51 protein-coding genes and 1 pseudogene (1 of these 52 only partly in view) are annotated in these 57671 nt (G+C 44.1%); 24 read left to right on the forward strand and 28 right to left on the reverse strand.

The annotated features are described in order from the left end of the window. Window positions 1-357: 357 nt before the first annotated feature. The 3 genes from AR337_RS18175 to AR337_RS18185 all read right to left on the reverse strand — a co-directional run bounded on the left by AR337_RS18175 (window position 358) and on the right by AR337_RS18185 (window position 3011). Entirely contained in the window at window positions 358-1767 is a 1410-nt protein-coding gene (locus AR337_RS18175) for a sorbosone dehydrogenase family protein (protein WP_059173453.1), read from the reverse strand. 229 nt (window positions 1768-1996) lie between these two features. Then, on the reverse strand, window positions 1997-2731 hold the full coding sequence (gene tatC, locus AR337_RS18180) for a twin-arginine translocase subunit TatC (protein WP_059173454.1): 735 nt from the start codon (window positions 2729-2731) through the stop codon (window positions 1997-1999). A gap of 79 nt (window positions 2732-2810) precedes the next feature. Further along, window positions 2811-3011, reverse strand: a complete 201-nt coding sequence (locus AR337_RS18185; protein WP_059173455.1) for a twin-arginine translocase TatA/TatE family subunit — start codon at window positions 3009-3011, stop codon at window positions 2811-2813. Window positions 3012-3428: 417 nt separating this feature from the next. On the opposite strand from AR337_RS18185, the gene AR337_RS18190 reads away from it, so the two are divergent. After that, window positions 3429-4874 carry an alkaline phosphatase PhoX gene (locus AR337_RS18190; protein ID WP_059173456.1) on the forward strand — a complete coding sequence of 482 codons (1446 nt, stop codon included), beginning with the start codon at window positions 3429-3431 and terminating at the stop codon, window positions 4872-4874. Between the two features lie 81 nt (window positions 4875-4955). On the opposite strand, the gene AR337_RS18195 is transcribed toward AR337_RS18190, so the two are convergent. Together AR337_RS18195 and AR337_RS18200 are read right to left on the reverse strand one after the other, a co-directional pair. Further along, window positions 4956-5135 (reverse strand): hypothetical protein, encoded by a 180-nt coding sequence (locus AR337_RS18195; RefSeq protein ID WP_059173457.1) that lies wholly within the window; start codon window positions 5133-5135, stop codon window positions 4956-4958. 513 nt (window positions 5136-5648) lie between these two features. Beyond that, window positions 5649-6263, reverse strand: coding sequence for a PH domain-containing protein (locus tag AR337_RS18200; protein ID WP_059173458.1), 615 nt, complete (start codon window positions 6261-6263; stop codon window positions 5649-5651). A gap of 238 nt (window positions 6264-6501) precedes the next feature. On the opposite strand from AR337_RS18200, the gene AR337_RS18205 reads away from it, so the two are divergent. Beyond that, complete coding sequence (locus AR337_RS18205; protein WP_059173695.1) at window positions 6502-7308, forward strand: histidinol-phosphatase HisJ; 807 nt, start codon at window positions 6502-6504, stop codon at window positions 7306-7308. 114 nt (window positions 7309-7422) lie between these two features. Here the strand turns inward: AR337_RS18205 and AR337_RS18210 are convergent, their stop codons facing one another. Then, the gene (locus AR337_RS18210) at window positions 7423-8451 is read right to left on the reverse strand and encodes a PTS transporter subunit IIC (protein ID WP_059173459.1); all 1029 of its coding nucleotides are present in this window, start codon (window positions 8449-8451) and stop codon (window positions 7423-7425) included. Window positions 8452-8811: 360 nt separating this feature from the next. After that, window positions 8812-11451 carry a cation-translocating P-type ATPase gene (locus AR337_RS18215; RefSeq protein ID WP_059173460.1) on the reverse strand — a complete coding sequence of 880 codons (2640 nt, stop codon included), beginning with the start codon at window positions 11449-11451 and terminating at the stop codon, window positions 8812-8814. A gap of 749 nt (window positions 11452-12200) precedes the next feature. On the opposite strand from AR337_RS18215, the gene AR337_RS18220 reads away from it, so the two are divergent. The 3 genes from AR337_RS18220 to AR337_RS18230 all read left to right on the forward strand — a co-directional run bounded on the left by AR337_RS18220 (window position 12201) and on the right by AR337_RS18230 (window position 17286). After that, entirely contained in the window at window positions 12201-13406 is a 1206-nt protein-coding gene (locus AR337_RS18220) for a glycine betaine/L-proline ABC transporter ATP-binding protein (RefSeq protein WP_059173461.1), read from the forward strand. A 4-nt stretch (window positions 13407-13410) separates the two neighbouring features. Continuing rightward, window positions 13411-15138, forward strand: a complete 1728-nt coding sequence (locus tag AR337_RS18225) for a glycine betaine ABC transporter substrate-binding protein (RefSeq protein ID WP_059173462.1) — start codon at window positions 13411-13413, stop codon at window positions 15136-15138. An 879-nt stretch (window positions 15139-16017) separates the two neighbouring features. After that, window positions 16018-17286, forward strand: a complete 1269-nt coding sequence (locus AR337_RS18230; RefSeq protein WP_059173463.1) for a glycosyl hydrolase family 18 protein — start codon at window positions 16018-16020, stop codon at window positions 17284-17286. A 75-nt stretch (window positions 17287-17361) separates the two neighbouring features. Here the strand turns inward: AR337_RS18230 and AR337_RS18235 are convergent, their stop codons facing one another. Continuing rightward, window positions 17362-17757, reverse strand: a complete 396-nt coding sequence (locus AR337_RS18235) for a secondary thiamine-phosphate synthase enzyme YjbQ (protein WP_059173464.1) — start codon at window positions 17755-17757, stop codon at window positions 17362-17364. A 256-nt stretch (window positions 17758-18013) separates the two neighbouring features. Here AR337_RS18235 and AR337_RS18240 point away from each other — a divergent pair, with 256 nt between their 5' ends. Both AR337_RS18240 and AR337_RS18245 read left to right on the forward strand, forming a co-directional pair. Next, window positions 18014-19582, forward strand: coding sequence for a hypothetical protein (locus AR337_RS18240; protein WP_059173465.1), 1569 nt, complete (start codon window positions 18014-18016; stop codon window positions 19580-19582). A gap of 29 nt (window positions 19583-19611) precedes the next feature. After that, window positions 19612-19794, forward strand: coding sequence for a hypothetical protein (locus tag AR337_RS18245; RefSeq protein ID WP_059173466.1), 183 nt, complete (start codon window positions 19612-19614; stop codon window positions 19792-19794). Window positions 19795-19874: 80 nt separating this feature from the next. Here the strand turns inward: AR337_RS18245 and AR337_RS18250 are convergent, their stop codons facing one another. The 4 genes from AR337_RS18250 to AR337_RS18270 form a co-directional block, all read right to left on the reverse strand. Next, entirely contained in the window at window positions 19875-20807 is a 933-nt protein-coding gene (locus AR337_RS18250; protein WP_059173467.1) for a DMT family transporter, read from the reverse strand. Window positions 20808-21260: 453 nt separating this feature from the next. Then, a complete protein-coding gene (locus AR337_RS23320; protein ID WP_156424447.1) occupies window positions 21261-21695 on the reverse strand; it encodes a hypothetical protein in 435 nt (144 codons plus the stop codon). Between the two features lie 18 nt (window positions 21696-21713). Next, window positions 21714-22100, reverse strand: a complete 387-nt coding sequence (locus AR337_RS18260; protein ID WP_059173469.1) for a hypothetical protein — start codon at window positions 22098-22100, stop codon at window positions 21714-21716. A 705-nt stretch (window positions 22101-22805) separates the two neighbouring features. Then, entirely contained in the window at window positions 22806-23273 is a 468-nt protein-coding gene (locus AR337_RS18270) for a hypothetical protein (protein ID WP_059173471.1), read from the reverse strand. A 469-nt stretch (window positions 23274-23742) separates the two neighbouring features. Between AR337_RS18270 and AR337_RS18275 the strand changes: the two genes are divergently transcribed. The 3 genes from AR337_RS18275 (at window position 23743) to AR337_RS18285 (ending at window position 26268) form a co-directional block, all read left to right on the forward strand. Further along, entirely contained in the window at window positions 23743-24288 is a 546-nt protein-coding gene (locus AR337_RS18275) for a competence protein ComK (protein WP_059173472.1), read from the forward strand. A gap of 489 nt (window positions 24289-24777) precedes the next feature. Further along, the gene (locus AR337_RS18280) at window positions 24778-25674 is read left to right on the forward strand and encodes an HNH endonuclease (protein ID WP_059173473.1); all 897 of its coding nucleotides are present in this window, start codon (window positions 24778-24780) and stop codon (window positions 25672-25674) included. A gap of 54 nt (window positions 25675-25728) precedes the next feature. Beyond that, entirely contained in the window at window positions 25729-26268 is a 540-nt protein-coding gene (locus AR337_RS18285; protein ID WP_059173474.1) for a hypothetical protein, read from the forward strand. Between the two features lie 169 nt (window positions 26269-26437). Here AR337_RS18285 and AR337_RS23975 read toward each other — a convergent pair. Further along, a pseudogene (locus AR337_RS23975) lies at window positions 26438-26566 on the reverse strand (RsiV family protein); the annotation flags it as partial. Between the two features lie 345 nt (window positions 26567-26911). Here AR337_RS23975 and AR337_RS18290 point away from each other — a divergent pair. Continuing rightward, window positions 26912-28003, forward strand: coding sequence for a transglutaminase domain-containing protein (locus AR337_RS18290; RefSeq protein WP_059173475.1), 1092 nt, complete (start codon window positions 26912-26914; stop codon window positions 28001-28003). Between the two features lie 135 nt (window positions 28004-28138). Here AR337_RS18290 and AR337_RS18295 read toward each other — a convergent pair whose 3' ends face one another. From AR337_RS18295 to AR337_RS18310, 4 genes are all read right to left on the reverse strand, one after another. Continuing rightward, window positions 28139-28579, reverse strand: coding sequence for a GNAT family N-acetyltransferase (locus tag AR337_RS18295; RefSeq protein ID WP_253701924.1), 441 nt, complete (start codon window positions 28577-28579; stop codon window positions 28139-28141). Window positions 28580-28660: 81 nt separating this feature from the next. Further along, window positions 28661-29164 (reverse strand): DinB family protein, encoded by a 504-nt coding sequence (locus AR337_RS18300; protein WP_059173476.1) that lies wholly within the window; start codon window positions 29162-29164, stop codon window positions 28661-28663. A gap of 114 nt (window positions 29165-29278) precedes the next feature. Next, window positions 29279-29659 carry a hypothetical protein gene (locus AR337_RS18305; RefSeq protein WP_059173477.1) on the reverse strand — a complete coding sequence of 127 codons (381 nt, stop codon included), beginning with the start codon at window positions 29657-29659 and terminating at the stop codon, window positions 29279-29281. 80 nt (window positions 29660-29739) lie between these two features. Then, window positions 29740-31500 carry a hypothetical protein gene (locus AR337_RS18310; RefSeq protein ID WP_059173478.1) on the reverse strand — a complete coding sequence of 587 codons (1761 nt, stop codon included), beginning with the start codon at window positions 31498-31500 and terminating at the stop codon, window positions 29740-29742. Window positions 31501-31890: 390 nt separating this feature from the next. Here AR337_RS18310 and AR337_RS18315 point away from each other — a divergent pair, with 390 nt between their 5' ends. The 6 genes from AR337_RS18315 to AR337_RS18340 all read left to right on the forward strand — a co-directional run bounded on the left by AR337_RS18315 (window position 31891) and on the right by AR337_RS18340 (window position 37002). Then, window positions 31891-32328, forward strand: coding sequence for a VOC family protein (locus AR337_RS18315; protein WP_059173479.1), 438 nt, complete (start codon window positions 31891-31893; stop codon window positions 32326-32328). 216 nt (window positions 32329-32544) lie between these two features. Next, window positions 32545-32982 (forward strand): GNAT family N-acetyltransferase, encoded by a 438-nt coding sequence (locus tag AR337_RS18320; protein ID WP_059173480.1) that lies wholly within the window; start codon window positions 32545-32547, stop codon window positions 32980-32982. Window positions 32983-33221: 239 nt separating this feature from the next. Then, a complete protein-coding gene (locus AR337_RS18325; protein ID WP_059173481.1) occupies window positions 33222-33707 on the forward strand; it encodes a GyrI-like domain-containing protein in 486 nt (161 codons plus the stop codon). Window positions 33708-34412: 705 nt separating this feature from the next. Further along, on the forward strand, window positions 34413-35342 hold the full coding sequence (locus AR337_RS18330; protein ID WP_156424448.1) for a collagenase: 930 nt from the start codon (window positions 34413-34415) through the stop codon (window positions 35340-35342). A gap of 175 nt (window positions 35343-35517) precedes the next feature. Then, window positions 35518-36261 carry a hypothetical protein gene (locus AR337_RS18335; RefSeq protein WP_059173483.1) on the forward strand — a complete coding sequence of 248 codons (744 nt, stop codon included), beginning with the start codon at window positions 35518-35520 and terminating at the stop codon, window positions 36259-36261. A gap of 201 nt (window positions 36262-36462) precedes the next feature. Next, a complete protein-coding gene (locus tag AR337_RS18340; RefSeq protein ID WP_059173484.1) occupies window positions 36463-37002 on the forward strand; it encodes a GNAT family N-acetyltransferase in 540 nt (179 codons plus the stop codon). 215 nt (window positions 37003-37217) lie between these two features. Here the strand turns inward: AR337_RS18340 and AR337_RS18345 are convergent, their stop codons facing one another. The 3 genes from AR337_RS18345 to garR form a co-directional block, all read right to left on the reverse strand. Further along, entirely contained in the window at window positions 37218-38561 is a 1344-nt protein-coding gene (locus AR337_RS18345) for a GntP family permease (RefSeq protein WP_059173485.1), read from the reverse strand. Window positions 38562-38637: 76 nt separating this feature from the next. Then, window positions 38638-40071, reverse strand: a complete 1434-nt coding sequence (locus AR337_RS18350) for a four-carbon acid sugar kinase family protein (RefSeq protein ID WP_059173486.1) — start codon at window positions 40069-40071, stop codon at window positions 38638-38640. After that, entirely contained in the window at window positions 40058-40960 is a 903-nt protein-coding gene (gene garR, locus AR337_RS18355; RefSeq protein WP_059173487.1) for a 2-hydroxy-3-oxopropionate reductase, read from the reverse strand. Before garR ends, AR337_RS18350 begins: the two co-directional genes overlap by 14 nt. Before the next feature lie 386 nt (window positions 40961-41346). Between garR and AR337_RS18360 the strand changes: the two genes are divergently transcribed. Further along, a complete protein-coding gene (locus AR337_RS18360) occupies window positions 41347-41964 on the forward strand; it encodes a GntR family transcriptional regulator (RefSeq protein WP_059173488.1) in 618 nt (205 codons plus the stop codon). Between the two features lie 288 nt (window positions 41965-42252). Further along, entirely contained in the window at window positions 42253-43044 is a 792-nt protein-coding gene (locus AR337_RS18365; protein WP_059173489.1) for a hypothetical protein, read from the forward strand. Window positions 43045-43141: 97 nt separating this feature from the next. Here the strand turns inward: AR337_RS18365 and AR337_RS18370 are convergent, their stop codons facing one another. Next, on the reverse strand, window positions 43142-44206 hold the full coding sequence (locus tag AR337_RS18370) for a hypothetical protein (protein ID WP_059173490.1): 1065 nt from the start codon (window positions 44204-44206) through the stop codon (window positions 43142-43144). 456 nt (window positions 44207-44662) lie between these two features. Between AR337_RS18370 and AR337_RS18375 the strand changes: the two genes are divergently transcribed. Beyond that, entirely contained in the window at window positions 44663-46051 is a 1389-nt protein-coding gene (locus AR337_RS18375) for a M28 family peptidase (protein ID WP_059173491.1), read from the forward strand. 151 nt (window positions 46052-46202) lie between these two features. Here AR337_RS18375 and lepB read toward each other — a convergent pair whose 3' ends face one another. The 5 genes from lepB to AR337_RS18400 form a co-directional block, all read right to left on the reverse strand. Further along, on the reverse strand, window positions 46203-46745 hold the full coding sequence (gene lepB, locus AR337_RS18380) for a signal peptidase I (RefSeq protein WP_059173492.1): 543 nt from the start codon (window positions 46743-46745) through the stop codon (window positions 46203-46205). 18 nt (window positions 46746-46763) lie between these two features. Next, a complete protein-coding gene (locus tag AR337_RS18385) occupies window positions 46764-47216 on the reverse strand; it encodes a hypothetical protein (RefSeq protein WP_059173493.1) in 453 nt (150 codons plus the stop codon). Window positions 47217-47285: 69 nt separating this feature from the next. After that, window positions 47286-48050, reverse strand: coding sequence for a hypothetical protein (locus tag AR337_RS18390; RefSeq protein WP_156424449.1), 765 nt, complete (start codon window positions 48048-48050; stop codon window positions 47286-47288). 60 nt (window positions 48051-48110) lie between these two features. Next, complete coding sequence (locus AR337_RS18395; protein ID WP_059173495.1) at window positions 48111-48527, reverse strand: hypothetical protein; 417 nt, start codon at window positions 48525-48527, stop codon at window positions 48111-48113. Window positions 48528-48966: 439 nt separating this feature from the next. Next, window positions 48967-50088, reverse strand: coding sequence for a DUF2515 domain-containing protein (locus AR337_RS18400; RefSeq protein ID WP_059173496.1), 1122 nt, complete (start codon window positions 50086-50088; stop codon window positions 48967-48969). Window positions 50089-50171: 83 nt separating this feature from the next. Between AR337_RS18400 and AR337_RS18405 the strand changes: the two genes are divergently transcribed. Both AR337_RS18405 and AR337_RS18410 read left to right on the forward strand, forming a co-directional pair. Beyond that, on the forward strand, window positions 50172-52163 hold the full coding sequence (locus AR337_RS18405) for a prenyltransferase/squalene oxidase repeat-containing protein (RefSeq protein WP_059173497.1): 1992 nt from the start codon (window positions 50172-50174) through the stop codon (window positions 52161-52163). Window positions 52164-52681: 518 nt separating this feature from the next. Further along, complete coding sequence (locus tag AR337_RS18410) at window positions 52682-53410, forward strand: transposase (RefSeq protein ID WP_253701976.1); 729 nt, start codon at window positions 52682-52684, stop codon at window positions 53408-53410. 42 nt (window positions 53411-53452) lie between these two features. Here the strand turns inward: AR337_RS18410 and AR337_RS18415 are convergent, their stop codons facing one another. Next, window positions 53453-53839 (reverse strand): glyoxalase superfamily protein, encoded by a 387-nt coding sequence (locus tag AR337_RS18415; RefSeq protein WP_253701928.1) that lies wholly within the window; start codon window positions 53837-53839, stop codon window positions 53453-53455. Between the two features lie 135 nt (window positions 53840-53974). Here AR337_RS18415 and AR337_RS18420 point away from each other — a divergent pair, with 135 nt between their 5' ends. Beyond that, window positions 53975-54253, forward strand: coding sequence for a hypothetical protein (locus AR337_RS18420; RefSeq protein ID WP_059173498.1), 279 nt, complete (start codon window positions 53975-53977; stop codon window positions 54251-54253). A gap of 111 nt (window positions 54254-54364) precedes the next feature. Here AR337_RS18420 and proC read toward each other — a convergent pair whose 3' ends face one another. After that, a complete protein-coding gene (gene proC / locus AR337_RS18425; protein ID WP_059173499.1) occupies window positions 54365-55198 on the reverse strand; it encodes a pyrroline-5-carboxylate reductase in 834 nt (277 codons plus the stop codon). A gap of 692 nt (window positions 55199-55890) precedes the next feature. Between proC and AR337_RS18435 the strand changes: the two genes are divergently transcribed. Next, window positions 55891-57671 carry the 5' portion of a hypothetical protein gene (locus tag AR337_RS18435; RefSeq protein WP_156424450.1) on the forward strand. The gene runs 151 nt beyond the window's last position, so the window shows 1781 of its 1932 coding nt (coding positions 1-1781); the start codon lies at window positions 55891-55893; its stop codon lies off the right edge, out of view.

Here is a 57671-nt window from a genome sequence, read left to right on the forward strand (position 1 = left end):
AGTTGGGTTGTCAGAATAAGCCTGGATATATGACAAGCAAAGGGTAAAATCGGGTTGGGTTGTCAGAATAAGCCAGGATATGTGACAAGCAAAGGGTAAAATCGGGTTGGGTTGTCAGAATAAGCCAGGATAAGTGACAAGCAAAGGATAAAATCGGGTTGGGTTGTCAGAATAAGCCAGGATATGTGACAAGCAAAGGGTAAAATCGGGTTGGGTTGTCAGAATAAGCCAGGATATGTGACAAGCAAAGGGTAAAATCGGGTTGGGTTGTCAGAATAAGCCTGGATATATGACAAGCAAAAGCGAAAATCGGGTTGGGTTGTCAGAATAATCCCGATTAATATGACAAGCAAAGATTTATGGTGAAATCTCAAAAACAGTCCCTCGGTTAAAATCGGTCACCCTCATGGAGCCATATACCCCTAAATAGAGTCTCGTTTGGTTCAGATTTGTTCCGAGACTAACATAATAAGCCGATTGAGAACCAAAAGGATTATCGGTTTCTATGACACTATAATCGTTTAGTTTTCCATCTGTTCTTGCGGTGGAATAAGCTAAAACGCCTCTAACCGGGGAGGATTCCTTTCGGGCAAGGTCGGTAAACAGAACGCTTCCCGTTAAGGCAGGGATTCCACTCCCCATATAGGCTTGCACTCCGGTAAGTGCTGTCCCGCCGAACTTATCGGGCCGGGAATCTTTATGAAGATAGGTGGTTAAAGGCGGGAGGCGCCTCACTGACGTATTTACTGCATCACTGTAATAGGCAAATGTATGCGCATTTGAACCAGGATTCCCGGGGCAGCCCCTTATAACCGGTGTGGGAAACGTGCCTTCCCATCCTCGCCAGCCAAAGTTAATCAATCCTGTTTGCTCGAGTTCAGCGTTCATTTGAGCGGCTTTAACAAGTTGAGTAACTGGTATTGGTTTATATTGAACAAATGAAAAAATAGACTCTGCAAAGTCTTGGCCGACAATTCCCGCATATTTCATATACAGCTGCTGAATCCTTTGATATGAAATGCCTGGTATATTTCGAACTCCTTTGGCAATTACCGTGAGGGTTTCCTGAATTGGCAGGGGAAGTTCATTAAATCGCGTGACGACAGGCGGGTTGGTGATAGACGTATTTTTACCTACATCAATTTCGATGATTTTCCCCGCAATTTCCATGTCGTCCTGGGCTAAATTAAATGGATCATAGCCTGACCCGCCATCGCCCGTTGTTAAAACAAGCTTTCCTGTTTCAGGTGAAAAGTTCAGGCTGTTGACGCCATTATGGTTAAAAAATGGCCTCCTTACGTTAAGCAACGTTCGCCGTTTCTGGGGCTGGCCATTCGCCCGTAATATCCATTCTTCAACTGTATCAATATGGTCATAGCGCGTTTCTCTGTTTGTCCACCTTAGGTTTAACGTTCTGGGATCGCACGGATTAGGCGCAAAATGCTCAGAAAGTGCACCCGGGCCTTGTGTTCCAGCTGCTGAATAATGAAGATAAAAGAGGCCATTGCTGTGAAATTCGGGATGAAACGCGAGCCCGAGCAACCCCCGTTCATCATACCCGCCACCGGAAGTACCGAGCTTAATGATCCGCAGGCGAATGTCTAAAAAAGTCCTTAGCCCTCCGTCTCCTATGTAAAAAATCTCCCCCACCTGAGTTGCAATGAATAATCTTTCAACCGGGTCCCCCGGAAGGAACGCTGTTTTCATTACAGTCGGTAAATTTATATTCCGTACAATCGGCTGTAAACGAACCTTAACTTTTCTCAACGGACATTCCCCCCGTTCTTATCGGTTCTTTTTTATAAGAATATGGTTTGATTTGCTCTATTAGTACCGGGCGGGGCAGAGGAATCCTACTAGATACTGTATTGTTTTTAGAATCAGCGGATTTTAGGGAAGGGAGGCCGAGGGGATTTGAAAACCGTGATTCAATAAAAAAGGAGAGTAAATCATTTGCGATTTACTCTTCTATCCTTTTGTTTATCGCTGTAGTGCTCTAAGTATTGAGGGAAATACCTGTTTCAGCCTTGATTCTTTTTTTATAAATAAGATTGGAAAGAGATACACTGATTTCGTAAAGCGTTAGTAAGGGAACGATGACTAAGATATCTGAAACGATATCCGGCGGTGTTATTAGAATGGACAAGACCACCAAAGCAAAGTAGGAAATTTTTCGAGCCTTCTTGAGCCTTGCAGGATTCAAGATCCCTAATCTCGTTAAAAACATAACAACGAGCGGCATTTCAAATATAAATCCGAACGGAAGTGTTAGGTTAATCATAAACGCAAAATATTTTTCAGCTGTAAACATTGTTTCGAATTCCCCGGCAGAGAGGCTTGTAAGGAAACCCAACACGATTGGAAAAAGAACGAAATATCCAAAACAAATCCCCACAACAAATAATATAAATAAACCTGGAATAAACTTAAGCGTCACTTGTTTCTCTTCTTCCTTTAATGCAGGGGAAACAAATTTCCACGTTTGATATGCAGCCAGGGGAATGGTACATGCAATGGCAAAAACACATGATAAAGTCATATAAACCCATAAAATATCACTTGGGCCCAGCACTGCCAGCTTCCCGTAATAATCCCTGATTAGCCAGCGATACAAATCTGGCACAAAAATAATTGTTGCCATTAAAAAAAAGATAAAGCCGCACATTGTTATGATTATACGACGGCGAAGTTCCTCTAAATGTCCAATTAAATGGGTATCTTTTGCTAGCATTTATACTGCCTCCTCCTGTTAATCCTTCAGTAAAAAGAAGATGTAAGCACAAATTGTCGCTTACATCTTCTTGTTTTGGCTAAATTCCTTTTTCCTCAGGAAGAATTTTCTTCTCTTTTGTATGTTCTTCGTCGGCAACCAGCTCACGGGTAGACTTTTTGAATTCCTTTAATGTAGATCCAACAGCTCGTCCTAATTCAGGTAATTTGGATGGACCGAAAATAATTAAAGCAATCACTAGAACGAGAATTAATCCTGGTATTCCGATATTTTGAAGCAAGGACTGCACCTCCAATTGTATATGAGCGCTAAAACATTCTCTTTTTTCATACGGCCGTGTTCTATTGTCTTGTGCCCCCTTCGAAGTTGGTTATGTAATCACCTTGATTATAGTGAAAGAGTAGGCAAATGTTTATAAAACGAGTGTAAAGAATAGTAAAAATAGTATTAACATTGTTACAGCAATATAGAGTAATCCTAGGTTTTTCTGTGGTTTCCGCTTGATAAAATAAAGCTTCCAAGAGTAACCAATGCAGGTAGTTTAACGTTTATCGTTGTTGATAACCCTTACAACCACAGTTTACATATCTTAATAATTTTTTACTTAACCCATACAAGGTTTCAACCATTTATTAAAATTCGCAGACTATTCTAAACCTGTGCTTCGAAAAATACCTGTAAAGGGGCTGCGTATTCTATGGATACTAAACAAACTACGAAAAATGGCTTGAACAGACGGGATTTCTTAAAGGCTGGAGGAATGGGGACACTTGCTCTGACTCTTGGATCAACTGGTGTTCTCGCACTTGGTTCTAAAGTGTTAGCAGATAAAAATGATAATCCTGCAAGCGGCTTTGCCGGATATGGTCCTTTGGTTCCGGATCCGAACGGAATTCTTGATCTTCCACAAGGCTTCCACTACAAAATTATTTCGCTAGAAGGCGAAGCAATGTCAGACGGCAGCAAAATCCCTGGAGCGTTTGATGGGATGGCAGCATTTGAAGGACCAAATAATACAACGATTCTTGTCCGTAACCATGAATTAGGGACAAATGCAAAGCATCCAGTAGTTGGAAAAAGCCCTTATGACCCAGCGGCTGTAGGTGGAACAACGGCTCTAGTTGTTGGCCAAAATGGAGAAGTCATTAAAGAATATGTAACATCCTCCGGGACAATCCGAAATTGTGCTGGCGGTGCCACGCCATGGGGAACATGGCTGACATGTGAAGAAACACGTTCCGAAACACACGGTTATGTTTTTGAAGTCGATCCAACACAGCCGGAAAACGAATTGTCCAGAACCCCGATAAAGGAAATGGGGCGTTTCTCACACGAGGCATGTGCAATCGATCCATCGACAGGTTATGTATACTTAACAGAAGATGCCAGCCCGAGCTACTTCTACCGTTTCATTCCGAATGACACAAGCCAAACAGTAGGCTCCTTACATAAAGGCGGTAAGCTTTATGCCGCGGCGATTGAAGCAGTAACAGATCCATCGGCAAGTACGTTTAAAACAGGACAAACATTCCAAGTTGTATGGAAAGAAGTTGATGCTCATTTCTGCCGCGAGGATGCGAAGAAGCATAACTGCATTGAATTCTCTAGACTAGAGGGAGCGTTCTTCCAGAGCGGAGTTTTCTGGTTCGATGACACATCTGCCGGCGAGAAAAAACTTGGACGCGTCTACCGTTATATTCCTCACACGAATACATTGGAGTTGTTTTATGAGGGAAATGATGCCCGAGATATGGAATATCCAGATAATATCTGCATGACTCCTTGGGGCGACCTTTGGATTGCGGAAGATGGTTCCGGCCAAGACCGTCTACTTGGAATTACACCAGAAGGAAACGTCTATGTTTTTGCCGCCAACCGCTTAAGTGATTCTGAATTGGCAGGCCCAACTTTCTCGCCAGACGGAAACACACTGTTTGTCAATATTCAAGATCCAGGTAAAACCTTTGCGATTTGGGGACCGTTCCAACGCCGAAACTCGGCGCGCGCTAGGGAAATGTCCTATGCTGCTCCTTCGAATCTTGCACCGCAAGTTTCAGAAAAAGTGGCTAAGGCTGCCGAGGAACAAGGTATGTCTATTCTAGAAGCGGCAGCATTCGTACGCGCTGGAGTGGATATCGGCTAAGAGGAACGGTTCTGCTTAGTTGGAAAGTGAACGGGGACGGTTATCTATTTGCCAAGGCAAACAGGAACCGTCCCTCTTTAGTTAATAAGATGAGCTAAGCCTGGTGTATTCATATGTAAATGGCTGGGAAAGTTCGAGGGTGGCGATATCGGCATCAATAAGGGCGTACCCATTCCTTTGTTGTGCGAGTAGGGCTTTCTTTAGCTGAAGTATGCTCATCCCTGGGCGTTTTTTTAGCATTTCTTGTAACGTCGTTTCCATGCGGAGACATCCTTTCACTCTTTGTTAACACTATTATCACATTGTTTTCGTGATAAATGATGCTATAATTGTTGCGGCATTTTGGACAATTAGTGTCAAATTTTTGATTTTTTTGGGATGTTTTCGAGAGATGGAGACTGTTCGTGTAGGGGAAACTAGGGATGAGCTGCTTGATGGCATGGGCCAATTTTCAAAAAAAAACACCGCACGAGGGTGCGGTGTTTCAACGTCATTGGTTATTTAAAATTTCGTCTTCTTCGTGAAAGGCTTCAGGGGAAGTAGAATCGTTGCAATTCCAACAATAGCTTCTATTGCTTTCCCATTTGTTTAGCTGGTCCCCACAATAGACGCATTCATTCGGATCAGATTGTATCATCAACCGTTCCTCCTTCCGCATTATTAAACCATAGGCGAAGTGGAAAAAGTCAGAACGAACCTAAATCCAGGGATTGTCCTTTAGATTATTTGCTTTACCCTATTTTATTAGTGTTTAAACTATTTAATGACTGTTCCTTAGTTATTAATGTACTTCTCAAAAACCGCTCCGAAATCTTTTTGATGGTATTGTTCGCGTGTCGATTTCAGCCACTCGAAGCTAAACTCGGTTATCTGCTTGTACTGTTCAGCGAGCACAACGTCAGCCGGCCTTGAGTTTTGCAGGATAGTTGTGGCCTTATCAAGGCTTGCGCTGGCCATTTGCAGCATAATATTGTTTTCGATTGTAACTTCGGATATGTAGAGCAGGGCTTTGTAGAGGTCGTTCAGTTTATTGATTTGCTTTTTGTCGACATCAATGCTGAACTGCTGGTTTCCCAAAGTGAATTTTATCTCGATATCGAGGTCAACCCTTCCCGCTGTTTCAAGCAGGACATCGGTGATTTTATACTGAGAATAAGGATAGCGTTTCAGTATCCGCTTGGAGGAAATCGCATTTTCCCCGTCAACATGAAGGAAGGCCAAATTTGTGAAGCAATATTCATCCGCTTTCGTCTTAATCAGGAAGTAAATTTTCTCATTATCTTCATGGCGGACATAGTCATCTGCATCCGTTTTGTCAAAGTCCTGAGGCTCAATGATTTTTCCAATATCCGACAAGCCAAGAGCATCGGAAGCCAGTTTTTTAAACATTTTCCTCTCACCCTTTTCCATTTTAATTAACAATTTCATTTTACCATAACGGCCTTTTTTAAAATTTATCTTTTTGGATAAAAACGATTTTTTGATATAGGATGGGATAGAAGGTCGTTTGCCAAAAGGGAGAAGAGAACTTCTGAAGGGGATTTTTGGTTTTTGCCGAATTAAAGGAATAGGGCTTTTTTGGAACTTTAAAAGATAGTAGGAGGATTTTGACTTGAATAAACCAACCGTGCTATTCGATCTGCATACCCACCATGACCGCTGCGGCCATGCGCGCGGGAACATTGAAAGCTATATTGAAGCGGCAATCGAAAAAGGAATGACAGCTGTTGGAATTTCCGACCACTCTCCTTATTTTGCCGAAGAAGAGGACCGGCCATTTCCTGGAGTGACGATGGCGAAGAGTGAATTTGAAGGTTACGTGCAGGAAGTTCTGCAGTTAAAGGAAAAATATAATGGGAAAATTGATGTATTGTTGGGAGTGGAAGCAGACTTTTTTCCAAAACATGTGGAAGTATACCGACGCTTTCTAAACAAATATCCGTTTGATTATATTATTGGTTCTGTGCATTTTGTGGAGGATGTCAGCATTTTTAAAAAGATGCGGTGGGACGGTCTTTCAAATAGTGAAAAAGTACGTGTGAAGGATGCCTATTACTCATTAATCGAACAATCGGCACGAAGCGGCCTGTTCCAAATCCTTGGCCACATTGATGCAATGAAGGGATTCTATCCATCTTTTTCGTCAATCGAGACCAATGCAATTGAAAAAACGCTCAAAATCATTGGTGAACAGGATGTTGCCATTGAAATTAACACTTCTGGCAAAACGAAGGACTGCGGAGGTTGGTACCCTTCTGACAAAATATTGGAAGTTGCCAAGCATTACGGAGTAACAGTCACGTTTGGCTCTGATGCCCATGACCCCGAAAGAGTAGGAGACGACTTCGACTTTGTCCGGCAACGCCTCAAAGAAATCGGCTTTACCGAGTGGGTTTATTTTAAGGAGAAGAAGAGGGTGGCTGTGCCGCTATAACGGGTTAGTGTGTTCCGGTACTCTTCATTATGTATTTTTCCTAAAAAAAGGGGACGGTTCCCTTTGCTTATCGGCAAACAAGAACCGTCCCTTTTTGCATGGTTAAACGATCGTCTATTGCAATTCCATCTTCATGTCGGCAGCTTTTGCCCAACCTTTTAGGCTTATGAGTTTAAAGATTCCTAGTGAAATAATGATTGGTAAAATAACGCCAACAGCAATATAGATTGCCAGGACGACCGGGCCTTGTTCCGCCAAAATGTTAATCGGCGCGATCAAAGAATTCAAACCGAGTCCAGCAAGCTGATAAGGCACTTGAAAATCAAAAATGACTGTTGCAATTGGTGCGCAAATGATTGCCGCGATAAATGGCGGAATCGCCAACCGAGGATTTTTCACAAGGTTAGGGAATTGAACTTTAGGCGTAATGAGCGATTGAGCAATATTAGCACCAACATCATTTTGTTTATAGGACATTGCTGTAAATGCAGCAAATTGTACCGTACAGCCGATCAATGCCGCCGCGCTGGAAACGGGATCAAGCTGCAAAGCGACTGCGATTGCCGCGGAGGATGCGGGTGACATAAGGAAAATGCTCCAAACAAGTGAAATGACCATTGGTCCAATAATAGGAGAACCTTCAACGGATGCAGTAATCTGTGCACTTAGCCAGTTGATCAATGGAGTCGTAATGATTGCCAGGAATACTCCGGAGACCCCGCCAACAAAAACAGCCGAAAATGGGATTGCCATCATGTCTAGTTTTGTTTTTCCCATAACTCTTTTTCCTACCCAAGTAGCGATAATCGCAGCCAACACAGCACTGAGCGGCTGCCCGGTCACAAGGGTTACCCCGCCGTCTTCAGTAAGTTGGACGGCTTGGGCACCTATCGTACTTGAAGCCATCGCACTAAAAATAACAAGTGTATTGCCTCCAAGCTGGTAGGCGATCCCCGCGCCAAGTGCCGGAGCGAGCATTAGCTGTGTTGCTTTTCCAATTTGATTAAAGCCTTCCCAGCCAGTAAAGGTTCCTAACGATTCAATGAGCAGGCCGATTCCGAGCGTAACCAGAACCGCATTGGCGAGTCCTTGTGAAGCTTTATACATTCGGTCGATCAAATACTTCTTTGTTGATGGTTTCATTGGTGATTTTTCCTCCTGCAAGTGTTTATTGGAATTTTCTAATTTTTTTATCCAAAAAAAATCACTCATAAATTAGCTATGAATGATTTAATGGCAATTGTTATTATAATATAGTTGTTTTTTGCTAGTGTCAATGTAATTTTTCTATTCAGAGAATTTTAAACGCTTTCAATCCTTTGTATTTTCCCTTCAACCGGTTAAAGTGGGATTCTGAATAAAGTTATACCGAGATATTTTAAAGTAGTGAAGCAGTGAGGCAGTGATGAGGCAGGGGACGTTTCCATCGCTTCATTCGGGACTCGAATGAAGCAGCAGATACGTCCCCATGTATCAAAGCAGCGGATACGTCCCCTTGCATCACTATTGCATCTTATTGCGAATGACTTTCACGATTTCCATTAGTATGACTGCTGCGGCTGCAAGGCCTGCTGCAATGAGGAAGTCATTCCAGCCAAATTCTGCGGGGATTTCAAAGATTTCGCGTGTAAATGGAAGCACTGTGACTCCGTAAAGGACAAATCCCAATAGGACTGCGCCAATGACTGGTTTATTGCTGAAGAATCCAGCTCCGATTGCTGTTTGGGTATTGGAACGGGCGGCAAATGTTTGCAGAGTCCTTGATAAAATCAATGTTGTGAAGGCCATGGCAACCCCCATTTCATTGGAGTGCTGCAAGCCGAGATAGAAGGAAAAGATGACCGCTGCCCCGATTAAAATACCCCGGATTGCCACTGCTTGTAATGTGCCGCCTGCAAACAGCCCTTCATTCGGATCGCGTGGTTTCTTTTTCATAACATTTGGTTCAGGTTTTTCCATACCTAGTGCAATCGCCGGAAGGGAATCATTCACAAGGTTTATGAAAAGCAATTGGATTGCTGTGAATGGATTCGGCAGGTTGAATATGACTGCGTAAAGAATCGCAATGATGGCTCCAAGGTTACCGGCAAATAAGTAGCTGATTGCTTTTTTAATATTTGCGTAGACCGTCCTGCCGACTCCCACCGCTTTGACAATGGATGCAAAGTTATCGTCAGTGAGGATCATCGAGGAAGCGTCTTTTGCGACATCTGTCCCGCTGCCCATCGCCACCCCAATATCCGCTTGTTTCAATGCCGGAGCGTCGTTTACCCCATCGCCGGTCATTGCCGTGACGTTATCTTTTCTTTGCCACGCACGGACGATCCTGATTTTATTTTCAGGTGAAACGCGGGCATAGACCGAAACGCGTTCCAGTTTCTTATCAAGTTCATCGTCGGACATGGCGTCAAGCTCTTGTCCTGATAGGGCTATGTCACCTTCATCCATCAAGCCGATGTCCCGGCCAATCGCCTGGGCCGTTGTTTTATGGTCGCCTGTAATCATGACCGTTTTTATTCCGGCGCTTTTTGCATTTCTAATCGCTTCATAAACTTCATCGCGAGGAGGGTCAATCATCGCCGTCAGCCCGACGAGCACGAGATTGTTTTCATCGCTTACGTCAATGTCGTCCTGGCCTTCAGGCAATACTCTGTAGCCATATGCCAAAACACGTAAAGCCTGGTTGGAGAAATGTTCGTTAGCCTGTATAAATTGCTTCAGGCTTTCATCTGTTAATGGTACTTCCTTGCCTTCAATAAGCATATGGCTTGCGCGGCCAAACATCACATCTGGTCCGCCTTTTGTTAAAATCATCCGCCGCCCGTTGATTGTATGGGCGGTTGACATCAATTTCCGGTCTGAATCAAACGGCAATTCAGCCACGCGCGGATAGGTTTGGCGAAGCTCATCATAGTCCTTGTTGGTATTATTGGCGAACTGAATGAGCGCTACCTCTGTTGGGTCGCCGATTTCCTGTCCGTCATTGTTGATGTATGAGTCATTGCATAATGCAGCGATATTGACGAGCATTCGTTCAGAATCATTCCACTTATTTGGATTTTCCTTCAGTGGTTTTTCGGAGGCACCCGGAATGAAATGATCCGTAACGGTCATTTTGTTTTTTGTTAGCGTTCCTGTTTTATCCGTTGCGATGACGCTCGCAGACCCCAATGTTTCAACAGCAGGCAGTTTGCGGATAATCGCATGCTGTTTTGCCATTTTATTCGTCCCGACTGAAAGGACAATTGTGACAATGGCTGATAATGCTTCTGGTATGGCGGCAACGGCAACAGCGACTGAAAACATTAACGCATTCAGAAGGGCTGTGCTAGTATCAACAACATCATTGCCTAACCAAATCCGGACCGCCTGCAAGGCAAAAATAAATATAGATAAGAGGAGGATCCCCATGCCAAGTTTTTTGCTGAATGCATCCAACTTTCGTTGAAGCGGCGTCTGTTTTGCTTCGGCAGTCGCAAGCATGTCTGCAATCTTTCCGATTTCAGTCTTTTCAGCTGTCCCTGTGACAACCAGTCTACCATGGCCATAAACAACAAGAGAGCTGCTGAATACCATGTTTTTCCTATCACCTAGTGGTGCCTCATCCAAAATGGGATCCGTATGCTTTTCGACTGCTTCTGATTCCCCTGTCAGCATCCCCTCATTCACTTTCAAAGATGCACTTGCCAGGATTCGTCCGTCAGCTGGAACGTAATCGCCGGCTTCGAGGAAGACGATATCCCCCTGGACAAGTTCTCTTGCAGGGATTGTCTGCTTTATTCCATCCCGGATTACTTTTGCCTCTGGTGCCGACATATTGCGTAAAGCCTCCAGTGACCCTTCCGCTTTTTTCGTTTGAACGACGCTAATAATAGAATTCAAGATCAAGACAAGCAAGATGATGAGTGATTCGACGATTTCGCCAAGAACCACTTGTACACCCGCGGCAATTAGCAACACAATGACCATTGGGTCCTTAAAAGTTTCCAGGAAAAGCTTCCATGTCGGAACTTTTTCCTTATCCTTAATTTCGTTATAGCCGTCTCTTTCAAGACGAGTTCGGACTTCCTCATTCTTTAACCCATTCAGTGAGGATTGAACGGACTTCAGTACTTCTTCCTTACTCTGTTGATAAAAATTCATTCCAGTGCTCCTTTCGCAAAATTCATTATTAAAAGGCTTTGATACAACTGGCCTTTGATCTCACATCGGAAGGAGAAGCTTCCGGGATAAAAAAAAGCGAGACCTCAGCCATAAAGGCAAAGGTCTCGCTTAGCAATCAGTAGAATGCCAATAAAGCCGATGATCGGATGATCACGGAGTGACGACTTTATTAAGGAATGGGGTATCCATTCCAAAGCTACTCCCCTTTGACACAGTGTCAAAGAATGTTTTTAATATAATTTATTTTAACATAGTTCACATTCTTTGAGTACTATTCCCACTCGTTCATAGTTCTAAACTTCTTAGGTACATAAAGAAAAAAGGAAGTTAAGATGTCTGACCAGTTGATTATTCCTTGAATAATACCAAACAACTTTAATATAGGAAGATAGAAGATAACCCGCCAGGTAGTTTTGGACCTGGCGGGTTTTTGCAATTATATGTTGCTGATGGCAAATTTTATCCGGACTAATTCTGATTTTGAGATTGATGATGGCAATGTAAGGGTTTTACTATATTGAAAATGCGTGAGACAAGAAATCTCATTCAAATTCGTGTATAGTAGTAAAGGTCTTTTCAAAAGTGCCAACTTATTGTTATAGTATAAGTTGCCACTTGGTAGCCATTTTCCTTAACAGATGTTTTTTCTAACCTCCAGGCTAATGAAAACGATAAAAAATGGCAAAAATAAATATGATATGGGCAATTTTACAGAATGAGGTGACTTGATGAATCCCATAGTAGAAGTAAGGAATGTTTCCAAGATTTTTGGAAAATCTCCTAGAGCAGCAACGGATTTGTTGAAGCAAGGCAAATCAAAAAGAGATATTTTGAAACAGACAGGACAGACAGTTGGCGTGAATAATGTCAATTTTGAAATTTATCCTGGCGAAATATTTGTGATTATGGGTTTATCCGGAAGCGGGAAATCCACCCTAATCCGGATGTTTAACAGGCTGATTGATCCGACAATCGGCGAGATTTTAATCGACAATGAAGATATTGTCAAAATGAATACTGCCCGGTTAAGGGAAGTCAGGCAGAAGAAACTTAGCATGGTCTTTCAAAATTTCGCCCTGTTCCCGCATAAAACGATCGTGGAGAATGCGGAGTATGGTCTTGAAATTAAGAAAGTACCTGTAGATGAACGCCGTTCAAAAGCAATGAAGGCTTTGGCGAGTGTCGGTTTAAAAGGGTACGAAAACCAGTTCCCATCACAGCTGAGTGGTGGAATGCAACAGAGGGTTGGCTTGGCCCGTGCTCTCGCAAGCGATACGGATATCATTTTAATGGATGAGGCCTTCAGTGCTCTTGACCCCTTAATCCGAAAAGACATGCAGGATGAATTGATCGAGATCCAGGAACAATACAAGAAAACGATCATTTTTATTACCCATGACCTGGATGAGGCATTAAGGATTGGAGATCGAATTGCTTTGATGAAGGACGGCAGCGTTATTCAGCTAGGCACACCGGAACAAATCATGATGCAGCCTGCAAATGAATTTGTGGAGAAATTTGTTGAGGATGTCGATTTGTCGAAGGTGTTGACGGCATCGCATGTGATGAAACGGCCGGAAAGAATTAGTGTTGACAGAGGCCCGCGGGTTGCCCTTGAAATTATGCGGAAGCAAGGGTACTCAAGCATATTTGTCGTGGACCGCCACCGGAAACTGCTTGGGGCATTGACCGCTGAACAAGCGCGGCAGGCCATTGACCAGAACCAGACGATTTCCGACGTGATGACAACTGACATTCCGACGGTCGCCGAGGATACGTTATTGACTAATCTTATGGATACGATGGCAACTTCAAGTTTGCCGATTTCCGTTGTTGATGAAGAGAATAGAATTAAAGGAATTATTGTCCGGGGAGCTGTTATTGGCGCTTTAGCGGGAAATAAGGATTCCTTGAACGAAATGGAGGGGGAATGATTTCATGAATATGCCAAAAATCCCTCTTGGAAAATGGATCGATTCCCTAGTTGAATGGATCACCGTAGCGTTTGCTGGCTTGTTTTCATTTATTACAACAACAATCGATGGGTTATTGGATTTAATGGTGAATGTATTAAGTGCGGGCCCTCCGATTGTATTAATCGTCGTACTGACCCTTTTAGTCGCATACACGAGCAGATTGCCATTAGGAATCTTTACGCTGGTCAGTTTGCTGTTGATCGATAATCTTGGATACTGGGACTCAGCGATTCAAACACTTGCCATTGTATTAGTGTCGGGATTTTTAACAATCCTGATCGGCATCCCGCTTGGAATTTGGTGTGCACAAAACAAAACAGTACAAAGGATTGTCACGCCTGTTTTGGATTTCATGCAAACAATGCCTGCGTTCGTTTATTTGATTCCTTCGATTTTATTTTTTGGAATCGGAGTCGTTCCAGGGATTATTGCTTCGTTTATTTTCGCAATTGCACCAACCATCCGCATGACCAATCTTGGTATTCAGGAAGTACCTAGGGACCTGATTGAAGCATCGGATGCATTCGGTTCAACAAGAGGCCAGAAGTTGCTGAAAGTCCAGCTCCCACTGGCCACTCCAACGATGTTGGCAGGAGTTAACCAAAGCATCATGCTAGCCCTGTCCATGGTCGTTACGGCTTCGTTAGTTGGAGCACCCGGCCTTGGGGCGGATGTTTACCGTGCAGTCAGCCAAATTAATGTAGGGCAAGGGTTCGAGGCAGGTTTATCCATTGTCTTTATCGCGATTATCCTTGACCGCCTCACGCAAAACTTACGCAAGCCTGCATACGGGCATGTCGTTAAGGGAAGAATTGTTTTTGGCCTGTTAGCCGCGCTTGTTGTCGGGACTCTCCTTGTACAAGGATTTGCTAAAGAAGAGGCAATTACAGGCGATCCCAATGCGATTGGCGCCCAAACCAATTATAAAATCATCGGGATTGAACCTGGGGCCGGAATCATGGCACAGGCCAGCAATTCCATTAATGAGTATAGGCTCGATAATTGGAAAGTTGTTGAAGGATCTTCGGCAGCAATGATTGCAGAATTGCAGAAAGCTTATAAAAATAAACAGCCGATTATTGTCACCGGCTGGTCGCCACACTGGATGTTTTCCAAATTCGATTTGAAATATCTTGACGACCCGAATGGCGTATTCGGAGGGATTGAAGGTATTCATACAATCGTGAGAAAAGGCCTCGAGCAGGATGCTCCGGGAGCGTATAAAATCCTTGATCAATTCTCCTGGGAAACTGCCGATATGGAAGCCGTAATGGTCTCTATCGAAGAGGGAATGTCTGCTTCTGAAGCTGCTGAAAATTGGATAGCTGAAAATAAGGATACAGTAGCTAAATGGACAAACGGGGCCCAAAAAGGCAACGGCCAAAAAATCAACCTTGTCTATGTTGCCTGGGATACAGAAATCGCCAGTACGAATGTCATCGGCAAGGTCCTTGAACAGTATGGCTACAAGGTTACACTTAGCCAGGTTGAAGTTGGGCCGATGTTTGCCGGGGTTGCCAACGGAAGTTCCGATGCAATGGTTGCGGCCTGGCTGCCAAGTACCCATAACGAATATTATAATACCTACAAGGACGATTTCGTCGACCTTGGACTAAACCTTAAAGGAACAAAAAATGGATTAGTCGTACCTGAGTATGTCGATATTGATTCGATTGAGGATTTGAAATAAGGCGTATAATATTAATGAAGAAACCCGCTTAGTAGCTCTAAGCGGGTTTTTGCAGTTTATGCGCTTGTAGCCGTGCTGAAGCAAAAGCCCAAAACCTGGGTTCGGATTAGTGACAGCAACTGCCCAAAACCCGGTTGGGTTGTCAGAATAAGCTAGGATATTTGACAAGCAAAGAGTAAAATCCTGTTGGGTTGTCAGAATAAGGCCGGATATGTGACAAGCAAAGGGTAAAATCGGGTTGGGATGTCAGAATAATCCCGGATATGTGACAAGCAAAGGGTAAAATCCTGTTGGGTTGTCAGAATAATCCCGGATATGTGACAACCAAAGGTTAAAATCGGGTTGGGTTGTCAGAATAAATTCGGATATGTGACAAGCAAACGCTAAAGTCGGGTTGGGTTGTCAGAATAAACCCGGATATGTGACAAGCAAAGGTTAAAATCGGGTTGGGTTGTCAGAATAATCCCGGATATGTGACAAGCAAACGCTAAAATCAGGTTGGGTTGTCAGAATAAGCCCGGATTTGTGACAAGCAAAGGTTAAAATCGGGTTGGGTTGTCAGAATAAACCCGGTTTAGTGACAGCAACGGCCCAAAAACCGGGTTAGATGTCACTCAAATTGGAATGAGTGACATTAAATGGCCAGACCCGGTAAAAGTGAGGTTTGTATTTTTAAAGCTAGACTGAATGATTAGCGCCCGGTAATAACCGCTGTTGCGGATATTACGGGGGCGCTTTTTTTGTGCAGGGTGTAAGGTGAACGGGGGGTATTTGATGGCTGCCTGTTGGACAGGGGGCTTCTGATATGGGCCAATTTTTCCAAAAAGGGGTTAGATTTTGGCAGGTTCGTTCATAAGATGATAAGAGGGGGGTGATGGGATGAGTGTCCATGTTGTGAGGACTGGCGAGAATTTGTGGCTGATTTCGAGGAAGTATGGGGTTTCGATTGATTCGATTGTTCGTGTGAATGGGTTGGCATCTGCGTCAATGATTGTTCCGGGGCTTGCCCTTTATATTCCGGAGGCTGGCCTCGCATCCCGGGTTTATCGGGTTAAGGCGAGGGATGTTCTTTGGGAAATTGCGCAGCGTTTCCGCACGACGATTTCATCGATTGCTGCTTCGAATTCGGGTCTTGATATCCATCGGCTAAGAATTGGCCAGGTTCTTACCATCCCCTCCCCAATCAAGTTGGAGATGATGGCCTTGGGATTCCTTGTTCCCTCTGGAACCGCGGCGGACCTGTCAGTTATTGATTCACTGGCCAATCAATTAACGTATGCGGCGATTGTTAATTACTCCATTACGGCGCAGGGTTATGCTTATGCTGAGAGGGACGACTCCGCGATTGTCGCAAGGTGCAAACAAGTAAAGATTGTCCCGTTATTGATGATTCGGAATATGGATTCGAGCGGGTTCAGTGCGGAGCTGGTGGGAAGCGTTCTTGAAAATCCAACGTTCAGGCAAAACTTGGTAGCGAGTATCGCCAATTTGGCTGCCAGCCGAGGGTTCGGGGGAGTGAGCCTTGATCTGGAGTTTATCCCTCCAGCAAGGCGAAATGATTTTTCCTTGTTCCTGCGGGATTTGAAGCGGCGACTAGGAAATCTTCTTTTACATGTGAATGTCCATGCCAAGACCGAGGATTTGCCAACGAATCGGATTGTCGGGGCATATGACTATGCGGCTATTGGAAACATTGCCGACATGATGGCGGTAATGACAATTGATTATGGCTATCCCGGGGGCCCGCCCGACCCAGTTTCTCCAATATATTGGGTGGAGCAGGTAATGGCGTATGCGATTCGGTTGGTGAATCCGCAGAAACTGATGATGGCGATGCCGCTGTATGGCTACGACAAGGTGGTATCGACAAATGCAGCCAAGGGATTGTCGGTCCTGGCCGCACAAAATCAGGCAATATCAGTGGGAACATCGATCCAATTTGATTCCACTGCCCAATCTCCATGGTACCGATATTGGAAGGGGACGGAAGAGCATATTGTCTGGTTCGAAGACATCCGCAGTTACATCAAAAAATACCAACTTATCGACCAATACAACCTCGCCGGAACAACCTACTGGCAAATCAGCCTCCCCGCCCCACAAAATTGGGCTTACCTATCAAACGAAATTTTCGAAGTGAAGCAGTGAGGCAGTGAGGCAGGGGACGTATGCAGTGCCTCACTTTGGTAAAAGAGTGTGAAAAAAATGAATCCATCCCCCGCTTTATAGGACTTTTACAACAAATTGCCGGGTTCTGGGCCCATCGAACTCGCAAAAATAGATGCCCTGCCACGTCCCGAGCAATAGCCGACCCTCATTGACTATCACGAATTGGGAGGACCCTACCGTACTGGCTTTCATATGCGCGGCCGTATTTCCTTCCATATGCCTGTCTAATTCATGGTGCCACGGATAGACTTCATCAAAGCGGCGGATCATGTCGCGCTTTACGTCGGGATCCGCATTTTCATTAATGGTTATGCCAGCTGTCGTGTGCGGGCAATAGACGATGACCGCCCCTTCCTTTAAGCCCTGGTCGGATACGAAGTTCTGAATAAGCTGGGTTACCTCAACCATTTCATCACGGTGATTCGTTTGCAGCGTGAATTTCTTTATCATGGAACAATCTCCCCTTTCTCCTTAGTGGCTACTTTACAGACTTTCCGAACGGGAAAGCTCACTCCTTCAGGGGTGGGATGGGAGTGAGGCCGGATGCGGGGTGCCGTAAACCAACAGCTTTTCGGCACCTCAAGTATCCGGAAGCCGGATATTGCTTCATGTTTTATTCTATCATAACAGCGGCTATTTCTTGTATCCCCGCTTCAGCTAAAGTATAATCAATATACAGGAACATATGTTTGTGGAGGTTTTTCATATGGCCATTCCCCGCTCACCCAGCTTTGTCCTCACTCTGGAGCTTGACAGCCATCCCGGGCTTTTTTCCGCTGCCGACAAAGAATTGGAAATCCTCCGTGTCATCTACAACACTGTCCTCGGGAACTATCTGAAGCTGGAAAACCAGATGAAAAGGCTGAAGGAATACAAAAGATGGATCCGGCAGTTGCATGGGATCAAAGGAAAACTGGCATTTGATGAAGAGAACCCCTTCCTGCAAAACGAGCTGGAATGCGTCCGGGAAAGGCTCAAGGACTTAAGGGAACAATACCAGCTGACCGAGTATGCCTCGCACGCTTGGGTAAAAGGCATCCGTAAGCATTTTGGGGACAAGGTGAACGCAGCCTTCGCCCAGAAAACCGCTTCCCGCGCCTGGCTTACCTTCAGGAAAAAACTGTTCGGGAAGGCAAAGAAGGTCGTGTTCCTCCGAAAAGGGGAAATGGCGAGCTTCGAAGGAAAAACCAATAAGACAGGCTGGCGGTATCACAATAAGCATCTCGTCTATAAGGACATGTCCACCCCTCTGAAGTGGACGGGGCATGACAGCTATGTGTCCGAAATCCTCTCCCATCTCGAAAAGAAAACCCCATTCACCTATACCATTCAGAAAAACGGGGAAGCCCAAACCATCAACGATTTTTATCATGTCAAATATGTCCGGATTGTAAGGGAAATCATCCGCGGGAAGGTACGCTTTTTTGCCGACCTGATCATTGCTGGCTACCCATCGTCAAAAGGAAGGAAGCTCGGGAAAGGCAGAATAGGGCTTGATATCGGCACGGCGACCCTCGCTGTTTCCTCCCTTAAAAAAGTAGCTCTCTACAACCTGGCGGAAGATGTAAAAATACTGGCAAGGGAAATCAAATTGGCCCAGAGAAGGATGGACCGTTCCAGGCGCGCCATGAACCCCGGCAACTATCACGAAAACGGCACAATAAAAAAAGGCAGAAAAGAATGGCAGTTATCAAACCGCTACCAAAAACAGCAGGCAAGGGTAAGGGAACTAAACCGCAGGCAGGCCGCCATCCGAAAACTCGCGCACCAGGGGCTCGCGAACTCCCTGCTTCCGCTCGGTGATGCCTTCTTCATTGAAACTATGAATTTCAAAGCCCTGCAAAAACGGGCAAAGGAAACAAAGGTTTCCGAAAAAACCGGTAAATATGCCAGGAAGAAACGGTTCGGAAAGACGATCGGCCACAGGGCCCCCTCCATGTTTGTAAGCATACTGGAACAAAAGGTGAAAAGCCTTGGCGGGATTTTTAAAAGGGTCAACACCCAGACCTTCAAGGCAAGCCAGTACTGCCATGTCCGGAACGACTTCTTTAAAAAACCACTGTCAGAACGATGGCATGTGATTGAGGATGAGACAAAAATCCAAAGGGATTTATATTCCGCCTTTTTGTTGATGAACGCAGATTCTTCCGGAACAAAAGCGAAACGAAAGGCATGCATGGAGACCTTTCGACGATTCAAGAGCCTTCACGACCAGGAAATCAATACAATCATAAAAGAGGAAAGAAGGATCCTCAACTCCGGAATCCTCCTGTGATGAAAACCTAATCATATTTAGGCGGTGTGATGCCACCGGGCTTGCGAAAGCCAAAAGATGCGGCCGCAAATGGCAGCGGAGGCTGCTTTGGACGCGAAAGTCCTGAAGGAAATTGTCCCAGTGTCCTAGCCCTAGATGCCGAGCGTATCAAGATGCGAACTGTGGCTGCCGGCAAGGAAGAAGGCAATGGATTCAGAACCCCACGGGTTTAGCCGTGGGAGTATCAGTACAGCGGCGTGGAGGATGTCTTTTTTAAAAAATGAGAAGTTGGGTCCTAGGTGAAGCAGGGGTTTCACTTTGGTTGAAGATTATGTGAAGAAATTGAAGTATTAGATCCGTTCCCCGCTTCACGCTTCAGTTGTTCCTCTTTGCGTGTTATGAGGACGAGGCTCCCTAATATAATTATCAGGCCGGCAAACATTCCGGAGGTAATCTGTTCACCCAGTACGATGGCTCCCCATACCATGCCAAATGGTGGAATCAAAAATGTCACGGTAACAGTTTTTGTGGGGCCGACATGATCAATTAGATAATAATAAAGGAGATACCCTAAGGCTGTCGAGAAAAAGGCGACTCCAAGTACTGAATACAAAACGACTGGTGTCAGGATAATCATTTGTTCTGGATAACCGGCCAAGGTAATCGGAATTAATAATAGTGTAGCGCCCATCAACTGGCCAAAGGCAACCGTCAATGGAGAGCAATTCTTGAAGGTTTTTTTCGCATAAACACCACCGAAGGCATAGGAAACAGTCGAGAGAAGGGAGCACAAACTCGCCAGAAGAACCTCAAGGCTTGGCTCTACAGGACTCCAGCCAACGGTAACGACAACGCCGATCAACCCAAGCATAATTCCCAGGCTTTTAGAAAGGGTAAGCCTTTCCTTCATCCAGACCCAGACTGCGATTGCTGTGAAAAAGGGAATCATGGCATTGATGATTGCTAATAATGACGCATTCAAATGAAGGGCCGCCAGGGAAACGAGCGTAAAGGGGATTGCGGAATTCAGGGCGCCGATGATTAAAAAGTGTTTCCATCGCTGCTTGAGATGAATTGATTTTTTGTAAAAAAGAGCAATCGCCACCAAACCGAGAGTCGCAAAGGTGACCCGTCCTTGAGAGGTAAGAAAAGGACCGATTGCCGGGGATGCAATCCGAACGAATAAGAATGATGACCCAAACAAAGCTGCCAATGCAAACAAAACAGCAAATTCCTTACGTTTCACGAGCTTCGCCTCTAGTTCTTTTACTGACTTCTTTTTTTAATGTATTCCTCCCGGGGAAAACGGTGAGGTGAGCTTGCTGTGATGGCGGGAAAGAAAAGCTTTGGTGCGGTATTTGGAGAATGCCGTGCGATTCCGGGGTGTCCCCGTTAGAAGCAGTTGGGCGTCAAAGATTTACTCAAAAGCGGAAAAGGTGTCGCTCAAATACCGTTAAGCGACAAAGATTTACTCAAAAGCAGGAAAGGTGTTGCTCAAATTCGGATGAGCGACAATGTCGGGTTCAACCAGATTGGCGCCCCGTTATAATCGCTGTCGCGGTTTTAACGGGGGCGTTTTTTCTGTGTTTTGCGTTGTGGGCGCCTGGGCGTGCAGGGGGTACGGCAAACGTTGGGTATTTGCTGTCTGCCTGTTGCACAGGCGGGCCTTGGATATGGGCCAATTTTTCCCCAAAGAGGTTTATTGCCTTAAGATCTCGACGATTTCATTTCCGGTGGTGAGGTCGGCGAAGGTGAAGTAGATGTGGCCGCCGTAAGTTATGGGTGGTTTGGGTTTGTGAGTGAGGTGTTTTTCGGTCTTTAGGATCCAGAACATGTAGGGGTGGGCGGGTTTTTCGAATCCCCAGCCTTTGTTGCGGTCGTAGATGTAGGCTTTGATTCGGAGTTTTTCGTTTTGGTCGAGGTGTTTGATGAGTGGGTCGATGGTGTCGTTGAATGGATCGAAGGCTGCGGCTTTTTGGATGGTGTAGAGGGTTTCCATGGCACCACCGCGTTTTCTGAAGGTTACGTAGGAGTCGGATTTGTAGGAACGCGGATGGGGGTAGGCATGGATGTTGTGTTCGGTGATGATGTCGTATGTGCCGCCGGCGGGTATGGATAGGACGATTGGGTTCATGGTTTGGGCTCCTTTTGGTTAGTTGGTGTGCTGATGGTTTTCGGGATAGCGGTTGAATATGTATAGGTTGCCGTCTTGGGAGCCGTCTGACCGTTCGATTTCGTAGATTGTGAGTATGCCGAGTTTGCTGGTTTTTTGGGTCATTCTTTTAAAGGTGGCGCGGGACAGGACGTTTGAGTTTGTGTTGTGCTGCATGTTGACGGAGGTGAGGACTGCGCCGATTGTGACGTTGGTGACCCCGGGTATGGCTGCCGCAAAGAGGGCAAGGCGTTTGAGGCCGATGAGCTGGCGTTTTGGGAAAATGTCTCTGTTTGCGTTGAGCCACTGTGCGAAGTGGGTTCTGAACTCTTCTGTGCTTTCAAATTGGGAATATTGTTTTAACCGGGACACGGATTGGATTTTCATATGTGTGCACCACCCTTTCACTCTTTATATACGGAATTTCCGGTGAAAAGGACAGGGGTAGTGCAAGTTTTTTTAGTAGTGAGGCAGGGGACGTATCTATTGCTTCACTTTGGTAGTAGTGCCGAGTTTCATTATGTATCGTTTGTTTTGGGCTACCTCTTATGTTGGAGAGAATATTGAAGAACATTAAAAAGCTATAAACAGTAGAATCGAGTTAATTAATACGATATTTACGAAGATTGAAGCGGATTTACTTTCTGGTTTTTGAACCTACTCACAAAACTGTGTGCAGGAGAAACACAGAGATATTCAAAGTCAATAGTAGAGCTGGGGCTTTTCCAATGCCTCAATCCAGGTTAGAAAAAAAAAGCGCTTTTGCGCTTAAAAATGGGGCTTTGTTTTAAAAGATGCCTCTTGGGCCTATAAATAACCTGAAAAGCGAGACAATCAAAGCAAACCGAATTATCCTTCGTATTATTCGGCCTCTAAATCGTGTTTGTAATACAAGAGAATCGCTGCCAGCAGATACAAGGGTGCCACAAAAAGTGCCTGCCGTTGTAGTTACTTCGACATCTTGTCCTATAAGACTATAGACATGTTGTGCAAAATTTTCGTCCCACATCCTTTTCACCACCTCTCCTATTAATAGAAAATGCAGCTGAAACTGAATGGCTTGGACATTTACTATAGAAGAAATGATTATTTTTAAAAAATCATCAATTTTAGGTAGAATGTATTGTTAGAATTACACATGAAGACCGTTTTAACCTTGTCCCTGCAAAGCGCAAGGGGGTTGACTGAGATCATCCCCTTATACTTGTTGTAGGCAGGATGGGGTGTATGCTTCTGGTATGGGCCAATTTTTCCAAAAGGAAAAGGAACGAGTGAAAATTTTGTGACGTAGTCGGAATTGTTTAAATTTGTACAAATATTCTTTAAATATAATATTTTGTGCTTTTTAAAGGATTTTTGAGTGGTTTTTGTTGTTTGTTCCCAACTGAATGGCGGTATTGAAGGGAATTTTTTGTTTGTATGTGGTTTTTCGTAAGAGGAATTAATAGTATACAGATATAGCATGGGGTTGGCAATAGTTGGATTTAATTTAGAGGGCGGTTGCTGGAGGTTTAATGGGCCGGTGTAACAGTATTTTACAAATATTAAATTTACTTCCAATTACGTTTCCCGCATACTATAGGGGGAAGGAGGGATGGTTCTGGAAATGTTCCTTCTGTTCTGAGAAAGATTCGACTATGCATAGATTGCTTAGGCCCCGTACACCCTTGAGCCAACGACCACACTTACTTAACCACAAAGGCCACAAGCTGAATCACCATCACCCGCTAAAACAGGCATCATGAAAATGGCATGATCGTACCTTTCCAATTGGGACAGTAGGGCAATGCTTCATTATTCATGGTGTCTTTTGCATTTCTTCGCTTTTCACTTATCCAACTCCATCAATGAGTACATAGGCTATATAATAGGAAGAAACTTGACACCTTTTGTCGAAATCGATGTGGCGAAAAAACAAAACCCCGGGTGAACGTCTGGCGAGACAGTCCCGAGGCTTCAGTGTTGGGTATACCAACTCACTGTTAGTATACCCCTTTTGGAAAATAAATCAATACGAGGGGGCAAATGAATGATTATTTTACCGCAATATATGATTAATGAAAAGACAGTTGGGTTTTGGGGAATGTACGGTGAAAACGGGATCAAGGGTTCATACGTGTTGGAAGGGCTTGACCAATTGAATATTGGCATACCTCCGCTTAAGATTATAGATTTCACATTGAAGAATTTAGGATTTAGCCTGCGGGGTGCAATTGACGGGTCGAAGTGTCAGTTGGGGAAGGATTGTAAGATGCTTCCGCTTACTATCAACTCGCAGCTTGGAGTTTTCCTGCTTCCGACTAGGGCGATCGGACGGAACGATTGCCTTTGGCTATCATTGATGCACATCCAGAGCCATAAGGCGCTCAGCGCAGCCACCACCCGGGTTTTCATGAACTTTGGCCATACCATAGATCTTGAAATTAAGGAAAGCCTATTCATTAAGAAATTGGACAAGGCCCGGCGGCTTAGGGAAATCGTCACCCGCAACTCCCAAAACCCGCTCACTTTCTACCTTGAACCCAAGCCTGGCTTCACCGTCGTCGAAGGAAAAGGCGAATACCGGCTGGAGTGAAGCAGAGTGAGGCAGGGGACGTATCCAGTGCCTCATTCTTGAAGCAGTGAGGCGGGGGACGTATCCATTGCCTCATTCTTGAAGCAGGCTATTGCCTCAATCTGGAGGATAGTTTAAATACGATGATTTAATGAAATGGAGAACCCTCGTAAAACCGCCGATGCGGTAATACGAGGGCTTCTTTTCTGGTCTGGGATGGCGCGAACTTCGAATGTTATCTGTCTGTCGGCAAAAAGAATCTGCTTGGCGCGTTGGCCAATTTTTAAAAAGAAAACGTCTTACTGTTTTTAGATAGGGATGGATTTCGTTTCCGTTTGTAAGTTCGAACAACGAAGAGTAGAAGTAGGTGCCATTTAAAAACTAAAGGAAAATCCTGATAGATAATGGTATAATATTCCTAATATTCAAAAACGAAGGAGGAACTATAGGAAAAGAAATTTCCTTACTGTATAGCATTCTAGGTGATTTTTAAATAGAGGAGAGTAGGGTATGAAGGTATTTCGCACGATTGGGAAGGGGCTTGGAACGGTCGGTGGGGGAGTTGTTGGCGGTTCTATTAGAGTGGTCGGAAAGGCTGTTGGGACCAAGTGGAAGGGTACCGGTGAATGGATAGAGGAAATTGGTGATGGTGTTGAATCTGCATCTAAAATTGCTTTGGACAATGCGGGGCAGTTTGTGGATGGAGCCATTCAGGGTACATATGGTGCAATAAAAAGTGATGACTATTATAAACAAAGAGGATTAAATGACCTCAAAGATTCAACTGGCAGAACGCTTAACGGAATTGGTTCGTCGGTAAAATATACAATGAATAACATTGGCACTACATATAAGGGTTTTAAAAGTGGAAATAATGAGGAAGCAATAAAGGGAATGAAAAATCTCGGCAAAGTAGTAGATGTTTCAGCCTTTGCTATAGGCATAGTGGATATAGTGGATGGAGCAGATGTCATTGAAGCGGAGGAGCTCGAAACACGAAATGACCATTTAGGTGGGTATGAACATCCGGATACAGGGGTGCTTTTTGTGGAAAGAGCAGTGGATCTGCCGAATGGACAGGTTATTGAGGGAGTATTTCCGGTATTCGATAGTAACTTCAATGTCGTCCTAGCAGAAGAATTGTACCTGGAAAGCGATGAGGTTCATTTCAAAGTGGCAAATGATACTTTGTATCAAGCCGTCTCAGAGAATCCTTCCCTGGCAGGCAAACTGGGTCTCTCAAATGCCGATGTCCAAAGTCTTGCCAATGGACAAACACCTGAAGGATTTACTTGGCATCATAACGAGGAACCTGGTCGTTTACAGTTGGTAGATGAAGATACGCATGCCCAAACGGCTCATACAGGAGGCCGTGCGATTTGGGGTGGCGGGAGTGAGTATCGGTAGTGAATAAGAGTGAAGCAGAGGGTACGTCCCCTGCTTCAATAGAGGTGTTGAAATTTGATTAAGGGTAAAATATTCAGTTATTGTCTTGCGTTATTTTTAATTGCCTCTCTTTTCTTCAATTATTATCTTTATAAAGAAAACGAAGGGTTTAAAATACAACTTGGCACTGAATATCAGAGTGCTTTTAGATTAACTATTCATAATCTTGGTGATGGGAGTACGGATTTCTGGGTTGAAACATTGAAAGAACCTAATGGTGATATTCAGTTGGAACGCTATGTTGGTGAGCTTAGAAACTATAGTAGGGAATTCAGCCAAATGGGTGGCCAAATGTCAGCGATTGGTATGCTATTGGATGAAATAATAAAACAATATTATCAATTAGAGTATGGCGTTAAGAACGGAGAAGATGTTGAAGACAGTAAAAAAGCTATAAACAGTAGAATCCAGCTAATTAATACGATATTTACGAAGATTGAGGCTGATTTAGGAGAGAACGAAAAATTATGGTATAAAGAGCTTTCTGGTTTTCAAACAGATACTCAGAACTATGTGGAAGAGAAATACAGAGAATTTCAACTGCAAAATAAGTGAAGCAGGATACGGATCTAGTGCTCATTCAGGGTTTGCGGGAGCAAAGTCATAACTTAGATTGGCGAAAGACAAAAGGTTTTTATTTTACCGGGAAAAAATAACAAAAATCCCTCGGAGAGCGGGGGATTTTTGTTAAAAATGGTGCCCTGGTTTTAAAAATTTCTCTAACTTATTTATACACCTTATAAGGTACGTTCACTTCTGGCATCCCGGCAGCATAAGGAGCGACTTCATATCCATGGAAATTCAGCACAATGCCACTTGGAGTTATGTAGAATGTACTGTTGTTGCTGAGATTTAAGCTGGTTGGTCTGAAACTATACTCTCTTTTATTCTATTCGTTTAATGCGGAATTGCTGAGTTTGGAGAGTGATGTCTTGCTACCGTCCGCCTGTTGCAAGTGAATTTGTACTTTCCTATATACTCTTTATGGTTTGGGTCGGTGCAATTATAATGAATGTAAGGGAATTACTTTTAAAAAAAAAGAGATGTTTAATAAAAATGGTTGCCGGCAACAGAGGCTAGACACGAAGCTGGGATATCTCGTACCTATTGAACAAGTTTGGTAAAGAATAGGGTCCCTGCTTCACTGCTTCATACCGTTTCTTGTGAATTACCACGTAAGAGGGGATGTGGGGATGGCATGCTTGAAAAACTGGCTAGGATTGTTGTTGTGTTTACGGTTCTGGTTGCTGCGAGCATGAGTTTTTCCGGGGGGAGAGTGAAGGCTGCCTTGAAACCGGTCGATTATATGGGAGTTCGGGTCGTTACCCATACGTCGCTTGAGCAGAAAATCGCGCTGAATTTGCTGGCCGGAAATACAAAGTTTTCGCTTACGGAATTCAAGGAAATTAAGGACATGGCGTACCTCGGCGACCGCGTAAACAAGGTTATTGCGCAGAACCCATTGATTCTCGGGGTGATCAACTTCGGTTATCAATATTCTTCCAAGTCCAAAGTAATGACTGTGCAGTATACAGAAAATGCAGCGAGGATGAAAAAGAAGCAGCAGGCCATCGTTAATCAGTCGAAAAGGATTTTGGATACCCTGATTAAGCCGAAGATGACCGACAGGCAGAAGTTCAAGGCAATCTACGACTATTTGGACGTGAATGCGAAGTACGATTTTGAGGCTTTTAATGAGGGAAGCGTAATGTTACGGGATACCGACCCGAAATATTGGACGGCTTACAATCCATATGGGGTGCTCGTCGAGAAGAATGGGGTTTGCCAAAGTTATGCCGGCAGCTTTCAGTTGTTAAGCACGATGCTTGGGCTGAATTCGGTTGTTGTTACCGGAACAATGGATGGCGGCGGGCATAGCTGGAACAAGGTGAAGCTGAATGGCCAGTGGGTCCACATCGACCCAACGAGCAACAGGACGAACAACTCGATTCCTTACATGCTTTACGAAGCAAACGATGCATTTGCTAAATCGATAGGGTACGAGGAAGACAAGCTCTATTGGACGGACAATGAGATTGCCATGTTCGCCTCGAAGGGCAAGTTGAATGATTACTATATTCAGAACAAACTCGTCGCCGGCAATTTGAAAGAGTTGAAGGATAAGATTGCGGAAGCGAAGAATCGAAATTCGGACTTCGCATACATACGCTCAGAACAGAAATTCTCGTCCAATCAAGTGTTTGCCGTGTTGAGGGAAGTGACTCTTCTGAGCAAAGTAAGCATGACAACATCGGGGAATGGGAAATATATGGCATTGAGTTTGAAGTGAAGCAGTGAAGCAGGGGACGTATCCTCTGCTTCACTTTTGTCGAATGCTAGGTTCAGTCCGCTAAAGCATCCATATTGCCGACCAGGTTGTGTGCAGCTGAATCTTGGAGCATGGGCCCATTTTTTCCAAAAATAATTAGAGGTTCTTTTCCAAAATGATTTTGTGTCGGCCGTTATTATCGATACAGGTTTCCACAATGTCAAAACCGTTTTTGATGTTGAGGATTAGCATACTGCGCCATTTGTTCATGGTTTTGGTTTGGATGGACGAATAGCCGTGCTCTTTGAGATAGCTATGCTGCTGATCCATGAGGGTTGCGGCAATTCCGTGGTTCCTGTATTCAGGGTTGACTCCGCCAATCCAGCTGTAAAATTTTGTTGGTTCGAGTTTATAGCCGATTTTGTAGCCAACAACCATTTGGCCGTCTAGTGCTAGGTTGAACAGTAACTTGGGTTTATCGCCCATTTTGGCCAGCAGGTCATCGTTGCTGCCGAAGATGGAGTTGTGCAGGTGTTGGATGCCTTCCATTATAGTAGGGCTTGGAATGTAGTCGGCTGTGAGATAGGTAAGGTTCAAGGTTGCTCTCCTCCTGTTTTTTTACAAAAAGAAAGCCTCCACGACATGAGTGAAGGCTGGTCCTGTGATTTGTACTTTAATTTACTGCGCCGGAGGTTCCATGCCGAATTCTTGCCATTCTTCACGTGAAGGGCCGTAGACGCCTGGTACGCGGAGGCCGGCCTGGCGCATGAGGATGGTCATTTGCCCGCGGTGGTGGACTTGGTGTTTGACCAAAACGGATAGGGTCACCCCGTTTGGCCATTGGTCGCCGTACATATCTTTAACTTCTTTTAACGTTTCGTCCGTCCACTGTTCCTGGAGTGCCGCAATCATTGCGCTGCTTGCCTGGCGGTAGCCGTCAGTCATTTCCTTCGCAGTGGCCGGTGCTTTGCTTTCGTGCTCGGGTGCTTCGAATTCAAGCCCAGTGCGGGACATCATTTCGTGCAGCGTTGTGACGATGTGCCAGGCAAGCTGGCCGAGTGTCCTGTGGTCCTGGGCGACTTGCTGGTTCAGCGATTCATCTGTGAGTGCGTCCATTATTTTCTGTGTCATTGGGCCTTCGTACTGCCATTCTTGGATGAAGTCTTCAATTGTACGAAACATATGTAATCCTCCTCGTTTTTGGTCTCATTTTTAAGATTCGCCTTCCGGTAGGAAAAACCCTTTGATAGAAAAGTGATTCTTTTGTCGAATGAAGCAGGGGACGTATCCACCGCCTCACTGCTTAGTTCCAAAATATTTATTGATATCAATTTTGCTGGTGATGTAGTATTCCTCTGTTAAAATGTGGCCTGTTTCGGTAAAAATGTTTAGCTCCAATTTACTATTCTTATTTTCGAAAAGAAGTATCCCGTCTGGTCCTTTTTCAAATTCTATTTCCTGTGCATTTGTCCTTTTTCCTTCATTTATCAAATCAGTTAGTTCTTCAATTTTCTTTTTATCCGTGAGCACTGAAACTTTTTCGTGCTTATCCGCAGAATTTATTTTATAAAAGGTGACTTGATCAAAATCCTCGTCAACTATCTTTGTGTCAGAGCATGATGCAAGTAATGACACGATTAAAACAGTGAGCGTTAAAAGGAACAGGTGTTTTTTCATTGCATTTTCCCCCTTCACAATCCTTCTAAAAACTACTGACGAAACCAATGGATCGTTGGTTTCGCCAGCAATTGAAAAACTTAATAATTAATTGAATTTTGTTTTAAGCAATTTTTGGCGTTGGAAGAAAAACCATTTGCAACCCAATCATTCCACCAGCCTTTAAGGGTATCATTTACTGTATAATACATGGCTTTATAGATGGAACTGAAGGAATAGGAATAAGTATCATAGCCGTCATTCGTGCTATCATACACATCCCAGAGGGCACCGGCCACCCGCCCTTCACAATCATCTCCAGTAGGGTAGGTAGACGTGTTTTCGGCATTCCAGGTTGAACCATCGGTGTAGGTGTAAACTGAGCTATTGTTCATATAGAGAGATAGGAAATGCGCCCAGCCTTCTGTCCATGCGCATCCTGGTTCTGATTCTCCGCTATTCCAATGCCCGGATGAGCAGTCCCTGGGCGGATAATTCCCGCTATAAAGATTGTACATATAATTATGGCCTAATTCATGGATGGTTGTATTTTTGCTGTTAGCCGATCTGTCATTCAAGTATACCTTCCCGCCAAGCTTGTAATGCGCGGAATACGTAGAACCCGAATACCAAACGATGGTCGACGTACCTGGAGCCTTATAATCATCCAGCCTTGCTTCGGTTCTTGTTAAATCGTCAAATACCCAGAAAGCTCGTCCTACTTCATTGCCTGAGGAACCGTTTGGCACGTACACGCTTCCCGGGTTATTGCTGCCGTTAGAAACCGAAAGCCATTGTGCATAGGCTAAAAAGTTGCCGCCGCTGCTATTTTCCACTTTGCCGGCATTTTGGGAAATAGAATAGATTCTTAGTTCCCACAGATTGGCTTTTGATGGATAGGTGAAGGCAATTGAGTAATATCCGGTACTATCGGTGTAATCCGTTCCTGCTACCCGCCAAATATAATATTGGTCCCGATATCTTAGTTCTGCCTTTCCGTATTTTACCCCTGTTGCGGTTCCGCTTCGGTTATACATTTTCCAGTATCCGCTAAAAGAGGCTGTCGCTGCCGTTGTGGTAAATTCGCCTTTCGTAAAAGGTGAAGGTTCATCGGTCCCGATTGATGATAAATCGTCCGTATCAGATTCGGGTTCTTCGGTAGTATCTGTTGAAGGTTCAGGTGTAGTATCTGTTGAGGAATCAGAGGTGGTATCTGTTGAAGGTTCAGTGGTTGTATTTATTGCAGGTTCATCCGTTTCATTTGCAGAAGAATCGTCAGTTATGCCCGTGCTGCCCTCAAGTGAGCCATAATTAGGGGAATCTGGGTCTTCGATGACAATCGTTTCACCAGTTTCGCTTAATGCTGGTACATAGTCTTTCATTTCCTGTTCCCAACCCTCAACAATTCCATCATTCTTTACAGTAAACGTAAAGACGGTATTTCCGCCGAACTGGGAGGATTCATCGAACTTTGATTCTGCCTGTAGAACCAGCTTATATTGTCCTATTTCTAAATTCTTAATCTTAAAATCTTGTTCCTCTTTATCTTTGATTTTAAGTTTTTTACTAAAAATATCTTCTTTTTTTGCCTTCTTAAATGAATCGCGGGAATCACTCATCTTTTCAAGTTCAAAGTATAACTTTACATCATTCGCAGCTGCCTTGTTTAAAATTAAATAGGTAAAAGTTACATCCCAAAGACCTTTTTTGGATTCAGCACTTTTTATTCTCGTGTTGACCTCAATGGGTGTTTCATCTTCCGATTTAAAAGTGGAAGCAATGCTTTGATCCATTTGCGAGTCAGTACCAACAAACCCTAACCACATATTTAGAAACAAACAAAAACTAAGGAATGCTTTCATTCACCCTGCTCCTTTTCTGTTTTCCTATTTTAAAATCGGCCAATACGAGGCAAATCCTCCTTTCATTTCAGGATAAGAAATAAATTCCACTTTTTTCTTCTTTTTCCTACTGCTTTTGTGGGAAAAACAATTTTCCCAACTTTTAAATGTAATAAAAGTTTTTCAAACAGGGAGAGACGGAGGGGAGGGAGGCGAACATAGTGATGAAGCACTGGATACGTCCCCTGCTTCATACTAGGTGAAACAGCGGGGTTGCTACGGCAATCCTGTTTTTTATTAAGCTAACGGGAGTTGCAGAAGGATATTTTCTGTTTTAAGCGAATTAGAATTTCAAACAAACCTTACACCAATACAGGTATGAAAATAACAGGAACCTTGGAGGTATGAGATATGAAGATTAATAGAATAGATCATGTGAGTGTAAACGTAAATGATCTTTCAGAGGCTAAAGCGTTTTTTCTTGATTTAGGACTTGAAGTGAAAGCGGAATGGGAATTGGATGGAGAACAGTTGGACAGAATAGTTGGGCTTAATGATGTTAGAACGGCATGTGTAGGATTAGGGATGCCAGATGGTCAGGTATGGATAGAGCTAGTCAAATTTTATACCCCGTCAGATGAAAAAGGTATTCAGCAACCTTTTGCAAATACGCTGGGTATCCGGCATATTTGCTTTGCTGTTGAAGATATTGAAGCTATTGTTGAAAAATTGAAAAAGAGGGGCACGGAAATCTTTAGTGAGATACAGCAATATGAAGAAAGTTATAAGTTATGCTACGTTCGTGGTCCAGAGGGAATTATTTTAGAGTTGGCGGAGAAAATCAGATAAATATTGAATGGGAATTTAATTGATTTAAGTCTCCAACTTTAAAGATTTCTTATTAACTAGGGTGCAAGAGATCTAGATTGTGCTGCCAAACAGGCAGCACTTTTGTTATTCGAGTAACGAAGGCAGTTGAAGAACTACATAGTTAGCATAGATTAAATAGAATAACAGGAATATTATTAATCACTATAAAAGGGGTTAAAGAAAGGACTGGTCTCATTGGATATAAGAAAGCCAGATGATTTGGAGCTTAAAAGGATTTATTCAATTTCTCCACAAGCTATATATGATGGGACTTTGGGTGAAGTAAAACCTACTAATGAAAAAATTGAACAACTTATTGATCCAATATTAGAAAAGGGGGGCTATTACTTAAGAGCGGTAGAGGACGATAAAATAATGGGATGGATTCTTTTAGGTGCAGGTAAAGACAAGTTTACAGATAAGATAAATGGATTTATTCATGAATTATTTGTTCTCAATGAATTTAGAGGAAAGGGGATATCTAAACAGTTAATGAAAGCAGGTATAGACCAACTAAAACAAGATGGATATTCAGAAATTCGTCATAATGCCTTTGCTGAAAACCCTGCTGTTAAACTATATGAACGAATGGGATTTCACGTAAAAATGGTTTCAATGAGTTTGTCATTGTGAAAGAGAATTCGTAAATGTCTGAACAAACGGTGCGGATTAACACAAGAAGGGTGGTTAATTCGTGCCGTCAAATTTTTCATTACTGAAGGGAAGCATATTAAAGGGATTTGACAGGAAGAAGGTAGGATAATGCTTCAAAAGATTAAAATAGGAAAATGGTTATTAGAGGATGAAGGTTTTTTACCTGCAGATAGCGAAAACTGTATAGGGAATTTATGACGCTTTAGGGAGGGAATTTGGTGACTTATGAAATTTTAACGTTACCAGCCTATCGGGCTGTAGGATTAAAATGGGAGGGAACATTTTCAGAAATCGTACCGAATTTAAAAAACATCATTCAAAAATGTGAGGACCGAGCAATTGAATTAGAATATAAGGTGAATCCCAGTGTTCAATTAGGTCTATCTTATCATGTAGTTAAAAATGGATTCGAACATTACGCTGTATATGAAGTAAGTGAGGAGCAGGAGATACCTGATGGAATGATTGAAATAAGGATTCCTGAATGGACATATGTGAAGACTACACATAACAAAGGAAAAGATATACAAAAGACTTATACGGATTTACATCAATGGTTATTTAAGAGTGACTATACAGCATTTAGAGAAGCTGGTGTAGATTACTATGATCCTTATATGCCAATTAAACATGAATATTGCCCAGTTGAACGTGATCCTAATGATCCGCATTTTGATATTTATATACCGATTGTAAAAAAATAAATGTTTCTTTTTTAACAAACAGGTGCGTAGGTCCTGGAAGGATTTCCGCACTTTTTTGTTGAACTCTTTATTGAACATAAGTGGCAGTTTAGTTGAATTAGGATGGAACTTTTTACCTGTAAATCCGTATTAGGTAACAAAATAATAAAGGGATGAAGTTTAAGTTGTTTTACGAAGGTGTTGATTACGGAACTTTTTTGATGGGCAATTTTGTTTATCTTTCAAACGTTGGTAAATCGTTATCCTATTGAACAAACGGGGCAGGTTAATGAAAAAGAAATGAACTTTAGACAAATTTGTGCATTAAAAATGTTAATTACTCAATGAAAGGGAGATGAAATTCTATGATATGGTTTATTGGTGGAGTAGTAATTCTTGGAGTCATTATAAGCATGAAAAAAGGAAAACAGACAGACCATGATATTGCAAGTTCGTTGAGAGAAAATAACCGTCATCCACACGACCAAGGAGGGTTTATTAGAGACAGAAATAGGTAGTTCGGAGTTCGGAGTTCGGAGTTCGGAGTTCGGTGTTATTGTACAGTACAGTATTACTTGTTAAACGAACGGGTGCTTTGATCTAGTAAGGATTAAGGCACTTTTTTGTTGAAATCCTTATTATGCTAAAGTGGCAGTTGAAGTAGGTATTACCTCGAAGTCTGTCAAATAATAAAAGAAACAATGTTGAATTTTAATCGAGAAGTGTATGGAAGGTGCAGAATTGAGGAAATCATTTAAAGTTCTATTTATTATTCTTTCAATAATTTGCGTCTTGTTACTATTTTTAGCCATTGGAGTTGGAAGGTTCATTAATAATGAGTTGGAATGGGAACTAAATCAGGATTTAACGTTTTCTCAATCATTTAAGATGGTATTAACGCAAAATTATGATGGTGAGAAAGAAACGCAAATTAAAAAAGAAAGTATCAAGGAACAGTATCGTCATATTACTGTTTATTATCCAGATGATTTTTCAAGATATATACCCATTACCAAAGAAACTTTACTATGGGCAATGGATAAAAACCGAGAACTTTTCGGAACAGTAAAAGAAGTACCATTGGATTTATTAGTAGTACAAAACAAAGATGAATTAAGAGAGCTTAGACCACAGGAGAACCTATTAGGCTTTTATTCTGAATTTGACAAGATAGTCGCTATTACGTATGACGACAATGAATTGAATTTAGGAAAGAGGGAAACGCCACTTCACTATTTTCAAAAAGTAATTTTACACGAATATACACACTATATTTTTGCTCGATTGGTTAATGATTCAAGCGGAGGCACTTCCCCTTATCCAGTTTGGTTTCAGGAGGGGATTTGTGAATATGTAGGATACGACCAAACCACTATTGAACATTCGGATTTTGATTTGGAATTTGTTCCATTAGACGAACTTGTTTCATACGAACAATGGCAAGATGTACAAATGCAAGGTGATACTGAAGCGTATTTACAAAGTTACTTTGCTATTAAATATTTGATTGATACATTTGGGGTTGGAATTGTAAAAGAAATTATTAATCTAACAAATAGTACGGGGGATTTTGAAAAAGGTTTTATGGAAGCTACTGATATCACCGTTATTGATTTTGAAAACAATTTTTTAGGTGTAGCTGAGATATTGCGATAAGACGCTCTACTTATTGTTTCAAATGTTAATCCTAAGCGGAAAAATTATAGCTGGTCAGCAGAATGTCAATAAATGTACATAAAACAAACGGGTTCAAGGGTACAGAAGCAACGCTAAAGGAAAGATAGCTAATGGATAACAAATTAAAATTAATATTTTCGGGAGGGGGGAGGCAATGAAACCGATTCAATTGATAGAGCTAACAAAGGATGTGGAAATTCTGTATTCTAATAGCCATGTCGAATTATCATCAAGACGAAAGAAACAAATAGAAGAATTTTGGAAAGAAATTAACCAGCAAAACGCATTTCATAGGGGAGAAGTTTTTAATGTTAAAAGTATTATTGAAGAGGAGAACTCTTACAAGATAATGCTTAACTGTACCGATTATGCTCACTATTTACATACTGTTAGAAACAATATTACAGATGATGAGGGATGCAAAGTTGTATTTGGAGCTGGATTAGTTGAAACAAAGGATTCAAAATTAGTCTTCGGTGAAATGGGTAATCATACGGCTTATCCTGGAAGGTTTCAGTGTGTAGCGGGTGGTTTGAGTTGGAATGATAAGAAGGATAATTATTTCGACATTAAAGAAAGTGTTTTACGTGAACTCGCTGAGGAGTTAGGAATTTATGAAACTAATAAGATTGAAAATTGTACGCCAGTTTTTATTAAAACAGGTGGAATGTACGATTTCATTGTTGTTCTGTATCACATTAAGCTAAACATAACCTCAAATGAATTAATTGTTAGCTACCAAAAATTTATAGAAGAACTTCTGCTTAAAGGGGAAAAACCTGAATTTCAAAGTGTGTTTTATTTGGAGAATAATAAAGATTCAGTATACCGTTTTTTTGAAAGTAAAAGGTATTGCGAAGAATATCTACGACCATATTTAGAACAAATGGTTTTTTAAACAAATGGTTGTAATTGTACAAACAGGTCAGTATTCATGTAATAAAGCTAAGTTTGTGAACAAATGCACTTAAACTATAGGGTGCGTTGATTCAAGAATGATTAATGCACTTTTTTGTTAAAGTTATTAAAATAACAAAGCAGAATTGTTAGATAAGGAAGGATTATAATTATTAGTATGATATCAAAAGGTGTGAAATAGATGAATATAAAATATGAAATTATACCAATTGAAAAAGCTTACTTTTGTAAAGAGTTGTGTAATGAACTTATAGTTTTTCAAAAATCAAAGACAAAAATTACACCTGAATTGTTTGATGACATGAATTTTGAGACAAGGATGCTTCCTTCTATAAAAAGTGCAATAGACAATCAAATCGTGGTTGTAAGAGATGGTGACAAAATAGTTGGTTATGTTTATTCAAATATCTCTCCTAAGGAAGCCTACTCAAATGATTTCGCAACTTTTTTTGACCTTTCTTCAGTGAATAGAAACAATGTAGGGTGTTTATCTCAGTTTTATATAATAGAAGAATATAGACGATATGGGATTGGTTCAGTGCTCTTTGATATTTCAATGAAATGGTTGAACCAATTTGATGAAATAGAGGATTATTTTATTTTTGTTTCAAATGGTAATGATGCATTAGAATTTTATAAACGTAAAGGTTTTGCTGTAAGCCACAACATTTTGAATGGGTTTATAACTGTTTTACGAAACAAAAGATTATCAGATAGATAATTGTGAATATGAGGAATTACACTTAAAATACCGGGTGCTTTAGTGAAATAAGATAATAAAAAAAGTGGCTTAGAGTCAAAATAACTCCAAGCCTTTTTAACTGTAAAATAATTTGTGATTCGTGTTGTGAAATTTATGTTTTTGCTGTGTGATATAACGTTTTGCACCTCACAAGTAAACCCGTTACCATTTCGTCCGGGTGGTTTTGCATTTGTTTACAACCCAGGAAGGATTCCCGAGAATAGGCTGAGGATGAAGACGCAGGCGAGTGCTGTAAGTCCTGCGATGAAGCCGCCGATGGTCCAGGCTTTAAGGGTTTGCGGGATGGTTAGTTTCCCAAATCGGTTTACTACCCAGAAGCCGGAATCGTTTGGCAGGGACAGGCCGATACCGCCGGCGCAGATGGCCAGGCCAAGCAGGATTGGCGATACGCCAAGGTCTGCCGTCATTGGTCCAAGTATGCTTGATGTTGTAACAAGTGCAACGGTTGCAGAACCGAGTGAAGCGCGGAGGATCTGCGAGAAAATGAATGCGAGCAGCAAGACTGGAATGCTCCAGCTTTGCATCGTGGTAATCAGGTATTCGCCGACGCCGCTCTTGTTGATGACGGCTCCGAACGCGCCGCCCGCGCCCGTGATTAAGATGATGATACCGGCGGAGTTGATTGCTTCGGAATACAGCCTCTCATAAGGAATCGAAATATATGGCTTTAATAGGATAAGAGCTGCAACAACACTGATGAAAAGGGCGATATTTTTTTCACCGACGAAGCCAAGGACGCTTGCCAGGCCAGTGCCCGGGAACGCAAGCTGCGATACGGTGTTCGCCAGGATCAGGATGATAGGCAGGCCAAGCATGAAAAAGCTGAGGCCGGTGCTGATTTCCTTCTTTGGCGCGTCTGCCGCATTCATTTCGACTTCTTCAATGTCGCCGGAGTGCTGGACGCGTTTTCCGATGAACAGGCCGTATAAATATCCACCGATAAGTGTTGCTGGGATGGAAACGAGAATCCCGTACAGGATGAACAGGCCAAGGTCGGCTTTTGTGTTTTCCGCGACGACGAGCGGCCCCGGTGTCGGAGGGATCATGTTGTGGGAAACGATGAGCCCGACGCCTAGCGCGGTAACGAATGTAACAACAGACAGGCCGGTTTTTCTCGCAAGGCTCTTGATCAGTCCGCTCAAGATAACAAACGCGGCATCGAAGAATACCGGAATTGAGACGACGGTTCCAGTTAGGCCGAGGCCTGCAGGAGAACGTTTAGTGCCGAATACTTTCAAGACTGCCTGGGCGATTTTTTCAACGGCACCCGATGCACCGAGGAATTGTCCGAAGATCACGCCAAGACCGATTAAGATCCCGACACCGGTCATCGTGTTTCCGAAGCCCTGCGTGACGGTGACGGCAACTTCCTTCAACGGCATGCCGATTGCAAGCGCCGTGGCGAATGCGACGCCAATCAAGGACAGGAACGGTTCAACCTTTAATTTTAAAATAAGGAAGAACAGTGCTCCCAATGCTAGCAAAAAAACAATAATTAACATACTGCCAGTAACCATTTTCATTTCCCCCTTTGTGAATGAACCCGGAAGCATGACCCCTAATGCACGCCTGCCGGAAACTACCGTGAGTAAATCATTTCCCCTCTAACGTTAACACGACATCCTTCAAGGTTGAGACTGCTCCAACATTCCCTGGGAAAATCACGTATGGAATGAACGGGAAGGTGCTTTCCTCACCGGTTTTCCATACCGGAATTCCCGGAGCGATCTGGCCGGCGACGTCCGCGCGCTTGACACAGAGGCCTTTTGTGCCGACATCGCTTGAGGTGATGCCCCCTTTGGCGATCAGATAATTCGGGCGGATGGAAAAGTTGCGGACAATGCTCGTAACTGCGTCGGAAATTTTAACCGACAGCTTCAATTCCTCTTCCTCTAGCCCATCGCCAAGGTCGAGCCTTTGCCTTTTTGTAAAAATAACCGTCGAGATTCCGGCCGCCACCATTTTTTCCGCTTCAAGGCGGACACGCTCGGTTTCATCAAGGAATGCTTCTTCGTGTAAAACAAGATGCGCGTCAAACTCGATGAAGTGCAGCGAGTCGGTAGTCTGCAGCTCTTTCAGTTGCTCGGTCGTTTTTTGGACGTGCGATCCGACGATGACCAGGCCGCCAGTCGCGGCATCTTCGTTAATCAGCTCTTCCCGGGTAAGGAGCGGACGGGAGCTGATGTCGCCGATGACTTTTGTGAACGAGGCCGCTGTCCGGAAGATGAACCGTTTTCCATTTTGAAGCGCTTTGATAAGAGCTGCCGCAAACACTTTGACATCGTATTCCTCGACGGCATTGACGACAATTTTTCCAAAATCGCTTACCTGCATAAGTTGGCTGGTAATGGCATCGATCTCAATGTTGCGCAGGCTGTCGAGCGAAATGTAAAGGACGTCCTCTTTCTTGAAGTGGCCGTCTGTTTTTTCCTCAATCCAGCTGCCGAGATGGCTCGAATGATAGCCGAAGGTCCGGTCCTTGGCAAATTCGGTTTCGCCCGCCGGAACGAGCATGTCGTTTTGAAGGACATAATGGATGTTGTCTACGGTCAAGCGCCCTCCTTCCTTAAAGAAAGGGAGAAGGACTTCACCATCGATGTCCGTGCTGACGGATTCTTCAATAGTTTCCTTCAATACTTCGGTTTCAAGCGGATAGTGGCCGCGGAGTGTTGAATCGCCTCGACTAATCAGGATATACTGCCTGCCGAACTTCCGGGATGCATTTTCCGCCCGTTCGGCGATATCCTTGTGGACCTTCCGGGTTTCTTCAGCAGTGAACGCCCGTGAATTCGTCAGGATAAAGAATATCTGGTTGTCTTCAAGGAAACCCTGATCGATCGTATCCTCGGACCAGTCGGTGTAGACGGAAACGCCGTGAACGGTCTGGACGCCGGTCGGGTCATCATCGAGGACGATAATTTTATGAGTGAAACCAGGCCTTATTTTTGCCCAAGCCTCCTGCACCTTTTGGTGGCTGACGGCAGGGAAGGAGGCGAGCACTTCATGTACATTTCTAGTCTTCAACATGCTGATCGCCCTTTAGTTGAAAATTGGCCAGCTTTTCGTAAAATTGGACAAGGCCGCCGTGGTCATCGGCCGCTTTGCCGTCTGCTTTCATTGAATGGAACATTTCGAGCACCTGGCTGGTAAGCGGAAGCGGAACGCCGAGAGCATGCGCGGTATCCATAACGTTCGTCAGGTCCTTCGAGTTGATGTCAATTCGACCACCGGCGACGAAATTGCGCTCCAAGATGAGCGGAACCTTCGCGTCAAGGACTGCGCTTCCTGCGAGGCCGCCTCGGATTGCTTCGTACATTTTCCGGATGTCGATTCCTGCCTTGCCGGCGAGGATGAGCGCTTCGGACATGGCCGCGATGTTGACGTTGACAATGATTTGGTTCGCGAGCTTCGCGGTTGCACCGCAGCCATTGTCACCGACCAGGGTGATGTCTTTGCCCATTTTTTGTAGGACAGGCTTGACCTTTTCGAAAATTTCTTCCTTCCCGCCGGCCATAATCGCAAGCGTGCCATCAATAGCTTTAGGTTCGCCACCGCTGACTGGGGCATCTAGCATTTCGAGTCCTTTAGCAGCAAGCGCATCGGCGATTTCCTTTGATGCGACAGGGGAAATGGAACTCATGTCTACGACGATCGTGCCTGCCTTCGCGCCATGAATGACACCGTTTTCACCGAGGACGACACTTTTTACATGCCTGCCATTTGGCAGCATCGTGAAGATGACGTCGCTGTTTTGCCCGACTTCCTTTGGTGTTTTGGCAGCGGTTGCACCGTTTTCAGCGAGCTGCTTTACAGCCTCCTCGTTAATGTCAAAGACGGTCACCTCGTACCCGCCACGCAAAAGATTGAGTGTCATTGGTTTTCCCATGATTCCGAGACCTATGAATCCCAGCTTCATAAAAACTCCTCCTTCTATGTTGGTAAACGCTTTCAATTTGCTTTATGTCACCAATTGTACACACTTGATTTAATTTTGTATACAATTATTTTTATTTTGTATACAAAAAAGTTTTTTCTTTAAAATGAAGGGCGGTCGTTCTATACTTGAGAAGAGAGCAGGCCCGGTACTGTCGGGTAGCGGAAATGATGGATTTGGGGAATTTTTTAAAGGAGCCATTCTGAGGTTCGTGGCGCTCCTAGATGTGTAACTTTTTTAAAAGAAGAATCCATAATAAGCGGGACTCGTAATCTTAAAGCTTTACTAAAAAGAGTTTTCAAGTCCTGAAAAACCGCAGTGCCTTAAAAATAATGGACTCAACATTGCTAATTAGGAGAGTCGGTACGATGACGAAGAAAATGCAGCAGCACGCATATTTGCAGACATACGAATATTTACGGGATAAAATCCTGCACGGGGAGCTCGAACGGGGCACGAAATTGACCGAAGAGAAACTCGCGCAGGAATTGGGCGTGAGCCGGACGCCAATCCGCGAGTCAATCCGCAGGCTAGAACAAGAGGGGCTCATTAAACAAAAGAAGGTCGTAAACCCTACCGAAACAGATTTGCGAAACCTGTTCCAGGTGAGGATATTATTAGAGAGCTTCGCCGCAAAATCAGCAGCCACTTATATGGGTGAAGCTGATTTGAAAAGGCTTGAGGACTGCGTCCAGGTGGGCAGGACCGGGACGACGGACGAGATCATGAAAGCAAACGAAAGCTTCCACGACATCATCGTCCGGGCGACCAACAATCCCGTCATGATCGATACAATCGAACGGATGCAAGCGATTATCTACCTTTTTCGGAAAACCGTCGTCTACCACAAACGACCATTCCTCATAGACGAACACCAATACATTTACGATGCCATCCTCAACCGCCAAGCGGACGAAGCCGAACGGCTCATGAAAGAACACCTCCAAGCCGACCTCGACTTCTGCCTCCACGTACTAGCGCAGTAACGTGCGGGAGGGAAGGGGGAAAATGCGAACAGTGAAGCAGGGGACGTATCTAGTGCCTCATTTTGTATTTTGCGGATGATTAATATTTTTTCACAGAAGCTGCTCCATTGAAGGTGTATTAACCTAATGGCGCGGCTTATTTAAATTGGTTAATTCATAAAAAACAGCCCGCTTTGGCACTCACCTTCCCTACCCCTTCATTTTCCCAACAAAAGAATTTAGTTTATTGGAAGGAATTTGCTTTTTGATAGGTAATATATAGATAAGGGAAATAGTAGGGGGGAAGGCATGTTAAAAAGAAATAAGCCACTAATTATCTATTTTGCAGTTGCGGTGCTTTTTGTTTTTTTGATGATGTTGGTGAGCAACCCTACACTTAGTAAGGAACGGGAGATAAATTTAAAGTTTGCGGATCATTTTATTAGCTATGTAATTGATGACGAAAATGGTGTCGTGTTTAACCTTTTTGCAGTTCAGGATGTTCGGAAAAGGAATACTGATCTTGATGAGATGGTGACTTCCGTCAAGTTTAATAATTCAAATATCGAGGTTGTTGATTTCAAGGTGGAAACCGGGATGGTTCATAAAGGTAATAAATTGGTGAACATGCAGGTGAAGGCGCGGGTTTTGACCGACTTAGTTGAGATGGCTGATTTGCTTCTCATTCAATTTAGCAATGGAAAGACGGTGGGATACGGGTTTGGTGAGATGGCTGTCCAAAATGGTGATTCCTTTGAGCGGGGCCATTTGGTTCCTTCCGGTGGCTATACGGCAGGGTATCCGTCGGCTGGATTGAATGTGGAAATAAAGAATAGAGCGGAGCAAAGTGTGACCGGGTTAAAGATTGAAGATGTAACGGGAGCGATTACCCATCAGTTTGACGATGGTTTGAAAATTGAGCCGATGGAAGTTGTCCAAATTGACGTCAATGGATTCGGCATGAAGGAATATGATTTTACGATGATTTCTCCAATTCTCACCTACAATCTGCAAGAAGTGGATTTTCGCTACAACATGCCTGGAGTGATGCATGGGGTTTCGGTTGGGGATGAGGCAAAGATTAAAAGGATAGTTGATTAATAATACTCCTCGAAAAATGCACACGGATTAAGAGGAAAAGGTCCCGATAGTTATGGGATAAAAATGAGGCAGAGGATACGTCCCCTGCCTCACTCTGTTATTGAGCCCTTGGCATGTAGATGTAGACTACGAGGGTGTCGTCGGTGACAAAGGTTCTGATATTTGGGGTGGTATAGGCGTTGTCAGGCATGATGATTGCGTAGTCCAGATACTTCATGCTTTTCCAGGCAATGTCCTCTCCCCAGACCACAGCGATGCTTTTCTTGAATATGCTATAGTAGTTGGAGTTAAAGTTGTTCGATCTTAGCTGCCAATAAGTTCCGCGGTTCAGGAGGCCGACTGTCATGCCGACACCGGTGTATACCGCTGTTGTATCTGAGTTGAATTTAAAGCCGAGCTTTTGAAAATCGCGCTTGAATTTTTCGATGTTGGGCGGGAGTTGGTTTTCTCCCGTTTGAAGCTTGTGAAGCAATAGCAGTCGAGTGTTTGTATCTGTCACTTTGTTGATTTTTTCTTCAACGGAAGCTTGGAGTTCTGATGTCCTGCTTTCGATGGCGGTTGTCCTGAATTGGTCAATCGCCATTTTTGCTGTGATGGTGTTGCTGGCCGCATTTCGGGCACTTTCGGCTGGAAGCTTGTACTCCTTAAGGATGGCTTCCCTAGTTGTGCTTCCATAGACTTTGTAAAGCTGGTTAGCTGTATGTTTAATTCGGTAGGTTAAATCGTGATACGCCTTTTCCGTTTCATCTGTTGACGGATGAGCGTTATAGGAGCTGGTGAACAATTCTGCCTGCGCCTTTAGCTTTTTCCCGGAACTGATGGCGTCGATGTAAGCGATGGCGCGGGTATAATGAATCTCGGCCTTGTCGCGGAGTTTGGCTTCAAGTTGGGTTCTTTGGTCCGCTGGCAGTGTGTTGAACTCGGATTTAGCCTTAAGGATATTGTCTTTAGTAGCGTTAAAAACCTTCATATCCGGGTAGGAGACGTCCTTTTTATATTCAATGGAAATTTGCCATTTGAGTGCGCCGGCCCAGTAAACGGCCTGGTTGACATACTCCTCCGCTTTGGAAGTGGCCGCATTGGCCTTTCCGGTTTGGATTGGTGACAGGATGAAAGTGGCAGTAAGTGCCGCTGCGATCGCAAAGTTTGCTAATTTCTTCATAGTTCCTCCAATGTTTTAAAAAAACCCTTAAACTTCCTCTATTACTAATATCCTATAAAAATTGGATGCTTTTTTCTAGGTAGAGAATGTGGAAGTGAAGGGATATTTAGGAAGAAAATACGAACAGTGCCTGTCACTCCCCGAATAATCTTGTTTCACGGAGTGTTTCACAAGGATTAAAAGGAAGTGTCTTGATAATATTGGATAAAAATGAAGCAGAGGATATGATATGCTCCCCTGCTTCATTTTGTATTTTATTGGTTAATATTTAGTCGGAAGTAATCAGCAGTTTAGACCTATTAATAGATAAAATATTTTGAATATTTAGTAATTTGGTAGCTTGCCGGGGTTTTGAATTGTGAAATACGATATAGGTGTAAAACATAGAGGTTACTAGTTTTATCATGTACTAGGAGTTTTGATAGTCTGGTAGACTGAAATTTTAGGAGGAGTATTATGTCGTATCGTAAAAAGGGTTTGAAAATTGCTTCGTCGTTATTGGCTATGTCGATGTTATTTGGTTCGACGGGTTTTGCGGCACCGGAGTCAAGCCCGGGTAAATCGGGCTATGCGCAGGATCAAAAGGTTGTTGCCCGGGTCGATGCGGATCGGGCGATTGAGCATGTCCGCTATTTATCGGAGGAAATCGGACCGCGGCCTGGCGGGCTTGAAGCTGAAAAGAAGTCGGCCAAGTACATTGGTGGCGTGTTGAAGGGCTACGGGTACGATGTCGAGTATCAATACTTCCCGGTTGCGGACCAGTACATAGCGACTGTTTCATTCGGGGATGGGAAGTCGTGGCAAATGGGCGCTGCCCCTTACGGGAAAATCAGCAAAGAAGGGGTTGCTGGAGAGGTTATTTTCGTAAATGGCGGGAAGAACCTTAGCGATTTCCCGGCTGACACTGCCGGAAAAATCGTTGTGATGGCAAGGGAAGCGACAACAGCTGACTACCGCACTCAGGTGAACAACGCGATTAGCAAGGGTGCATCGGCTGTCATCCTGCAGAGCCTTGTCGGCAGCCGCGGGAATTATGGGCAGGCGTTCAACCCAAGTCTTACTTCCAAAGTGGATGTCCCGGTATTTGGGGCCGCTTTTATCCAGGGGGAATGGCTGAAGGAGCAGCTTGGGAAAGGGCCTGTAAAAGTGTCCCTGTCTGCGGAGCATTTTTCCAACCTTCAGTCCGTGAATGTGATTGCGACAAAAGCTCCTAAGAGTAAAAATAAGGATACAAAGCAAGTGATTCTAAGTGCGCACCATGACAGTGTCGTTGGTGCACCGGGAGCGAATGACAATGCCTCCGGAGTTGGGTTGGTGCTTGAGCTTGCCCGTGTCTTCAAAGGATACAACACGGATAAGGAAATGAAGTTTATCGCATTTGGTTCAGAGGAGCGTGGTTTGCTGGGAGCCTACCATTATGTGAACCAGCTTTCCGAGGAAGAGAGGGCAAACATTGAAGGAGTTTTCAACGCCGACATGGTCGCCACAAATTATGATAAGGCGAAGAATTTGTATGCGATGACGCCGGACGGCAGCAAGAATCTTGTTACGGAATCGGTCGAAGCCGCGGGTGCGCGTTTAGGGAACTCTGACATCCTGCCGGGAACATTCGGGTCAAGTGACCACGTGCCATTCCACCGGGCTGGCATTCCGGCCGCGCTGTTCATCTGGATGGGCATCGACAGCTGGGATCCACTCGTGTACCACATCGAGAAAGTCTACCACACGCCACAGGACACAATTGCAGACAATATCTCTGCGGAGAGGATGAAGTCCGCGCTCGACATTATCGGGGCAGGACTGTTTGACGTCGTCAGGAAAGACGTCCCGGCGTTGAGCAAATAAGCAAGAATTTGAGAGAAAGCCGCATGGGTGCGGCTTTCTTTTTGCATGAATGCGAATAGTGCCCTAGTCAATACCCGAAAAATCTTGTTTCACGGAGTGTTTCACATGTAATAAAAATACCCCCTTTTCAAATTCGAAAAGGGGGTATTTTTTATTTAATATTATTTAAAGGGAAAATTGAAAACATTGCTATGCCAACAATATTTCGTAAAGGGAAAGTGCCTATATTTGGGTCGCGGCTATCCAGGCTTTCTCCGGGAGGGCGGTTGTCCCCAATGACAAATATCTCACCCTCAGGTACAGTTGTTTCCATAATATCTATGGATTGGCCGTTTGTGTAAGTTTCTTCAACCGGATTCCCATTAAGATAGAGGGTACCGTTAGTAATAGAAATGATGTCGCCCGGCATCCCGATGATCCGTTTGATGATTTGGTAACCCTGGGGACTTTCCAGAACAACGATGTCACCTCTTTGCGGGGTGAAGAAAATCTTATTTATAAATAGGACACTGTTATGGCTGATTGTTGGGTTCATGGAGTTTCCATTAATGATTTCAAGGCCCGTTGCAAAGCGAAATGTGAAAAGGATTAGGCCAATAAGGACTGCAAATTGAATCCAGCCAATAATAGAGGTTCTCTTTTTCAGGTGTATTTTTTTCTCGCTGGCGACATCGTTTATCGCTAAAGCTCTCATAATGGTTACCTGCCACCTTTATTTCCCTTTTGGTTTAATTTTGTCCATAGCCTTTATGGCTTTATCTATTTCTTTATCCAAATCGGATGCAATCCTTTTTTCTTCCTCGGAATTATCCACCTTCATTCCGGCAATCAACTGGTTTGCGTAATCTCTCAGAGCCTGGATACGATTTTGCTTTTCTTCTTCAGTAAATCGGTTAAGACGCTCAGAGGCATTTAATAATTCTGATTGCAGTTCTTCTTTTAAACGCAGCTTCTGGGTTTCTTTTTCAGCGGCTATCGCAGATTCAATTGAGACGATGGATTCCTGGCCTTTTTTATTGAACCAGCTTGATAACAGACCACTGATATCCTGGTCGGCGAAAGCAACCCCGATGTTTCCTGCAATCACGACACTTAAAAACAGAACTCCAATTAGAATTTTAAGCGGAAGAGTTGATTTCCTATTGTACTTTTCTTTTCTGGTCATTGGCCGGGCCTCCATTTTTTAGAAATCTATCAGAGCCGGATAATGGCTCTGATAGAGTTGGGATTTGGATTAGATGCCTTTTACTACATTTTCAAGTTCTTGTTTCGCTGAATTTTCAAGGTCGCTTGCCCTTTTCTGGATGGCATTTTGCTGTTCTTTTAGCAAGGTATTTGCCCTTTCAGTAATCAAAGTGCGCAGCTCGTTAATTTTGGTGTCGATGGCATCTTTGATTTCTTGTGTTGTAGCTTGTGTTTCTCCATTTAATTGTACTGTCAGTTCTTCTTTGGCATTTTGGATAGCTGCTTCCAGTTCTGTTTTTGCAGCAGCCTGTGCAGCATTAAGGTCATTTTCAACCTTTAACAGTGCCGCTTTGCCATCATTTCTAGCCTGGTTCTTAAGTTCGAAATAAGCAATTTCCCTTGTAGTGTTGCCTGCAACATTGATTGCAAGGTTAGCCAAATTAAAGATTGCGTCAAATTGTGCTGCCATTTCATTGGAGATTCCAGTCTTCTTGTTGTTAACTTGAGTTATGTAGTTATCTCTTGTTGTATTAATGACTCCAGTACTTGCAGTTGTAGCGGAATCCCTAATCTCGTTTATGTCTGTGGTAACTTTTGCTTTAATTCCGTTGTACTCTGTTTGAAACGCTCCTGATTTCTGAGCAAAATAAGTGGCGGATTCTTGTGCAATCAATGTTTCAGAGTTTTTGAATTGATTGTTGTACCATGCTTGAAGCTGGATACCTGCATCCGTATTAGCAAACGCAGCGCCAACCCCCGAAAGTAAACCTACTGCTACAGCACCTGTTACGATTTTTGCTTTAATTGATTTCATGTTTTCTTCCATCCTCTCGTTTTGTGTTTTTATTAAAAGAATCCAGTTTTCCTGGTTCAATTAATCAAGGTTTTCTAACAATTCCTTAAGTATGTTTTTCGCGTCTGCACCTACTAGTGCGGCTTCATTGGCCATTTTTTGCTGTTTGTACGTCTCCAAGGTTGCTTTATGTTCAATTATGAGGGGTTCTTTAGCGGCTTGAAGGTCTTGGAGGTAATGGTTTTTGTGGTCTGTGATTGCCTGGACAGTGGCAGCGGTTTGTTTGGTCTGGAATTCTATTAACTGCGCTTTTGCTTGATCCCCGGTATCCCGGATATAGGTTGGTATTTCTTCAAGCGATTTCTTCAATTCGATTTCCATAGTTTCTTTCAATTGTTGGTGATTCTTTTCAAATGCCCGACTATACCAGTCCGATAGCGCATTGCCGAAAGCTGGATAAGCATAGACAGTTCCAGTTCCAAACAATAGGGTAATCAATAGAAAACCTGCTAGGAATCGATTAATGCTTCATCCCTCCTGTTCTTTTTATTAACTATTACGTTCTTTATATTGAACTTTTGAACTCATTATAAATTGGAAAATAATATAAATAAAACCCGAAAAACAGCCAAATATTGAAGAAAATGTTATGATAAGTCACATAATCGCCAATTTGCTCGCATTTTCTCACTATTTCGTTCATTATTAAATTCATTTCGTAATTTATAAAGAACGAATTAATGATAGGAAGGGGGCGGAGAGAAGAACGGTGTGAAAATTCGATTAAAATAATGGAGAAAATACAAAAACCGGCCCTTTACTCTTTTGTAAGTAGTGGGCCGGTCCCGTTTTTTCTAATACGATCAGTGCCTGTCACTCCCCGAAATTTCTTGTTTTACAAATGAAGCAGAGTATACGTCCCCTGCTTCACTCTGCTTCACTCGAGAAGGGCTTTTTTTGCGATGGCGGCGAGGTCGAGTCTTTCGATTGTTTTGCAGTAGTGATTTTTAATCTGCCCGTCTTCGTGTTCGGCCAAATCTGTTAGGTAGTAGACTGCTTCCCAACTGGTGAACCAGTCGCCGGGTTCGGCGGGGGGATGCTGCTGGTTTGGCCAGGCGTATTGGAGTTTTGGGCTGAATATCCTTGTTGCCCCCGGTGCGATTTGGCACGAAAGAATCCTCGGTTTGAGTGCGCTTCCTGGCATCAATTCCTCGATATCATTGAATAGATGGGGCCAATAGTCCTTCCGCGAACCGGTGTGAGGGTTGGCGAGGGCCCACTCCTTCACCAGGTTCAGCCGCTCCTCGTCTCCAAACAATATCGCGTATAATTTTTTCCCTATTAAAATCCTCTCATCCAGGCTTTCGAACTGGTGGACGGTCAGGCCTGCGAGCTTTCTGCTTTCATATGGAAAGAGGATGTGGTTCATCGAAAGCACATCCTGGAGCAGGAATTCGAGTGTGTTGAACACCTTATTTTTAAAAGAAGGATTCTGCAAAACACGCGCCTCCAGGTAATTTTGTTCATTCGCGATGAGCCCGTACGTCAGAGTTCGCAGGTCCTTTTCCACCCAAAAGTGATTCCAGATTGGCTCCATGAACCCGGAAACCCCTAGATACGGCAAAAGGTGAAAGAGGTTCCGGCCGCGTTTCTGGCTTTCTTCATATAAGAGAAGCTGCGGAAACGCATCCAGGAAAATCAGCCAGTTTGCACGCTCCAAAAAGGAAAAATAGGCTTCCGCCTCTTTCTTCGTGAGCAACCTTCCCACCAGACTCCCCTTCAAATCTGTCATATTCCAGCCGCCATTCCGCGAAACCATGTGCGCCAAAAACGCCCAATGAATTTCGGGATACTGCACAAAGAAATCCAGGTACGCCTTTGTCCGGGTGATGTTGTTCAGGTTTAGCCTGCTCGTACGATTTCTGATGTCCTGGACGATTCGCGCTTTGGGCGGAGGAAGCTGTGCGTCAACTTTCCTCTTTTTCTTAAGGTCTTTTTTTAGTTTTAAAAGGTGGCCTGGGAGCGTTGGCCAATTTTTCAAAAAAAGGTTCCAAAACATTGGTGCCACCGCCTCTAACGAATTCTTCCGCTTGCTGGTGAATATGTATTTGGTAGGGGAATTGCCGGGGAGGGTGAGGGTTGATGAGTGTCCAGGATGGGATTCGGCAGCTGGTTGGGCGGCTGCGGCAGGACCAGTCTCCGCGCGGGTCGTGGGAGTATCCGTTTGAGACAGGGATTACCACGGACTGCTATATGATCATTTTATTAAGGTCGCTTGAGATTAATGATGAAAAGTTCATCAGGAAGCTTGCGGAGCGGATTTTGAGCCGGCAGGGGCGGAACGGGGCGTGGAAGCTGTTTTACGATGAAGGGGAGGGGAATGTGAGCGCGACGCTCGAGGCTTATTACGCGCTGCTTTATTCGGGCCTTTTTGAAAAAAGTGATGAACGGCTAGCTGCGGCGAGGCGGTTTGTCGTTGAAAACGGAGGGATTGCGAGGGCGCACTTGTTCACGAAGGTGATGCTGGCGATGACGGGGCAGATGAAGTGGCCGGGGTTCTTTCCGTTTCCGCTTGAGATGATGCTTCTGCCGCTGTCGTTTCCGGTGAATTTCTATAGTTTTTCGGTGTTCGGAAGGGCGAATTTGGCGCCGATTATGATTCTTGCGGACAGGAAGTTTCAGGTGATAACGGAGCGGAGCCTGGATTTGTCGGATTTAGGGGGGCGGGAGGACGAGGAGATTGAGCTGTTCCGGGATACGGATTCGTGGCGGTCGCTAGGGTCTTTTTTGAAAAATGGCCTGAAGACGCTTGTTGGGCTTCCGAATGAGGTTCATCGGCTGGCAACGGAGCGGGCGAAGAATTACATGCTGAACCGGGTCGAGGCGGATGGGACGTTTTTGGGGTATTTCAGTTCGACGTTCTTGATGGTTTTCGCGTTGATGGCGCTTGGATACAGGAAGGATGATCCGGTGATTCTATCGGCGGTGCGGGGATTGGCGGGGATGCGGACGGTTGCTGGCGGGCATTTGCATATGCAGTATACGACGGCCTCGGTGTGGAATACGGCGCTGGCGAACTACGCGCTGCAGGAGGCGGGGGTTCCGGCTGCGGATCCAATGGTGGCGCGGGCGAATGGGTATTTGCTGAGTCGGCGGCATTACCGGAATGGGGATTGGGTCGTTCATAATCGCAAGGCTTCTCCGGGCGGGTGGGGGTTCGCGGACAGCAATTCGATTCAGCCGGATGTGGATGATACGACAGCGGCTTTACGGGCGATTTCGTGGAGTGTTTGGGCTGGGGGCGGTGCGGGCAAGGGTTTGGGTGATGAGTTTGGGCAGAGGACGGGGCCGGGAGTTGGGATGGGGTACGGGCCGGGAGTGGTTCCTGGATCCGGTGGAGCAGCGGGGATTCCAGATTACTCCGGTGCCTGGGAGCGCGGGGTGCGCTGGGTTTTGTCCATGCAAAACGATGATGGCGGGTGGCCGGCTTTTGAAAGAAATACGAACAGCAAGCTGCTGACGCTTTTGCCGGTCGAGAAGGGGGAGTTTCTTTTAACAGACCCGTCTTCCGCGGATTTGACCGGGCGGACGCTGGAGTTTTTGGGCAACTATACAGCTTTGCCAAAGAGCGATTCGATGGTGAAGGCCGGGGTTCGCTGGCTTGTGAAGAACCAGGAGAAGGACGGTTCGTGGTACGGGCGGTGGGGGATTTGCTACATTTACGGCACGTGGGCGGCGGTGACGGGGCTTCGTGCTGCAGGGATTTTTCCATCGGAGCCCGTATTGTCACGGGCTGCTGCCTGGCTAAAGGGGATTCAAAATGCGGACGGTGGCTGGGGCGAATCGTGCTTGAGCGACAGCGCGAGGAAATATGTCCCGCTGGGCGCGAGTACGCTTGTCCATACGGCGTGGGCGGTCGATGCGCTGATTGCAGTGGCGGGGCGCGGGCGACCGACCGAAGAAATCAACGCTGGGGTTGTGTATTTGTTGGAGAATCTGGGGTCGGCGGACTGGCCAGAGGACTACCCAAAAGGGCAGGGAATGGCAGGCGACTTCTACATCCACTACCACAGCTACCGCTACATCTTCCCACTGTTGGCTTTGGCGCACTACCGGGCGAAGTTTGGGGAGTGAGGAAGTGAGGCAGTGAGGCAGGGGACGTTTGCTCTGCCTCACTGAAGGAGTAAAACTTGGGCCGGATTTCGTACTTCATCGGTTTTGGAAAGGAGCAGAGAACCTATCATGCTTGCTTCACTCAATTGAATACGCCAATAGTATCCCGGTCCAGCCAGTCCGCCAGTTTACGCTCCAAAGAGCACCCTGTTTTTCGAAAATGGGGTGCTTTTATAATGAATAATATAGTGTGAAAAATAAGAGAGTGATATGATAGAGTTAATTACGGTTAACTCTTCTTTTTGTCTCCTTCAAATAAACGTAGTACTTCTATTATCCTTCATTATTTCATCAAAATTCCCCTAGGTTTTACAATCTCTTATCGAAATCCGCTTTTAAACAAGTTTACATTTCACTCAGTAGCTATTTTTAAAAATATAAAAAAATGAGGCAAAGGGTATGACCCTTGCTTCACTTGGAGGTGCTTTTTGTTGGCGCGGTTGGCTAGGGTTAGGAGTCGGAGCGGGGTATATCATGTGATGTTGCGGGGGGCGAATCGGCAGGAGATTTTTCATGATGAACAGGATCGATTGGAGTTTTTAAGGATTTTGAAAAAATACCGGGAACAGGCTGATATGAAGGTGTTTGCATGGTGTTTGATGGGGACGCATGTTCATCTTCTTTTACAAGAAGGAACGGAAAGCCTTTCTCAGACAATGAAGCGGATTGCGGTCAGCTATGCGCTGCTATACAACTGGAAATATGGGACAACTGGGCATCTGTTTGAAAACAGGTTTAAAAGTGAATGTGTTGAAATGATTCCATATTTATTGACTGTTGTCCGGTACATTCACCAAAATCCTGTTAAGGCCGGGATTGCCAGCCGGGGAGAAGATTGGAAATGGAGCAGTTGCAGGGCCTATTATGATCCTGTCCATCATTTTCGAAAATGGCTTGATTGCGGTATTGTTCTCGGATTTTTCTCTGGAAACCCAGCCATAGCTCAGAAGGAGTTTAAGCTTTTTAACGAAAAATTCAGCGATGAACAATGCCTTGAGGAAACAGCAACAGTACGGCGTTTACCTGATGAAAAGGCGAGGCAGGAAATCAAAAACCTGCTTGGAACAATTGAAATCCCACAAGTAAAAACCCTCCCCAAACTTCAAAGGGACGACCTTCTCCGACAAATTAAAACCATAAACGGACTTACCCAACGGCAGGCAGCCAGAATACTTGGCATCTCCCCAAATCTCATTTTTAGGGCTTGAGTGATGCAGAGGAAACGTCCCCTGCCTCACTGCCTCACTGCATCAAACGTTCTCATAAAATACAATTCTATTGCCGAATGGGTCGCCAACACGGACCTCGCGGGTATGCCAAGGGGTTGTTTCGATGCCGGGACGGGCATATTTGTATTGCTTTGAAATAAGGTTTGAATGGAGTAACTCTATGTTTTCGACTTCAATTCTGATTGCAGCTCCAGGACAGCAATCTCCGTAGTTCTCAGAAAGGTGAATGATGCAATTATCATAGGAAATTTGCATGTATAAAGGCAGATCGTCTTCAAATCGATGCTCCCAATCTACCTTGAATTCCAAAAATGATAAGTAAAACTCTTTGGCTTTTTCTTCATCAAAAATACGCAGGATTGGGATTGGGCTTTTCATATTAATATTAGAGGTGGTCAATTCCTTCATCTCCTTATTCTTTTGAAGATAGTCATTCTTAATCTTTCATATCTAGGCTCAGTCGATGCCAAGAAAACAAACTGACATAATTTTAACGTTTTAGTTACAGGCTAGAAAGGTAAAACGTTAGAAAGGGGTGATTTCATGGCAGACAATGTTTCGCTTCCGGAATTTGTCTCACGTGTTAATGAGGCGGAAGGGCAACCGGTTATTCATTTTAACGAGAAAGAAATTCGCCCTGACGGGATGGCCATCGCCGATGAGGACAGCACCACGGGGGCCAGCATAAACTTGCATGTGCAGCTCCAGCTGGAAACGCCGTCTGAAACAGTCGTCTATGAGAACATGTACGACAATCAAGTCGAATATGAAGAGGATATCAAAATTATCAAAGAGTTACTAAAGGACACAGGCTCTTTATGAATGAGTTCTGGTAAAAGAAGTGAAGGCTCGCTAAGCAAACGGCTTGGCGGGCTTTCTTTTTGAAAAATTCATAAAGGGTGAGGCAGAGGAAACGTCCCCTGCCTCACTGCCTCACCCCACCTCAAATTGGCGGCTGAGCATGTTTCCAAGCCTTTGGGACTGGGCGGTGGCTTCTTTGATGCATTGGATAAGTGAGTCGTGGACCTGGTTGTTTTCAAGAACGCGGATGCCAGCTTCGGTTGTGCCGCCGGGGCTGGTGACTTCGTGCCGCAGCTGGCGGGAAGGCTTTTCGGAAGTCCGCAGCATTTCCGCGGCACCGAGCAGCGTCTGGACGATGAGCTCCTTGGCCAGGTGCCGTTCGAGGCCAATTTCGGTTGCGCTGTTTTCCATTGCTTCGACGAGGTAGTAAATATATGCCGGGCCGCTGCCTGACAATCCAGTGACCGCGTCAAGCTGGCTTTCCTCGACAAACGCGGCAAACCCAACGGTTTCAAACAGCGCTTTCGCCTGGTCCGCTTGCGCTGCGGTAACATGCGAGTTGAAGGCGAGGGCTGTGGCCGATTTTCCAATCGCCGCAGAAGTATTTGGCATCGCACGGACGATCGACAGTTTTTTATCCGCCATCCGTTCTATCGTCCCGATTGAAAGCCCCGCGAGTACGGAGATGATTAGCATATTTCCAGTCAAATGAGGCATGATTTTTTCCAATCCAGCCAGCGCGTCCTTCGGCTTCATCGCCAAAATCACCGCTTCGGTACCTTCAAACAATGTTTCCTTATCGTACGTAACCGTCACACCATATTTTTCCCTAAGGTCGTTGAGGCGTTCCTGGTCGCGCCTGTTCGTCACCCAGAGGTCCTCACTTTTCACAAGCCCATTCGCGGCAATCCCAGCAATCAGCGCCTCCGCCATCGAACCCGCTCCAACAAACACCACTTTCCCCATGGGAACCCCTCCTTTTTTTAAAAATCGCCATCAGCTTCTGACGGTAAAATGAATTAAAAAATACAAAAAGGCCCTTCATCCGCAAAGGACGAAAGACCATTCTTCCGTGGTACCACCTTTATTCGCCTTTTTGTAAAAAAACCGGTCACCTAAACGGGCCAGCCACTTTTCCAAAAAAGCTCACTCAAATCCAGTATCGCCGGACACGCGGCCAGGTTTGCCTGGCAGCTCATAAGGTAGGTTCAATGGTCCAGAGGGCTGCGGAACCTTTCAGCCGGTGGGTCCCGCTCTCTTTCGCCGTATTCCATCTACTGGCCTTACTCAACGCTCTGCACTATACATTTTTTGAATTTTCCGAAGTTTTAATTTTCATTATGCTGGAATCGAAGGTTGTCTGTCAAGGGATATCTTTTTTAAAAAAATGAAGCAGGGGATGGGTCTTGAAGCAGTGAAGCAGGGGACGTTTCCATTGCATCATTCCGTAATAAAGAACCAGGGAGAGACAACGCTCCACTCAAAGTTCCTATGTGGCGGTGAAATAAATAAGAAGGAAATATAGAAAAATTTACAAATTCAGTTTATTTTCGAAATTTTTCTTTGCTATAATAAAAGAGCTAAAATTGGTTCTTTTTACTATTAAAGTAAATAGTTGAAAGGCTAGGAAGCTATTTTGCTAAATATGGGGTGCTGGAATGAATAGAAAGATAAGTAGAGGGTTACGGTTAGTTATACTCGCAATTATGTTTGTTCTATCAGGTTGTAGCGAGAAAGAGGCCCTTAGCCAAGAAAAGCCTAAGGTTATCCATAATGATTTTCTATTTTATAAGCATGAGCTTCTAAGTGGAGAAGATGCCAGTATTGGTAGCCTGTATATTCGAAGCGACAAGAATGAACCTGAAAAAATTTCTTCAAACGTGATGTATGGAACGGTTCAGTACATAAATGACAAAGAGAAGGTTCTTTTCATAAATGATGAAGGTGAATTATACGAATACACAAAAGGAAAAGAGAAATCGAAGCTTGCTGAGGATGTAGCTGATTTTGAAGTGAAAAATAAGGGCGAAATTATTACGTTTACATCAGACGATGGAGACCTCTATATTTTTCGGGGGGAGTCGGAAAAAGAAAAGATTACCTCTAACGTTGCCCAATATGAGATTATTGGTGAATATGTCGTTTATATTGACGACGATGGTGATTTATCCATGTATCATCTGACGGATAAACAGGAAAAGGAAATAGCGACAGATAGCAGCCATTTTGTAAATCTTGATGGACAGGATGAAATTGCATACCTGAATGAGGACCAAGCGCTATATTATTATAAGGCAGGGGAAGAAAACCCCATTAAAATTACAGGCAATGAGGTTGGCTTTAAACTTATTAAAAAGATTGGAAACAATCTTATCTACCTAAATGTTGAAGACGATGATTCCCATGAACTTTTTTCATCGGAAATCAAAGAAGGAAGTTCCCCAATCAAGATTGCTTCGGATATTCGTAATTACAAGTTCAGTAACGGATATTATTATTATTTAAATTTTGATGGAAATTTGTATAAGAAAAAAGCAGGAGATAAGGACTCAAAGAAGCTGGCTAGTGATGTGGCGAATTTTCAAATAAAGAAAGGCATCCTTTACTATGCAGATGAAGATAGTGCGCTCTATAAACTTGATGATAAAAAAGGCTCTCTAAAGGTAAATTCGTCAGTTGAGTATTACGAGCTTACCGAGGATGGTGAGATTGTATACGAAACAAAGGATAAGGACCTCTATATTGGAGAAAAGAAAATCGCCTCCGATCTGGATGGGTTTGAGTTGTTTTTTGAAAATATTGCCTATGTTTCCGAGAAAAAGTTGTATGTGATTGAAAAGATGGGAGACAAAAAGCTTATTGCGGATGACCTGGACCGTTATTCGAATGTGTTTTACCAACGAGGAACGATCTTTACAAATACACTAGAACTCGATGACATTGCAGGTATATGGAGTTTGGATGGCGAGGAAGGATCCTACTTTTTGGAGATCGGGAAAGATGGGAAACTGAAATATCTTTTGAATGGGCACGAAGCGAAACTCAATGTCGATTACGCAACTTATGACTCTATCTATGCAACTGTTGGTGACGAATATCAGTCATACTCCCTTCAAGGCGATGAACTGATTATTCGAAATAACGGAAACGAGTATTTTTTTCAGCCTTCAACAAAGGAAGCTGCGGATGCTTATGCTAAACAACTTCAAGAGCAGCAAGCCCGGGAGGAAATTTCATCTTTAATGGCTAAGTATCTTTCCGGGTTTGAAGATGCGGTTAGCTACGGGGATCCGGATTATATTACCGATTACATTGATACGAAAAGTAAATTGTATCAACAGCAATCGGACTTTGTAGTGGGCCTATATGAAAAAGATATTAGGGAATACCTAAATGAGTATTCCATCGTGGAAGTTAAGGGAATTGGACCGGATGCATA

Source organism: Bacillus sp. FJAT-27445 (genome assembly GCF_001510665.1).
Classification (GTDB): Bacteria; Bacillota; Bacilli; order Bacillales; family Cytobacillaceae; genus Bacillus_D.

Coding starts and splice junctions, on each gene's coding strand:
- tatC (WP_059173454.1), bottom strand. CDS start 2,731: ATGCTAGCAAAAGATACCCATTTAATTGGACATTTAGAGGAACTTCGC.
- AR337_RS18190 (WP_059173456.1), top strand. CDS start 3,429: ATGGATACTAAACAAACTACGAAAAATGGCTTGAACAGACGGGATTTC.
- AR337_RS18195 (WP_059173457.1), bottom strand. CDS start 5,135: ATGGAAACGACGTTACAAGAAATGCTAAAAAAACGCCCAGGGATGAGC.
- AR337_RS18200 (WP_059173458.1), bottom strand. CDS start 6,263: ATGTTTAAAAAACTGGCTTCCGATGCTCTTGGCTTGTCGGATATTGGA.
- AR337_RS18210 (WP_059173459.1), bottom strand. CDS start 8,451: ATGAAACCATCAACAAAGAAGTATTTGATCGACCGAATGTATAAAGCT.
- AR337_RS18215 (WP_059173460.1), bottom strand. CDS start 11,451: ATGAATTTTTATCAACAGAGTAAGGAAGAAGTACTGAAGTCCGTTCAA.
- AR337_RS18220 (WP_059173461.1), top strand. CDS start 12,201: ATGAATCCCATAGTAGAAGTAAGGAATGTTTCCAAGATTTTTGGAAAA.
- AR337_RS18225 (WP_059173462.1), top strand. CDS start 13,411: ATGAATATGCCAAAAATCCCTCTTGGAAAATGGATCGATTCCCTAGTT.
- AR337_RS18230 (WP_059173463.1), top strand. CDS start 16,018: ATGAGTGTCCATGTTGTGAGGACTGGCGAGAATTTGTGGCTGATTTCG.
- AR337_RS18235 (WP_059173464.1), bottom strand. CDS start 17,757: ATGATAAAGAAATTCACGCTGCAAACGAATCACCGTGATGAAATGGTT.
- AR337_RS18240 (WP_059173465.1), top strand. CDS start 18,014: ATGGCCATTCCCCGCTCACCCAGCTTTGTCCTCACTCTGGAGCTTGAC.
- AR337_RS18245 (WP_059173466.1), top strand. CDS start 19,612: ATGCCACCGGGCTTGCGAAAGCCAAAAGATGCGGCCGCAAATGGCAGC.
- AR337_RS23320 (WP_156424447.1), bottom strand. CDS start 21,695: ATGAACCCAATCGTCCTATCCATACCCGCCGGCGGCACATACGACATC.
- AR337_RS18260 (WP_059173469.1), bottom strand. CDS start 22,100: ATGAAAATCCAATCCGTGTCCCGGTTAAAACAATATTCCCAATTTGAA.
- AR337_RS18275 (WP_059173472.1), top strand. CDS start 23,743: ATGATTATTTTACCGCAATATATGATTAATGAAAAGACAGTTGGGTTT.
- AR337_RS18280 (WP_059173473.1), top strand. CDS start 24,778: ATGAAGGTATTTCGCACGATTGGGAAGGGGCTTGGAACGGTCGGTGGG.
- AR337_RS18290 (WP_059173475.1), top strand. CDS start 26,912: ATGCTTGAAAAACTGGCTAGGATTGTTGTTGTGTTTACGGTTCTGGTT.
- AR337_RS18300 (WP_059173476.1), bottom strand. CDS start 29,164: ATGTTTCGTACAATTGAAGACTTCATCCAAGAATGGCAGTACGAAGGC.
- AR337_RS18305 (WP_059173477.1), bottom strand. CDS start 29,659: ATGAAAAAACACCTGTTCCTTTTAACGCTCACTGTTTTAATCGTGTCA.
- AR337_RS18310 (WP_059173478.1), bottom strand. CDS start 31,500: ATGAAAGCATTCCTTAGTTTTTGTTTGTTTCTAAATATGTGGTTAGGG.
- AR337_RS18315 (WP_059173479.1), top strand. CDS start 31,891: ATGAAGATTAATAGAATAGATCATGTGAGTGTAAACGTAAATGATCTT.
- AR337_RS18330 (WP_156424448.1), top strand. CDS start 34,413: ATGGAAGGTGCAGAATTGAGGAAATCATTTAAAGTTCTATTTATTATT.
- AR337_RS18335 (WP_059173483.1), top strand. CDS start 35,518: ATGAAACCGATTCAATTGATAGAGCTAACAAAGGATGTGGAAATTCTG.
- AR337_RS18340 (WP_059173484.1), top strand. CDS start 36,463: ATGAATATAAAATATGAAATTATACCAATTGAAAAAGCTTACTTTTGT.
- AR337_RS18345 (WP_059173485.1), bottom strand. CDS start 38,561: ATGGTTACTGGCAGTATGTTAATTATTGTTTTTTTGCTAGCATTGGGA.
- AR337_RS18350 (WP_059173486.1), bottom strand. CDS start 40,071: ATGTTGAAGACTAGAAATGTACATGAAGTGCTCGCCTCCTTCCCTGCC.
- garR (WP_059173487.1), bottom strand. CDS start 40,960: ATGAAGCTGGGATTCATAGGTCTCGGAATCATGGGAAAACCAATGACA.
- AR337_RS18360 (WP_059173488.1), top strand. CDS start 41,347: ATGACGAAGAAAATGCAGCAGCACGCATATTTGCAGACATACGAATAT.
- AR337_RS18365 (WP_059173489.1), top strand. CDS start 42,253: ATGTTAAAAAGAAATAAGCCACTAATTATCTATTTTGCAGTTGCGGTG.
- AR337_RS18370 (WP_059173490.1), bottom strand. CDS start 44,206: ATGAAGAAATTAGCAAACTTTGCGATCGCAGCGGCACTTACTGCCACT.
- AR337_RS18375 (WP_059173491.1), top strand. CDS start 44,663: ATGTCGTATCGTAAAAAGGGTTTGAAAATTGCTTCGTCGTTATTGGCT.
- lepB (WP_059173492.1), bottom strand. CDS start 46,745: ATGAGAGCTTTAGCGATAAACGATGTCGCCAGCGAGAAAAAAATACAC.
- AR337_RS18385 (WP_059173493.1), bottom strand. CDS start 47,216: ATGACCAGAAAAGAAAAGTACAATAGGAAATCAACTCTTCCGCTTAAA.
- AR337_RS18390 (WP_156424449.1), bottom strand. CDS start 48,050: ATGAAATCAATTAAAGCAAAAATCGTAACAGGTGCTGTAGCAGTAGGT.
- AR337_RS18400 (WP_059173496.1), bottom strand. CDS start 50,088: ATGTTTTGGAACCTTTTTTTGAAAAATTGGCCAACGCTCCCAGGCCAC.
- AR337_RS18405 (WP_059173497.1), top strand. CDS start 50,172: ATGAGTGTCCAGGATGGGATTCGGCAGCTGGTTGGGCGGCTGCGGCAG.
- AR337_RS18410 (WP_253701976.1), top strand. CDS start 52,682: ATGTTGCGGGGGGCGAATCGGCAGGAGATTTTTCATGATGAACAGGAT.
- AR337_RS18415 (WP_253701928.1), bottom strand. CDS start 53,839: ATGAAGGAATTGACCACCTCTAATATTAATATGAAAAGCCCAATCCCA.
- AR337_RS18420 (WP_059173498.1), top strand. CDS start 53,975: ATGGCAGACAATGTTTCGCTTCCGGAATTTGTCTCACGTGTTAATGAG.
- proC (WP_059173499.1), bottom strand. CDS start 55,198: ATGGGGAAAGTGGTGTTTGTTGGAGCGGGTTCGATGGCGGAGGCGCTG.